This is a genomic window from Erythrobacter sp. JB1-15, from assembly GCF_057365035.1.
In genome coordinates this window covers 1,088,725-1,146,395 of record NZ_CP200295.1, presented here as the reverse complement: position 1 = coordinate 1,146,395, position 57,671 = coordinate 1,088,725, and the positions used below count along the sequence as shown (strand labels likewise).

Here is a 57,671-nt window from a genome sequence, read left to right as displayed (position 1 = left end):
GCCGGGCTCGGTGCTGAAATATTTTTCAAACTTGCCCTCTTCACCCTTATGCTCGTCCGCATCTTCGGGCGGGTCTTTTTGGCTGGTGATATTGGGCCATTCGGCTGAAAACTTCGTGTTCAGCTCGAGCCATTTCTCCAGGCCATCTTCGGTGTCGGGCAAAATCGCTTCTGCCGGGCATTCCGGTTCGCACACGCCGCAATCAATACACTCGCTTGGATTGATCACGAGCATGTTTTCGCCTTCGTAGAAACAATCGACGGGGCACACTTCGACACAATCGGTGTATTTGCATTTGATGCAGTCATCTGTGACGACGTAAGTCATTGGGCAGCTTTCATTGCTTTCATTCGTTCGCGCTATGCGCTTTACGGTCACTTTGCGCGCGGTCAAGCTCGCGATAATGACACTTGGCACCAGCGGGCGACAATCGGCGTTGGGGCAGGCTGAGAATTTCGACGATCCTTACCTCGCCGCCTGTTACCAAAGTCAGCACATCGCCGATACAAATGTTCTCGCTTGCGCGCTGCACATGTTTTCTATTGCGGCGTAAAGCGCGTGTCTCAATCATAGTGCGCGCAGCTGAGCGTGTGCGGACGAACCGCAAATAGACAAGCGCGCGGTCAATTCGCAGCTTGGCCTGAGATTGCTCGGCTGCGCCCCCGTTCATTTGGCCGCTCTCATTTGGCCGCTCTCATTCAGCCAGTCTCATGCAATATGGCTCATTTGCGCAGCAGGTCTGCCAGTCCATCGAACGCGCCGCTTGCTTTGGCGGGACCAGTATCGGGTTTCTTGGGACGATCCCTCCCTTTTGGCTTTTGGCGAGCCCCTGCTTTTCGCGCTGGATCGCTGCGACGGCGCTTGCCGCCTTGTGTCTGGCCGCGCCTGTTGTCAGGATCGCCAGCCCGGCGCGGACGCCACGTCCAAAAATCGGGCGCGATGGGGCCATGTGCGCCTTCTGCCAACACGCGCGCACGGTGCAAACGGAAACCCGCACTGCCCAGCAATCGCTGCGCATTTTCTTGCTCGAGCCCAATCGAGACCGCCAGCGCCAGATCAAGCCGGAACCGGGGCGCGCGTTCCTTTGCCGCCGCTTTTTTGGCGTCCATCGCTTTGCCGCGCGCATCAAAGGCGGCGCGCAAAATCTTCTCGGCCAAATCGACGCGGATGGCTTGTCCGCCTGCGGCCCGATAACCAGCGGGCATGGCTTTGGTTTCTGCCAGAACCGGCAACATCGCTTCCTGCAGGGGCCTTTTGTCGAGGGCAAGCGCGTGCAACAAACCGCGCGGCGCTGGTTTGAGCAGCGGCCCTGCAAAAATATCGAGCGCGCCGAAGGTTACGCCGAGCTTGCGCAGAAAGGGGCGCATTTCCTTGGGCAAATGTTGTAGACCCGCTTGTTCGCGGCTCACCACACCGCGTGCATCGATCAACGTGATAAGCAGCGCGCGCGCTTCGCTTCCGGCATTGGGGTCGCGGGCCGCTTCGGCGAGTTTTTGCAAGGGCGCGAGCGGTTCAAGGCGCGCTTTCAGCCAATCTGCCAAACCCTGTTCAAGCGTCGCGCGCGGACCATCTTGCAGCAATGATATTTCCCGCGAAAGCGCGAGGCGCGGCGCGGCAAAATCATCGCCAAAACTGATATCGGCAAGGATGCGATCCTGCCATTGAACCGCGCCATCCTTAATCGAAAGCTCTACAATCCCGTCACCCATGAGCCATACGGCGCGCTTTGCCAAAATGCCGGGCAGTGCCTTTTCCCCCGCAGCGAGCAACATCTTGCGATCCGCGACTGTCGCATCTGGATCGACGACAAACCGAAAACCATCGAGCCGCCCGATATTCTCATCCTCAACTGTCAAACGGCCATCAGGCTCCAAAGTCACTGGCAAGGCGGAGGCATCCTGCCCCAGAGATTTCATCAAAATGGTCGTCCTTCGGTTTACAAATCTTTCGGTCAAACGCGCATGGAGCGCATCGGACAATTTCGCCTCAACACCGCGCGCACGCGCTGCCATTTCGTCACGGGCCAGCACCCAATCGGGCCGCTGACAGATATAGGCCCAGGACCGGATGGCGGCTATTCGTGCTTGCAGCGTATCGATGTCGCCCGAAGTCCGGTCAAGTTCCGCAATCCTCGCAGCGACAAAATCCGCACCCAAATACCCGGCTGACAGATCCTGCCATAACCGCGCGACAAAGCGTGAATGCGGCTCAACCCCAAGGCCGCGGAAATCGGGCAGCGAGCATGCTTCCCAAAACCGCCGCACCAGCCCGGAACCCTTAATCGATTTGGCAAAGGGTTCTGCCGCCAAACGTTTCAGCACCGCCAGATCAATCGCCTCGGGCGCGGCGCGCAAAGCCTCTTCGCCCGGGCGATGTTCCAGATCGCCGATCAAAACGGCCAGAGTGTCAAATCGGGGTTCAGCCTCGCGCCAGAACAGCTTGGTTATGGGCTGGAATTTGTGCTCTTCAATGGCGAAGACTTCTTCATCGGTGAATTCAATCGCTGCGCCAGATCGGTCGCCGCCGCCTGTCAGCACGCCAAAACTGCCATCGCGCTGGTGCCGCCCGGCGCGGCCCGCGATCTGCGCCATTTCTGCCGGCATCAAGCGGCGTTTGCGTTTCCCATCAAATTTCGAAAGCGCAGCGAATGCGACGTGATGCAGATCAAGGTTGAGCCCCATACCAATCGCATCGGTCGCAACGATATAGTCAACCTCACCATTTTGGAACAATTCAACCTGCTTGTTGCGCGTTTCAGGTGATAACGCCCCCATCACCACCGCCGCCCCGCCGCGAAACCGCCTAAGCGCCTCTGCCATGGCGTAAACCTGCTCAACCGAAAATGCGACCACTGCACTGCGCGGGGCAAGGCGTGACAATTTTGCTGGCCCGACATGGCTAAGCGTGGAAAATCGCGGGCGTTCCTCGCACTCAGCCTCGGGGATCAAGGATTTGACCATGGGCTCCAAAGTCGCCGAACCCAGGATCATCGTTTCTTCGCGGCCGCGCGCATGCAGCAATCGGTCTGTAAAAATATGCCCCCGCTCTGGGTCAGCGCCGATTTGCGCTTCGTCTATGCCGACAAAGGCGTGCCCGCCGCCGGTGCGCTCCATCGCTTCCATTGTGCAACAGAAATAGCGCGCATCGGGCGGTTCAATCCGCTGCTCTCCGGTGATGAGAGCAACGGCCTTTTCCCCTTTGATCGCGCGCACCCGGTCATAAACCTCGCGCGCCAACAGCCGCAAAGGAAAGCCCATCATCCCGCTGGAATGCGCGCACATGCGTTCAATCGCGAGATGCGTCTTACCCGTATTGGTGGGGCCAAGCACTGCGCGAATATTGCCGTTTGTAGAACGTGTCGGGGGCAATTGGGTCACGCTTACAATCCTGTCAGGCCTTGCCCGCATCGGCAATGGGGTGGGCGAGGCTCTTCACCAAGAAGATGGGCAAATCAGGTGAGACACAATCCGCCTGCATTGCGCCTTACAGGTATAACGCCCTATCGCGCTTCGCGGTCCAAAACCAAAAAATTAAGCTCCAATTTACCTTGTTCGGGCAGGAAAACCGCCAATATCCCGGCTTTGAACCCAAACCAAACGCTTGTTGAAAGTTCGCATTGAATCAGGCCCGCCCCATCCCAGACGTCAATCAGCGCACCAATCGCGCTGCGAGCGATGCTGCCGGTGCGCGCAGTTACCGCGTAATGCGCCATCCCCCGGCCAAGGGATTTGCCGCGCGCTATGACCGGGTGCGCGATTGGATAAGCCGCCGCCTCGCCGCAATCGACCTTGCGCCTGACCTTGCGCACAATGTTGGGTCGCTGCGCTGGTTTCGCGGAGTTGCTACCTTGGTGGCCCTTTGCATTCTTGCACTGGTTCTGTGGCCCGGAATGGCCGCATTCGAAGCGCGCGCAGCGATGCCCACCAGCCAAGACGTCAGCGATGAACGCCGGGCCCAAATGATCATGCCGCTGGCTCTGGGCGCGGATAGCGGACGGCGCATGGGTCCAACCGCGCTTGTCAAACCGCTGAAGAGCGCGCCGGAGCGCCCGCAAATCGAGCTCATCACGACCTTGACTAAGGGGGATAGCTTTGCTCGCATGCTGCGGCGCGCGGGTCTTTCATCTGGCGATATCGGATCGGTCAGCGCGCTCATCGGCGGTGCCATGCCAATTTCTGCGATCAAACCCGGCACGCAGATGGACATTGTTCTGGGCCGCCGCGCGAGGCCGGGTGCGCCGCGTCCGCTCGATGCGCTCAGCTTTCGGGCCAAGTTTGACCTTGAGCTAGCTGTTGAACGCAGCGGCGCAGATCCGGAAACCGGCCAAGGCGGCGCGCTGTCCTTGGTGCGCAATGTGATCCGAGTTGATGACACTCCTCTGCGCGTGCGCGGCGAGATTGGCTCCAGCCTTTATCGTTCCATGCGCGCAGCCGGTGTTCCCGCCAGCGCGGTGCAGGAATATCTGCGCACGCTCGATAACCAGATCGACCTCGACCGCGAAACCCGCTCCACCGATACGTTCGACATCATTGTGTCATATCGCCGCGCTGCGACAGGCGAACGCCAGGCTGGAAAGCTCCTTTATGCAGGCGTTGATCGCGATGGAAAACCGCGCACGCAATTGATGCGCTGGGGCGATAAGGATCAGTTTTTCGAAGCCTCCGGCGTTGGCGAACAGCGGCGCGGATTGCTTCAACCGGTCAACGGCCCTGTTTCATCGCGCTTCGGGATGCGCCGCCACCCTATTCTCGGTTATCGCCGGATGCATTCCGGGCAGGATTACCGCGCACGCACAGGCACACCGATTGTTGCCGTCACCGATGGCCGGGTAACAGGCGCAGGCCGGATGGGCGGATGCGGCATCGCTGTGCGGCTGAACCATGGCGGCGGGTTGGAGACACGGTATTGCCATATGAGCCGCATATCTGTCTCGCGCGGTCAGCAGGTGCGGCGGGGTCAGGTCATCGGATATGTCGGTTCAACCGGCCTTTCCACTGGCCCGCACCTTCACTATGAAATGTACCGCAATGGCCGCGCGGTGAACCCCGCCAGCGTACGCTATGTCACGCGGGCCGCCCTTTCCGGGGCAGAGCTGATCAAATTCAAAGAGCAATTGATGGCGCTGAAACAGGTGGTGCCGGGCGCGGCTTTGGAAGATCTGGTGCCCGACACGCCGGAAAGCGAAGAGCCAGAGCGCGAGATCGAAAAGATCGAGAGCACGCAAAGCCTCGATTGATCCAATTGCGCTTGATGGCCCAATCCGGCTAGGGCATGGCGCGATATGACCGGACATTACCCCAACACTCGCCTGCGCCGCACCCGCGCAACCGGCTGGAGCCGTTCGCTCTACCGCGAAAATCTGCTAACACCTGCGGATCTCATTTGGCCGCTATTTGTGACCGAGGGCGAAGGCGTGGAAGAACCCATCGCCTCGCTCCCCGGCGTATCGCGCTGGTCGGTCGATGGGATAGTCACGCGGGCAAAAGAGGCGATAGCGCTGGGCATTCCGGTGATCGCCTTGTTCCCCAACACGCAAGCGGACAGACGGTCAGATGACGGCGCCGAAGCGCTCAATCCCGACAATTTGATGTGCCGCGCCATCCGCGCGATCAAGGATGCGTGCGGGGACGATATCGGCGTGCTCACCGATGTCGCGCTTGATCCATATACCGCGCACGGACAGGACGGTTTGCTGGATGAGACCGGCTATGTCCTCAACGATGAAACCGTCGCAGTGCTCGTCGATCAGGCGGTCAATCAGGCAGAGGCAGGTGCGGACATTATCGCCCCATCAGACATGATGGACGGGCGCATACACGCGATCCGCCGCGGGCTTGAAATGGGCGGGCACACCAATGTGCAGATCATGAGCTATGCCGCCAAATATGCGAGCGCGTTTTACGGCCCGTTTCGCGATGCGGTGGGATCAGGCGGACTGCTAAAGGGTGACAAGAAAAGCTACCAAATGGACCCGGCCAATGGTGATGAGGCTTTGCGCGAAGTTGCTCTTGATATCGCCGAGGGAGCCGATAGCATCATGGTGAAACCGGGCCTTGCTTATCTCGATATCATTTACCGCGTGCGTCAGGAATTTGGCGTGCCAACTTTCGCGTATCAGGTGAGCGGCGAATACGCGATGATCGAAGCGGCGCAATCGGTTGGCGCTGGGGACCGTGACGCACTGCTGATGGAAAAATTGCTCGCGTTCAAACGCGCCGGGTGCAGCGGTATCCTGACCTATCATGCGCCTATTGCCGCGCGGCTTTTGAATGGCTGATTTTCGCCACGAGACAGATCGCCTGATCCTGCGCGATTGGCGCGAAGAGGATTGGGCGCCGTTCTGGCAGGCAACCAACACGCCCGCCGTCATGCAATGGCTTGGCGGGATAGCGGGCGAAGCCGTGATGGCCGCTGCGCGCGAGCGGGTTGAGCGGTACAGACGCGACTTTGGCCACACCTTTTGGGTGGTGGAGCGCAGGGATGACGGCGAAATCCTCGGCTTTTGCGGGCTCAAACGCTGCACCGACAAAGACGGTCCCTTCGGCGATTTCGAAGCTGGCTGGCGGCTGCGCGAGGATGCCTGGGGCAAAGGATACGCCAAAGAAGCCGCGATGGCCTCGCTAGCAATAGGGTTTGAACGGTTTGGCGCGCCGCATATTATCGCGCTAACCGTTCAGGAGAACACGCCAAGCTGGGGCCTGATGAAGCGCCTTGGCATGCAGCGGCGCGCTGATCTTGATTTTGAAAGCACCGCTTTTGGCACCGAAAGCGTGATCGTCTATTCCATCACCCGCGAACAATGGGAACAAACTCAATGACCGCTCATCCCGGCGTACACATCATCCCGATCCACGGCAAAACGCCCAAAATCCACGAAACCGCTTTTGTCGCGCCCGGCTCTACAATCATTGGCGATGTTGAGATCGGGGCGGGTTCTTCGATCTGGTACAATTGCGTCCTGCGCGCCGATGTCTCGCACATCCGTATTGGAGAGCGGACCAATGTGCAGGATGGATCGGTTCTGCATTGCGATGCACCAAAGCCCGGCGACGAAGATGGGTGCCCGCTGATTATCGGCGATGACGTGCTGATCGGTCATATGGCGATGGTCCACGGCTGCACGATTGAGAACCGCGGATTTGTGGGGCTTGGCGCGATTGCGATGAACAAATCGGTGATCGGGTCCGATGCCATGCTGGCCGCAGGCGCGATGCTGACCGAACGCAAGGTTATGGGGACGCGCGAATTGTGGGCCGGACGGCCCGCCAAAATGCTCAAAACCTTAAATGATGCCGCAATTGCGGGCATGAAAATGGGCACCGCACATTATGCGGAAAACGCCAAACATCACGCAGAGGCGGTCGCCCGGTCGCTCAGCTAGGCCCTTTTGTCATGTAACGCATCATATGCGGCATGAAATCGATCTTGCCGATATCCAGCCCTTGCTTTCGCAGGATCGCATAGGCGGTTGTCAGGTGGAAATAGAAATTGGGCAGCGACCAATCGCGGACATATTCTGCGCTGGTCATCGTAAACTCCATCCCATTGGGCAGATTTAGCACCAGTTTCTCGTCTGCGGCGGCCATCTCATCGGCTGTCACCGAATCGAGCAGCGCTGCCGTTTCAGCCAGCGCGGCCTTCGCGCCCTCGATCGTGGTTTCATCGTCATCGCGCGAGGAAAATGTGCGGCCTGTCAAACGCGGCAGTGCTTCACCAGGCAGATTGGCCACAAACCGAACCTGCGTCGCAAGCGGGTGCATGTCTTCAGCCAAGCTCGCTTCGAGCAAGGCATCGCCTTCAGGGTGCGCCGCCGCTTTCGTCAATAGGCCGCTTAGTGTGTCGATGCGCGAACGATAAACGCCGATAGATTGGTCATAAAGGTTCATTTTGGTATCTCCTCAAAGAGCGATCTACCATATGCGTTGCACTTTGCAACTTAATCCCTCACGAGACCTCGCAACGTCTCAATCCGGTCGGCCTCATGCACTGGCTTGTCCCAGCGGATGCGGTGGATGCGCGGAAACCGCATGGCCAGGCCCGATTTGTGCCGTTTTGAGGTGTGAACGCTGTCAAAGGCAACTTCGAAAACCAGCGTTCGCTCGACCTCACGCACCGGACCAAACCGGTTCAGCGTTGTCTTTCTGACCAATCGGTCCAGCTTCTTAAGCTCGGCATCGGTAAAGCCTGAATAGGCCTTTCCCACTGGCAGCAATTCGGCCCCCGCATCGGGATCGCCGTCCCAGCAGCCAAAGGTGTAGTCAGAATAAAAGCTCGAGCGCTTCCCGCTGCCGCGCTGTGCGTACATAAGCACGCAGTCGATCAGCAGCGGATCGCGCTTCCATTTGTACCACAGACCCACTTTGCGCCCGGCAATATAGGGCGCATCGCGCCGTTTGAGCATCAGGCCTTCGATGGCTTCGTCGCGGGCGCTCTCGCGAATCTCGGCGAGATGCTCGAAATCGCGCGCCTCAACCAGTGACGACAGATCGAAATGGCTGGCGGGCAGCTGCGGCATCAAAGCTTCGAGTGCAGCGCGCCTTTCAGCCCAGCCTTGCTCGCGCAAATCGTCCGCCCCGATCAGCAGCGCATCATAAAGCCGCACAAAGGCAGGAGCCTCAGCCAGCATTTTCTTCGAAACGGTCTTGCGCCCCAGCCTTTGCTGCAAGGCATTAAAGCTCGCCGCGCCGCCGCTTGTCCCCCCTTGCGCATTTCCGCGGACCAGCAATTCGCCATCCAGCACGCAATCCAGCGGGAGAGCATCAATCAATTCGGGAAAAGTGGCCGAGATATCGTCGCCAGAGCGCGAATACAGCCGCGTTTGAGCGGTGCCTTCGCTGCCAGTCACTCGGCACAATTGCACGCGAATGCCGTCCCATTTCCATTCTGCTGCATAGTCCGCGATATCGACTGTGCCATCTTCCAATGGGTGCGCGAGCATGAAAGGGCGAAACCTTGGGCGCCCCGCAATGTCGGGCGGCGGACCCCCATCGGCTGCCCATCGAAACAGCTCTGGATAGGGAGCTTCCAAAGCGTGCCAATATTCCTCGACATCATCGAGCGACACGCCAAATGCCTGCGCAAATGCCGTTTTTGCCAGCCGCGCGGAAACGCCGATCCGCATCCCGCCGGTGGCCAGTTTTATCAGTGCAAAACGGCCATTGGCATCAAGCTGATCGAGCATTTTTGCCAGTTCATTGGGAGCGCTCCCACGAGTGAGTGCTGAAAGGGTATCAACGGCATCCGTCACCGACACCGTATCACTACGTAGGTCACTGTTATCCGGCCATAAAAGGCTCGCCGTTTCGGCAGTGTCGCCAACGAAATCGCGGCTGAGAGTCCACAAAACAGGGTCCACGCGGTCCTTCATCAAAGTGCGAATAGTGGACGATTTGACCGCAGGGAAATCCAGCTCTCCTGTGAGCGCTCCCAATGCCCAACCGCGATCAGGATCGGGCGTGTTTCGCAGATAGTCAGCGATCAATGCAAGCTTGCGATTGCGGCTGGTCGTATAGACCAATGTGTCGAGCAATTGGGCAAAGGCTTTCATCCCGGTCGCCCCATTCCCACCGAGCAGATGACGCACATTTGAAGCGCGGGTGTGTTACTCATCCTCGTCCTCGCGCGCCACAAGAGCCAAGGCTCGCGCTTTGCGTTGACCCAGCTCGCACCAGCGCAGCAACGCCTCTTCGCGGCCATGGGTGATCCATGTCTCCGCCGGGTTCACCTCCTCGATGGTTTGGGTCAATTCGCGCCAGTCGGCATGGTCTGAGATTATCAAGGGAAGCTCCACTCCCCTTTGCCGTGCCCGCCCCCGCACACGCATCCACCCGCTTGCCATGGCGGTAATCGGATTGGGCAAGCGGCGCGCCCATGTGGTGGTGAGCGCCGAGGGCGGTGCAATAACAATAGAGCCGCGCAGATCATCTTTTGTATGATCGCTAACCAAAGGCAGCGCCCCAAGGTCCACGCCATGTTCCTCATACAGGCGGCACATATTCACCATCGCGCCATGCAGATAAATCGGATCGTGATGCCCGGCGGCGCGCAGTTCCGCGATCACGCGCTGCGCTTTGCCCAGCGCATAGGCACCCACCAGGATGCAAGCGTCGCGGCTGGCCTCCAGCGCGCCCAGCAATTTCGCCATTTCCTCAGCAATGGGAGGGTGCTCAAACACGGGCAAGCCAAAGGTCGCCTCCGTGATAAAGACATCGCACGGCGTCACTTCGAACGGCGCACAGGTCGGATCATGACGGCGCTTATAGTCGCCGGTGATGACCACTCGCTCTCCGGCATGTTCAAGCAGGATTTGCGCAGAGCCCAGCACATGTCCCGCAGGGATAAACGTCGCATCAACCCCGCCCGCCAGCCGGACTGTCTCCCCATATTGCGCAGGCACCGCTTTATGCGGGACCGCGCCAGCATCGTCGGCCGCTCCGGTGCGATAACGCAGCTCCATAATGGCCAGCGTTTCGGGCGTCGCGGTGGTTTGCCCGTGCCCGCCGCGCGCATGATCGGCATGGCCATGAGTGACCAGCGCATGCTCAACCGCGCGGCCTGGGTCAATCCACACATCCGCAGGGATGATATGCACGCCCCATGGCTCGGGCTGTATCCAGGAAAAGGGCGCGCTCATACGAGGTCAAACCCCAATGCCCGCGCGCCCGTTCCCATTATTCTTGCGCCTTGCCTGCCCCATCTGCGCCGCGATATTTGTCGAACCACGCTATGACGCTGGCTGTCCGGGCGGCCTGCTGGCTGGGTGTTTGGCTCAAATTGTTGTGGCTGGAATCGGGTGTCACCACCAAAGCGGTATCCACGCCCACCAATTTAAGCGCACCGTAGAATTGCTCCGCCTCGCTGCGCGGCGTTCGGTAATCATCCGCACCCACCAATACGAGCGTTGGGGTGGTTACGTTGTTGACGATAGATAGCGGGCCGCGTTCCCAGTAATGATCGGGCCGCTCCCATGGCTGTCCGCCCATCCAGTACCGACCGAAATAGGGAACCGCATCCGCCATCAAGGCTTGGCTGACCCAGTTGATGACGGGTTTATGCGCTGCTGCCGCTTTGAACCGATTTGTCTTGCCGACCACCCAGGCTGTAAGGATGCCGCCGCCTGAACCGCCCGTGACATAAAGGTTGTCAGGGTCAGCATATCCCGCTGCCACTGCCGCATCGACAACCGCCATGAGCTCATCATGGTTGCTGATCGGATAATTGTCCTCAATCCGGTCCGCAAAGGCTTCCCCATAACCGGTTGAGCCGCCGGGATTGGAGAACACAACACCGTAGCCCGCCGCATTGTAAAGGTGATAATCCGCCGAAAATTCCGGACCATAAGCAGCATAGGGGCCCCCATGCATTTCAAGGATCATCGGGATCCTGTCGCCTTGCTTGTATCCGGCTGGCAATTGGATCCAGGCCGGGATTGTCGTCCCATCAGCAGCGGTCACCGCCAATTCGCGCATTTCGCCCAAGTTTTTCGCGCCCAGGCTAACTTCGTTCAAAGCTGTCAAAGTGCGAATGCGCCCGCGCGATGCGACGCCGATGTCTGGCGGGCGCGTGCTGCTGGCCGTGGTGAAGGCAATCGCGCCGCCTTGGCTGACGGACCATTGCCCGCCCGTATAAGGGAGCGCGTAATAGGTGCTGCCGATCCGGGGGCTGAGCGCGGATACGCTGCCGCTCAGGCTCACTTTGGCAACGCGGTGCTCGCCATCGCTCTCATAGCTCGCGTAAAGGCCGCTTTTGGTCCATTCGATCCCGTCAATCCCGCGATCCAGGCCCGCTGCCAGTTGGCGCGGCCCGCTGCCATCGGCGTTCATCACATACAGATTGGTCTGATCAAAAGCATTGCCGACATCGTCCATGCCAAGATACGCGATTTGCTTGCCATCCGGCGACACTTGCGGCCCGTAATCCGGACCCACGCGGTCCGTCAAAGCCGTGATGGCCCCGCTTGCGATATCAAGCGCGTAAATGTCATCGCGCAGCGGCTCTAGCTCCCAATCTTCCCGGCGATTGGCGCTGTAATACAGCTTTGATCCATCGGGCGACCATTCCACCGCGCCGCCATTGTCATAATCGCCAAAGGTCAATTGCCGCGGCGCGCCGCCTTTTGCGCTCACGATGAACAATTGCACTGTGCCCGGCTTTACATAGGTGCCGCCATCGCGCCTGTACGTCACCTTGTCTATGACTTGCAGCGGCTTACCCCACTCAGCTCCTTCGGGCTTCGCAGGGGCTGCGCCCAAGGTGAGGCCTTCCCCCGGTACGCGCGCCGTAAAGGCCATCTGCGTCCCATCGGGTGACCAGGCAATGCCGCTTGGTCCTTCGGGAAGCGCGGTGATGCTCGCGCTCGCGCCGCTTTTCATCCAGCGCACATGCAATTCCGGCCCGCCCCCGCTGGCGGTTGAGATAAAAGCGAGTTTCGATCCATCCGCTGACCAGCGCGGGCTGAAATGCGCACCGCCCTCTGCAATGAGCGGGGTTTCAGCTCCGCTTGATACATCAATCAGCCAGATTGAGCTGTTCACCCCATCGGTCATAATGTCATTGGCGCGCCGAACATAGGCTATTTGGGAGCCATCCGGGCTGATTTGCGGATCGCTGCCCACGGTGAGATTGAAGATATCCGCGCCAGTAAAGACGCGCGCTTGCTCTGCTGGATCAGCGGCGGTGTCAGTATCGGTGTGATCGTCAGCCAAAAGCGGCTGGGTGCAGACCGCCAGCGAAAGCGCGGCGGCGGCGGATGCCAGAAAAAGATGCTTCATGAAAAATCGGGCCCCTGTTGGAATGACAGGAGCCCGATCAATCATATTGGTGAGCCAAAGGCCAGTTTTATCTAGGCCTAGCCTTCTGCTGCGCTGCCCGATGCTTCGGGTTTGCTGCCTGAGCCTCCCTTAGGCTCCGGTTTTTTGGCCGCAGGCTTTTTCTTGGCTGGCGATTTGCGTTTGGCCGACGATTTCGGGGGGCAGGCGACAGCTCAAAACTGTGCTTGCCATCTTTGACGCTCACATGAACCTCGCCGCCATCGGCAAGTTTGCCGAACAGCAATTCTTCGGCGAGCGGCTGCTTGATCTTGTCTTGCAGCAATCGGCCCATTGGGCGCGCACCATACAGTTTATCATAGCCTTTATCGGCCAGCCAATCGCGGGCATCGCTGTCGAACTGAATATGGACGTTTTGTTCGGCCAGCTGCAGCTCAAGCTCAAGGATGAACTTGTCAACGACGCGCGCCACAGTGCTTTTGCCCAGATAGGCAAAGGGCACGATGGCATCCAAACGGTTGCGAAATTCCGGCGTGAACATCTTCTTCACCGCTTCGGACCCTGCATCCTCTTTCGACACATCGCCAAAGCCAATGCCCTGACGCGCCATGTCTGATGCACCCGCATTGGTTGTCATGATGAGCACGACATTGCGGAAATCGACCGTCTTGCCGTGATGATCGGTCAGGCGGCCATTATCCATGACTTGCAGCAGGATGTTGAACAGGTCCGGATGGGCCTTCTCGATCTCGTCGAGCAGCAACACGCAATGCGGGTTTTGATCAATCGCATCGGTGAGCAATCCGCCCTGATCGTAACCGACATATCCGGGAGGTGCGCCGATCAGACGCGAAACGCTGTGGCGCTCCATATATTCCGACATATCGAACCGCTTAAGCTCAATCCCCATGATCGAGGCAAGCTGGCGTGCGACCTCGGTTTTACCGACACCGGTGGGGCCGGAGAACAGGAACGAGCCGATCGGCTTGTCCGGATCACGCAGGCCCGCGCGCGACAGCTTCATCGCAGTGGAAAGACGCGTAATCGCCTCATCTTGCCCGAACACGACGTGTTTCAGATCGCGGTCGAGGTTTTGCAGCGCTTTCTTGTCGTCTTTGCTGACGGATTTGGGCGGGATGCGCGCCATGGTCGCGATGACCTGTTCAATCTCGCGGGCGGTGATTTTCTTTTTGCGGCGGCTAGGCGGCACAAGCATCTGCATCGCGCCAACCTCATCGATCACGTCAATCGCTTTGTCGGGCAGTTTGCGATCATTGATATAGCGCGAGGACAGTTCAACGGCCGTTTTCAGCGCATCGGGCGTGTATTTCACGCCGTGATGCTCCTCAAACGCTGTGCGCAGACCTTTGAGGATTTTGATCGTGTCCTCAATCGTCGGCTCATTCACATCGATTTTCTGGAACCGGCGCAGCAATGCGCGATCCTTTTCGAAGTGATTGCGGAATTCCTTGTAAGTGGTCGAACCGATGCAGCGGATCGTTCCGCCGGAAAGCGCCGGTTTCAGCAGGTTCGAGGCATCCATCGCCCCGCCGCTGGTCGCGCCTGCACCGATTACCGTGTGAATCTCATCAATGAACAGGATCGCATCGGGCATCGCTTCCAATTCGGTGACGACCTGTTTCAAGCGCTCCTCAAAATCACCGCGATAGCGCGTGCCGGCCAGCAGCGCGCCCATATCGAGCGAATAGATGACCGCAGGACTGAGCACTTCTGGCACATCGCCTTCGATGATCTTGCGCGCCAAACCTTCGGCAATCGCGGTTTTGCCAACGCCGGGATCGCCAACATAAAGCGGGTTGTTCTTTGACCGGCGGCACAGGATCTGGACCGTGCGATCCACTTCGGGGCCGCGGCCAATCAGCGGATCGACTTTGCCTGCTTCGGCTTTCGCATTCAGATTGACGGTAAACTGATCGAGTGCGGTCTCTTTCTTGTTGCCGCCATCCTTGCTCGCTTCCGCGTCACCTTCGGGCGAACCCTCCTCGCCGCTTTCGGGGGCTTTGTTGCCTTCGATCTGGCGTCCGCCTTTGCCAATGCCGTGGCTGATATAGCTTACCGCATCGAGCCGGCTCATATCCTGTTGCTGAAGGAAATAGACCGCATAGCTGTCACGTTCAGAAAACAGCGCAACCAGAACATTGGCCCCTGTGACCGTATCCTTGCCCGATGATTGCACATGCAGGATCGCGCGTTGGATGACGCGCTGAAAGCCTGCGGTGGGCTGAGGGTCGGCGTTTTCTTCGGTTTTGAGCGATTGATATTCCGAATCGAGATATTGCTTCACCACCTCGCTCAGCTCAGCCAAATCCACCCCGCATGCGGCCATGACCTGCGCGCCATCCTCATCATCGATCAGCGCAAGCAGCAAATGCTCCAATGTCGCATATTCGTGCCGCCGCTCTGACGCATGGCCAAGCGCGTTGTGAAGAGTGCGTTCAAGATTTTGGGCAAAACTGGGCATGAAAGGGGTCTCTGTCAGCGGTGTAGTGGGGCTCCGGGAGAAGGAGCATGGGGGCAAGCTGTTAAAGCGTCGTGAATTCTATATGGGCCTGCTGCGCACAATTGCGAGAGGGGATTGGAGCAAACCGGATCAATCACGATTTGGGTTCGCTATCGTTTTTTGCTCCGAAAAGAGCGTCAGCCGCGCTGCGATGCGCCTGCGCTTTGTCGCGGTGCGCTTTTACGCGAATGATTTCGGTTTCCAGCAGCGCGATCCGCGCGGCCAGCTCATCTTGCGAATAGGGGCCAAGATCTTCTCCGGCCAGATTGCTGGCTGCATCGCCCCTGGGGCGTGGCAGATCATCTTTATCCATCATTTACAGCATCGCAAGCAAGCGCGCTTGCTGTCAATCGGGTAGAGCGGTATTCGCCCAGAACAATGTGAACCGCATACAAAAAGCCACATTGAGAATAAAATTGAGATTTAAATTCTCAGGGGCAGCGCCGAACCGCAGGGGGTAAAAATGGTCGCGACGCACATTACGAGCACGCAGGAAGCTTTACCAAAAATCATGCGAGCCATCGAATTTGATGCGCCCGGGGGTCCGGAAGTGCTGGCGATAGGCGAAATTGCGCTGCCTGATATCGGCCCGCATGATGTGCTTATCAAAACCGCGTTTGCAGGAGTAAACCGGCCCGATTGCATTCAGCGCGCGGGCCATTATCCAGCGCCTCCGGGGGCATCGCCTGTGCTTGGCCTTGAGGTTTCGGGACAGATTGTGGCGATTGGCGCGAATGTCCCTCAAGAAATGCTCGGCAGCCGGGTCGCGGCATTAACGCCGGGCGGCGGATATGCCGAATATTGCGCCGCGCCGTGGCAACATTGTCTGCCAATCCCCGATGCAATGGATTTGGCTAAGGCGGCGGCTCTGCCTGAAACCCTGTTCACCGTGTGGCACAATGTGTTCGAGCGCGGCATGGCCCGCGACGGCGAAAGATTGCTGGTGCATGGCGGCACGTCGGGCATCGGGACAATGGCGATCATGCTGGCCAAGGCATTCGGGCTGGAGGCGATTGTTACATGCGGCGATGAAGCCAAATGCGAAGCGGCTCGCCAAGTGGGCGCGGATCTTGCGATCAATTACCGCGAAGCTGATTTCGTCGAGGCGATCAAAGCGCATACGGGCGGCAAAGGCGTCGATATCGTGCTTGATATGGTGTCGGGCGATTATGTCGCGCGCAATCTCAAATGCCTTGCCGAAGATGGGCGGCATGTGACGATCGCAGTGCTGGGCGGGGTGCAAGCGGAACTGTTCATGCCCATGGTGATGATGCGGCGTTTGACACTGACGGGGTCAACCCTGCGGCCCCGGTCCGATGCGTTCAAGGCAGCTTTGGCCGATGAGATCGCGCATACGGCCTGGCCGCTGTTCACAAATGGTGAACTGGCGCCCATCATGGATCAGACCTTTGACCTGGCGGACGCGGCCAAAGCTCATGCCCGTATGGAAGCGGGCGAGCATATCGGGAAGATTGTGCTCAAGATCGAAGAATAGGGCCGCGCCCTTAGGCTGGCGTAAGCCTTTACCAGCCCTGATCTTGTTCCCAGTCTGACTGCGGCTCCCAGCTCTGGCCCGAAGGCGGCTGCGATGTGCGCTGGTTCTCAAAACGCTCGACCGCGTCTGAATCTGTGGCCAGCGCAACCATATCGAGGGTGTTGCGAAATTCGCCAAATTCGCTTTGCGCATCGCGGCCCATCGACAGTTTTTGCGCAATCGCTGCGATATTTTCCTCAAGCACGTTTTCGACTTTGGTTTCGGAAAGAACCAAATCCTCGCCATCGATCTCATAACGCACAGGCGGCACATCAATGGCGGCGGTCACGATGGATTGCTTGGGCGTATCGCCGGGAGTGACTGTCAAAGCGATCCGCATGGATTTTTCATCGCCCGGCTCGCCCGACAGATAAATAATCTCATTGTCTGCGGGCCGCTCGGTGCGCACGCGCACTTCGGCATAGCCTGCATTGCGAAACCCGCCATTGAAATTGCGCGCTGACGAAAAGGCGGAATAAACCTGATCTGCAGGCCGGTGGACGACAACTTCAAAATCCCGCTCACCCGAAATCGCATACCCGCCGCCGAACAATGCCGCGCCGATGATACCCAGTTTACCCCAGTTTTCCATGCTGCCCCCTGTGTCTTGGAGATGGCAAATATCGGGCAATCCTTGATAAATTCGAAACCGCGCACTGTGCGCGGCCCGCGCGAGGCAGACTTGCAACTGGTCTTAAATCTGTTGTATTTCGCCGCTAGATAAGTCGCACGCGCCTGTTGCAAGGCAACATTTGTGTTTAAGTTTTGGGTTTTCGCAAAAGCGTCACGCAGTTGTGAATCCCCTGTAACAATCGGCATCTATGGCTTGTGCTCAGACAGCCACAGGGTCGAGGGACTTTTGATGACCGATCTGAAAACATCTGCCGTTTTGCCGAACACTGTTCGCAGCGCCGAATTGTCCGATGCCGCCGGATTCGAGGCAGAATTCGGAAATGTGGCCAATATCCGCTTGAACAAGCCAAGCATTCGCGAGCCAGACACGCCCGAAGCGGGCGGCCCGGAACGTCGCAAATTCCGCACAATCTGGATCAGCGATGTCCATCTGGGCACCAAGGGCTGCAATGCCGAAATGCTGATCGATTTCCTCGATACGACCGATTCTGAAACCATGTATCTGGTCGGCGATATTCTGGATGGGTGGCGGCTGAAGAAAAAGTTCTATTGGCCTGCAGCCCACAACGACATCGTGTGGCGGATCCTGAAACGCGCCAAGCGCGGCACGCGCATCATCTTCATACCCGGCAATCACGACGAGATGTTCCGCCAGTTTTCCGGCCTCAATTTTGGCGGCATCGAAATCAAGCGCGCCGCTTTTCATGACACCGCCGATGGCCGCCGTCTGATGATTGTGCATGGCGACGAATTTGACGCAGTCATGCAATCGCATCGCTGGCTCGCTTTTGTCGGAGACTGGACCTATCGCGCCGCTATGCAATTGAATGTGCTGGTGAATGCAGTGCGCAAAATGCTCGGCAAACCGTATTGGTCACTTGCAAAGGCTGCCAAGCACAAGGTCAAGAAATCGGTCGAATTTATTGGCAAATATGAAAAGGTCGTCGCCAAGGCAGCGGGCGAACGCGGGGTTGACGGGGTTGTGTGCGGCCACATTCACAATGCCGAATTTCGCGAGTTCAACTTTGCTGGCAAATCGGTGGAATACTGGAATGATGGCGACTGGGTCGAGGGGTGCAACGCGCTGGTCGAACATCAAGATGGCCGGATGGAAATCCTCAATTGGGCTGACGAAATTCGTGCGCGCCATGCGCAAGGCGCGCTGCAGGCCGGTCATCGGGCCGCATCACGGTCAAACAAAGAGGCCGCGTGACGTCAGTTCAGTCAATCGGTTCGCCATCAACCGCCACCGTGCCGCCGTTCCCGCGCGCTATCGCTATTGTCACCGATGCATGGCACCCGCAAACCAATGGTGTTGTCCGTACATTGTCGACAACATGCGAAGTGCTGCGCCAATGGGGCTGCGACGTCACTGTCATATCGCCGCAGGACTATCACTCCTTCCCGGCTCCGACCTATCCTGAAATCCGGCTCGCCATGACCTGGCCCGGCGAAGTGGGACGCCAGCTTGCCAAGGCACAGCCAGACGCAATCCATATCGCAACCGAGGGCCCTTTGGGATTTGCCGCGCGGCGCTATTGTCTCCAGCGCAAAGTGCCCTTTACCACCGCCTATCACACGCAATTCCCAGACTATTTCGCGCGCCGCACCCGGCTTTCTGCGGACCTGTTCTGGCCGTACATCCGGTGGTTCCACCGCCCATCTCAAAGCATTTTTGTTGCGACCGAGACGATCCGCACGCAATTGCGCGAGAAAGGCCTCTCTCACCTTTCCCATTGGAGCCGCGGCGTTGATCTCGCCTGTTTTTCGCCCAGTGCGCCAGTGCCAGCCGAATATAGCGATCTTGCAGGGCCAATCCTGCTTTATGTTGGGCGGGTCGCGGTTGAAAAGAACATCGAGGCGTTTCTCGAATGCGACCATTCCGGCACAAAGGTTGTGGTCGGTGATGGCCCGGCGCGCGCGGCGCTTGAGGCGAAATATCCCGATGCGCTGTTCCTTGGCAAACGCACAGGGCGCGAACTGGCGGGATGTTACGCCGGTGCGGATGTGTTTGTCTTTCCCAGCAAAACGGACACGTTCGGCCTCGTCATGATCGAAGCGCTTGCTTGCGGAACGCCTGTGGCGGCTTTCCCCGTTGCAGGGCCAGTTGATATCGTGACGCCTGACGTTGGCGCAATGCACGATGATTTGGCGAGCGCGATCCGGCAGGCGTCACAATGCGATCCGGAAACCTGCGCGCGATATGGCGCGCAATTCAGCTGGGAGGCAGCAACCGGGCAGTTCGTAAATGCCCTTGCAACTCTGAGCGAGGCGGATTGCGAAGCGCTTCAAACCACCACTTTGCTGGAATTTTGAGCGGCTCTTTCTGATCAAAGCGCAGATTGCCTTGCTGTTTGCAGACACTTGCCCTATCTGCTGACGCGCAATGGCCGCTCCGATAAGGGGCGGCCCTTCTTATTTTTGACGGAGATTTCCTCATGGCTGCCAAAGACCAGCCCAAACCGCTCATGCCGCATGCGACCGCCACCTGGTTGGTCGATCACACAGGCCTGTCATTCGAACAAATTTCCGAGTTTTGCGGTCTGCATATCCTCGAAGTTCAGGCAATGGCCGATGATCTGGCGGGAAGCAAATACACCGGGCGCGATCCGGTTCACGCGGGCGAATTGACGCTGGAAGAGATCAAGCTGGGCGAAGAAGACGCGGAATACGCGCTCAAAATGCACAAAGCCCCGGTCGAGGTTACTCGCACCAAGGGGCCGCGTTACACGCCTGTGTCCAAACGCCAGGATAAACCTGACGGCATTGCATGGGTTCTGCGCAACCACCCAGAGGTTTCCGACGCGCAAATCTCCAAGCTGATCGGCACTACGCGCAACACAATCGGCGCGATCAAAGAACGCACGCATTGGAACATTCAAAACATTCAGCCCAAAGATCCTGTAACCTTGGGGCTTTGTTCGCAGCGCGAGCTTGATGCGGTTGTGGCGAAAGCCGCCAAACGGGCAGGGATTGAGCCTGAGGCTGTCCCCGTTGAAGAGGGCGACAATCGCTCTGATAAAGACAAGCTGATCGAGGAATTGCGCGCAGAACGCGCCGCCAACGAAAAGGCTGCTGCTGCCGCCGCGCAAGAAGCCGAAGCCGAAGCATGGCTCGCCGCGCGGCGTGAGGCTGAAGACGTGGAGGAAGCTGCTGCGGCCGCAATAGATCCCGAAGCGGCCTTTACCGCTCCGGCTGAAGCCGCAGAGCCCGAAGTGGCGCCTGCGCCGGAGCCAGCACCTGACAATGCAGCCGGCGACGATGCCGATGAGGCAAAGCCGGACGCTGAATAGTCTGAGCTATTAAGGCGCGAAAACACCCGCGCCTGTTTGCATTGGCAAGATTCTGTAAAATCAAAGACCTGTGCTTGGCGCGCGGCATGGTTTTACTTGTGCGTTATGGCTTAAGGCGGCAAAGCCATTGACATGAGTGTCAACAAGGCCAGCAGCTATCATCATCCCACCCCATGGGATACGGCGTTCGCTCCTATGACAGTGCCGGAGATGTTCGGCACCACCGTTCGTGCGGCACCGCAAGCGCCTTTTCTGCATTTTCTGGGCCGCACTTACAGCTATCGCGATATCTTCGAAGAAGCGAACAGGTTCGCTGCGGGCCTGATTGCGATAGGCATCCAAAAAGGCGACCGCGTGGGCTTGTTCCTGCCCAATGTGCCGATTTATGCCTCTGCCTATTACGGCGCGATGATCGCTGGCGCAGTGGCGGTCAATTTCTCTCCGCTTTATTCGGTTGAGGAGCTGGCCTGGCAGGTTGAGGACAGCGGCACCCGGCTGCTGGTGACGGTCGATGTGCCCGAATTGTACGGCACCGCTGATAAAGTGCTCAAAGCCTCGAAACTGGAAACGCTGGTGGTGGGCTCGCTCGCCAATATGCTGCCCTTTGCCAAGAGTTTGGGTTTGAGATTGTTCAAACGCAGCCAGATTGCAAAGGTTCGGTATGGCTCGCAAACGCACAAATGGGATGAGGTTCTGGCCGGATGGGACTGGGATGGTTGGCTGAGCGGCGCTGCCGGTGATTTCCCGCAGCTCAGCCCCGAACGCGATCTGGCGCTGCTGCAATATACCGGCGGGACAACCGGGCGGCCCAAAGGCGCGATGATCGGCCACGATCAACTAACCGCAAACGCAAGGCAGGTCGCAGCGATTAACCCCTTTGGCAATCCTCGCGAAGAGGTGTTCATGGGCGCGCTGCCCTTTTTCCATGTCTTTGCTAATACCAGCTTGCTCAACCACGCGGTGGCCAGCGGCGCTTCGATTGCGATGGTACCCCGTTTTGATGCGGGGCAGGTGCTTGAGACGATTGAGAAATACGCCGCCACCGGCTTTCCGGGCGTGCCGACGATGTTTCAGGCGCTGCTCGATCATCCGCAGCTGAAATCCACGGACCTTTCCTCCTTGCGCGTCTGTATATCCGGCGGCGCGCCGATGCCCGCGCCGGTCCACGCCAGGTTTGAGGAAGAAACGGGCGTTCGGCTGGTCGAAGGCTATGGTCTCACCGAAAGTTCAGGCGTGGTCTCGGTCAATCCCTATGCGGGTACGCGCAAGCGAGGCACTATCGGTCAATTGGTGGCTGGCACCGAGATTGTGCTGCTGGACAAGGAAGACCCGGCAAAACTTGCACCCGAAGGAGAGCCGGGAGAGCTCGCCATCCATGGACCGCAAATGATGCGCGGATATTGGAACCGTCCCGAAACCGCAGCCGATGTCTTTGTGGTGCGCGAGGGCAAGCGGTATTTGCGCACCGGCGATGTTGCGACGATGGACGAGGATGGATTTCTCTCCATCGTGGACCGGATCAAGGACATGATCGCGGTCGCCGGGTTCAAGGTCTTTCCCAGCGTGGTGGAGGATGTGATCCTTGAGCATGATGCAGTCAAAGAGGCGCTCGTAATCGGAGTGCCTGATGATTATCGCGGTGAAGTGCCGCGTGCATATGTGACGTTGGAGGAAGGCGGTGCGGATGCCGAACCGCTGACCGCTGAGGCATTGTGTGACTGGCTTAATGCCAAGATTGGCAAGCATGAACGCGTGGATCAGGTCGTTATCCGGGAGGCTTTGCCCAAAACGATCATCGGAAAACTGGATCGCAAAGCTTTGCGCGCCGAGGTTTTATGACGCGCCTAACACTTGGACGCCAATCGCCAATGTGAGCGATCACACAAATACGCAAAACCCCGTAAGAGCGCAAAACTGTGAGCGCTCCCAGAAGCACTTTCAAGCGATAGTCATGACGACTAACACACTATAATTTCGGTTAATCCTGATCCCGCCTGCTGCGCGCGCGCTGCAATCGAATTCTGCTTAGCTGGCGATTTGCAGGGCCTCTTCACCAGGCTTCGCTTTTTTGGCGACCGCTGGTGTTTCGTTCTTGGCCTGACGCTGCGAATTGGGGGCAAACCGGCCATCCACCTGCGCGCCTTGCTCGATCGTCAGCGCATCGTAATGCACGTCGCCTTCGATCAACGCTGTTTTCAAAATGACGAGATCGCGCGCCGTGATTGAACCTGTAACGCGCCCCGAAAGGCGCGCGGTTTCCGCGATCACGCCGCCGCTCACATGGCTGCCCTCACCCTGAACAAGCGAGGCGCATTTGATGTCCCCTTCGACCGTGCCGTCGATGTGCAGATCAGCAGAGGCGCTGATATTGCCTTTGATGACAACATCGGAACCCAGCACTGAAAATGTCGAATTTGAAGAGGGCATAGCTTTTCCTTGGGCTCTTCCGTGAGATCTACCTTGCGAGCTATCGCTTGGATTGGGCGGTGCGGGGCGATGATGCTCCGCTTGTTTCTCTGACTTCCTTGAGAACATCGGGGGCACTCTCCAAAAATGGGCGCGGATTAACCGCTTCGCCGTTTATGCGGACTTCAAAATGAAGATGGGGGCCGGTTGAGCGTCCTGAACTTCCAAGCCCGCCAATCGTATCGCCAGCGGCCACGTCATCCCCAACAGCAACACCAATACGGTACAAATGCGCGTAGCGTGTAACCAAGCCGTTATCGTGGCGTATCTCTATGGTGCGGCCATATCCGCCTTTCCACCCGGCAAAAACCACCTCGCCTTGCGCCGCGGCGTAGATCGGTGAATTGACCGGCCCGCGAAAATCAATGCCTTTATGCATCGCGCCGCCCCCATTGAAGGGATCGCGGCGATAGCCAAAGCCTGAGGTGATATTGTCCTGTGCGGCGGGGACGACATGAGGAATGCCCTGCAGCGCCCGTTCCAGCGTGTTCATCCGCGACAGGCTCAGGCCTAGGCGTTCGAAACGCGGATCAATCGACCCGTCAGCCGCCGTCGCCAGCATTTCAAACGGACCACCTGTCGCCGCATTTGCGCTGCTCTTGGCATTGCGCGCCATCAGGCCGGGATCAAGGTTGAGTTTGCGCATCGCGGCCTCGGCCTTTTGGGCCCGTGCATCGGCAAACCGGGTTAGCCGCTCAACAAATGCAATCTGGCGTGCCTCGATCTCCGCAAGCCCGCGTGCCTGAGGCAAAAGCGCGCCAATCTTTTCAACCGTCTCCGCTGTCTCCGAACTCGAATCGGTTACATTTGTGCCGGGATCGACGATATCTTCGGGCAGCATTTGCAGGGTCTCATCCAGAAACTCCTGCTTGGCCTGCAATTCTGCGACCACATTCTCCAGATCACTGCCATAGGCATCAATCCGCTCCTCGGTCGAGGCAATGTGGGCTGACTTTTCCTGAAATGACGCCAAATTGGCTTCAGCGCGGTATTGGCCAAACGCCATCGCGCCCATGGCTGCCGTACAAACCAGCGCCGCACCCGCCGCCACCGCGACAACCGAAACCTGAAGCTTCGTCGACACCTTCAAGAACCGCATATTCCCCTGCGAGCGCATGAAAAACTCACGCTCAGGAAAGCGATCCTGCAGCCGTTCTAGAAACGGCTTCTTGGAAGGAGATTGCGACAAAAGAGCCCCGGACACTGTTCTAATTTAATTGCACAGCTAGCTAACGAGGAGCATGCGCGCGGTCGAATCCAAGCCAGAGCGGAACAGTCGAACTGATTTAGAATCGCGATGAAACGTTCATTTTGGCGTCATAATGTCGATAACCTAAGGCGGCGCGAATCGGACCCTCAATGAAAATACCAACCACACTGCAAGGATGGCCTGACATGCGCATTTGATCCTGCTATTCTGCGGCGCAATGGCTTTATCTACCCTGCAAACCAACCAAAACGCCGATGATCCAAGCGCCTTGATTGCATCGCTTGGCCAAAAAGGCCGCGCCGCGCAAAAGCAATTGGCGGGTCTACCCTCGGCTGACCGGGCGCAGGCCCTGACCCTTGCCGCCGCCGCCTTGCGCGAGGATTGTGCTGCGATCTTGGCAGCCAACCGGGAGGATTTGGACGCAGGCGCGGCTCGCGGCCTCTCGCCCGCAATGCTCGACCGGCTGAAGCTTGATGAGGAACGGGTGTTGGCAATTGCCGCAGGCCTTGATGCGATTGCCGCGCTGCCAGATCCTGTCGGCCAGATTATTGACGAGACCCGGCCGCCCAATGGTTTGAAGTTAAGCCGGGTGCGCGTGCCCATTGGGCTGATCGGGATCATCTATGAAAGCCGCCCTAATGTTACCGCCGACACCGCCGCCTTATGTGTGCGCAGCGGCAATGCGGTTCTGCTGCGCGGGGGAAGCGAGGCGGTGCATTCCAACCACGCCATCCATGCCGCCTTAATGCGCGGCATGACGCAAGCCGGTGTGCCCGCCGATGCGGTGCAATTGATGCCGACACAGGACCGCGCCGCCGTGGGCGCAATGCTGGCTGCGCACGGGGTGATTGATATGATTATCCCGCGCGGGGGACGCAGTCTGGTGGAGCGGGTGCAAAACGATGCGCGCGTCCCGGTGCTCGCGCATTTGGACGGCATTTGTCATACTTATATCCACGCTCGCGCAAATCCGGATATGGCGCGCGCCATCGCGCTCAATGCCAAAATGCGCCGCACCGGGATTTGCGGCGCGATGGAAACACTGCTGATTGATGCGGCTTACCCAGAGCCTGCCGCGCTGCTCAAGGCCTTGGTTGAAGCGGGCTGCGAAGTGCGCGGCGATGCGCGCATTGCCGAACTTGATCCCACGATCATTCCTGCCAGCGCGAATGATTGGGACACCGAGTATCTCGCCCCTATAGTCTCCGCTGCAATGGTTGACGGTCTGGAAGCGGCGATCGCTCATATTGATCGCCATTCTTCCAACCACACCGAAGCGATCATCACCGCAGATGAGGATGCGGCGGCTGAGTTTTTGAACCGGGTCGACAGCGCAGTTGTAATGCACAATGCCTCCACTCAATTCGCGGATGGAGGTGAATTTGGCCTCGGCGCTGAAATCGGTATCGCAACGGGGCGGTTGCACGCGCGCGGGCCTGTCGCCTTGGAGGGGCTGACCACATACAAATGGATTGCGCGCGGATCGGGTCAGGTTCGGCCCTGATTTTGCGCGCCCGCCAATCGATGACGCCAATTTTCACCGGCCTTCTGGGTGGCAGTTTCAACCCGGCCCATGGCGGCCACCGCCATATCACCCGCTGCGCGATTGGCGAACTTGCGCTGGATGAGGCGTGGTGGCTGGTTTCGCCCGGCAATCCGTTAAAGCCGCGCACTGGTATGGCCCGCCTGCCCGCCCGGCTGCAATCCGCGCAAACAATGGCGCGCCGCGCGCCCATTGTGCCGACCGCTATCGAACAGCAATTGGGCACGCGGTACACGGTGGAGACTTTGCAACACCTCATCCGCCGCTATCCCAAGCGGCGCTTTGTGTGGCTGATGGGGTCAGACAATCTTGCCCAGTTTCATTTGTGGAAAGATTGGCGCGCCATCGCGCAGACCATGCCGATCGCGGTCATCGCGCGGCCCGGTTACAATGCAAAAGCAATGCGTAGCCCGGCGATGGCGTGGCTGCGGCGCTACCGCGTCACAGCTGGCAGCCTGCGCACCGCGCGCAATTGGACCGCCCCGGCTTTGGTTTTCATGCGGTTTGATCCCGACACAAGGTCAGCGACAGCCATCCGCCGCGCGAACAGTCATTGGGCCGATGCCTTTGGCGATACGGCAGTGCGCGACCGGCTGACATGGCGCACCATCACCGAATCGCGCGACAAACAGCAATGATGCGGCTAATGCGCGTTTCGCCCAGGTTCAAACAGGCTCCCTCAAAGCACATTCGAGCTCTGCAAAACCCGGCAATCAGGAGAGATTTTCAGCTTTATGACACCGCTTTCAAGCGCCTCCGAAACGCAGTCATCGCACTTTGCCAAGAAACCCGCTATGAGTGCCCATTCTATGAACGATACGACCTTACACGATCTTGTGCTTGCGCAGCTGGATGATGACCAGGCGCAGGACGTCATTTCCATACCGCTTGAGGGCAAAAGCTCGATCGCCGATCACATGGTGATCGCCAGCGGCCGTTCCACGCGCCAGGTTGCCGCGATGGCTCAGAAACTGGCCGAAAAGGTAAAGCAGGCAGGCCACGGCCCCGCGCGTATCGAAGGATTGCCCGCCGCCGACTGGGTGCTAGTCGATGCCGGCGATGTCGTGGTGCATTTGTTCCGCCCCGAAGTGCGCACTTTTTATAACCTTGAACGCATGTGGTCGTTTGAAGGCGGGGAAGTCAAAGCCAGCTGAACAGCGCCAATCACGGGGATATTCGCAATCCTTCTCCATGTCATCGCTCGCGGTAAAATTGCCCGCTCGCCCGAGGCTGAGCTGGTCGCGCGCTATGATAAACGCATAACCTGGCCCACCCGGCTGACAGAATTGCCAGAGACCGGCGGGCGCGTGCCTGAACCGTCCAATCCGCACCGCACGATCCTGCTGGATGAACGGGGCAAGGCGCTGCCGTCTGAAGCTTTGGCGGATCAGCTTGGCCGCTGGCGCGATGATGGCATTCGCGAGGCTCGCTTTGTCTTGGGGGCTGCCGATGGCCATGCTGCGAGGGACCGAGCGCAAGCCGATCTGCTTTATGCCTTTGGCCCGGCGACCTGGCCGCATCTGATGGCCCGCGCGATGCTGATGGAGCAATTGTACCGCGCCACCAGCATCCTTGCAGGCCACCCCTATCATCGCGCGGGGTGATGGGGCATTAAGGTGTTGGATGACACGATTTAACCTGCCTTTGCCGACTTTCTTGACGCTTCTCCTCGCGGCGGCAGGCCTGTTTTTGCTCGCCATTCCCGAAGGATGGTCGCAGCGCAGTGTCACTTTGCTTGACCCTGAAAGCGCGGCGTCTGAATTGGACCGCGCAACGCGCGAAAGCGCAAAGGCACAGGAGCGCGCCCAGCGATTGCAGGCGGAGGCAGCAGAAGCAACGCAGGCCGCCGATAAAACCGCGCGTGAGGCAGCAGCGCTTGCCGCCCAAATCCAGCAGGCCGAAGCGGACATCACCGCGGCCGAGGCGCAGTATTCCTTGGCGCAAGCGCGGCGCGGCGCGATCACATCGCAATTGGCCGCTCGGCGAGAGCCGCTGGTGCGATTGACCAGCGCGCTGCAAACCACATCGCGCAGACCCTTGGCGCTGTCTGCCCTGCAACCGGGATCGCTTAAGGATCTGGTCTATGTGCGCGCGGTGCTTGCGTCCGCCGTGCCCGAAATCCGTGCGCGTACAAGCGATTTGCGCAGCGATCTTGACCGTGTGCGCGCAGCCGAAAGAGATGCGGCGATTGCGATCAACGCGGTGCGGTCCAGCGAAAGCGATCTGTCGTCACGCAGAGCCGAGCTTGCCGCGATGGAGGAGGAGCAACGCCTCGCCTCGCGCACGGCGCGCTCCAATGCAGTGCGAGAGAATGAGCGCGCTTTGGCCTTGGCCGAGGAGGCGCGTGATCTTGATGGGCTGATTGATCGGCTGGATGATGATGCGAAACTTCGCCGGGATCTCGCCGCTTTGCCGGGGCCGACAATGCGGCCAGCCAATATTGACACTTTTACGCCAGGCACAGCTCGCGGCAGTGAAACCCAAGAGCCAGCTGCCCCTAAAACCGGGCAAAAAAAGTTTGCCGCTCCAAAGCCTTTCCAGCTTCCTGTGCAAGGGCGAACAATTGCGGGATTTGGCGAAGCGCGCGACAGCGGATTGCGCAATAATGGCATCGTTTTGGTCCCTGCACCCGGCGCACAGATTGTCGCGCCAGCCGGCGGGCGGATCGTGTTTGCCGGGCCGTATCGCGGATATGATCGAATCGTGATTATCGAACACGATGATGGCTGGACCAGCCTTGTCACAGGTCTTGGGCGGATTGACGTTGATGTCGGTGCCAATGTCATCTCCGGCAGCCCTGTGGGCGTGGCGGCGCGCAGCGAACCGGTGGTTTCGATTGAATTGCGCCGCGATGGTGAGCTGGTTAACCCTCTGGAATTTCTGACCTAATCCCAGCCACCGCTTTGAAAAAGCGCACGAAGGTCATCCGCAATAAAGCCTTCGCTTAAACGCATCAGCGCAATAATCTGGTGTTCATCCCTTTATGCCTATACCAATGCGATACGAAAGGAGCCGTCCACGCTCATGAAAATCGCTGCCTTCGCTCGCACAGCCGCTCTTGTCACTGCGGTCGCGCTGATCCCTGTCACCACCAGCTCCATGGCGCAGGTCGATGGCCGCGCCGGCCCTGAATTTGCCAAGCTGTTTGCAACCTATCAGCGGATCAAGGCCAATTATGTAGAGCCAGTGGAAGACGAAGTGCTGGTGCGCGGCGCAATTGACGGGATGCTCGCATCGCTTGATCCGCATTCCGGCTATTTGGATGGCAGCGACCTGCAGCGGCTCGAAACGCTGATCGATGGCAATTATTCTGGGCTTGGACTGTCGGTTGTGATGGAAGATGGAGCGGTGAAAATCATTTCGCCTTTCCGGGGTTCCCCGGCGGATGAGGCCGGATTGAAAGCTGGCGATTTCATCACGCATTTGGATGGCGATCTGATTTACGGCGGCGAACTGGATGATGCGGTTGCGCGCATGCGCGGCAAGGAAGGAACATCCATCCAGCTCACAATCTTCAGGCCCGGCCGCGATGGCCCGTTCGAAGTGGACGTAACACGCGGCGTGATTGAGCTTGAGCCTGTCACGCATGAGCTGTCAGCGGGCAATATCGGGGTCATCACCGTCAACGAATTTTCGGCCGATGTTGGCGCGGATGTCTATCAGGCGTTTGAAGCGATCAAGACAGAAGCCGCAGGCCGCGTCAGCGGGTTGGTGCTCGATCTGCGTTCCAATCCGGGTGGTAGCCTTGATGAAGCGGTCGCCTTGTCTGACCTGTTCCTTGATAAGGGCCGTATCGTTTCGCAGCGCGGACGCGCACGCGGGGAAACGCTGCTTTATGATGCGGAAACCGTGTTCCGCGGGGACATGGCCGAGGATATTCCGGTTATCGTCCTGATCGATGCAGGCTCTGCCTCCGCATCCGAGATTGTCGCGGGCGCATTGCAGGACCATCGCCGCGCTCTCATCATGGGTGAGCGCAGCTTTGGCAAAGGCTCGGTCCAGTCGCTTTTGCCGCTGGGATCTGACGCTGCGCTGAAATTGACGACCGCGCGGTATTTCACTCCGGCGGGCAAATCGGTGCAGGAAGGCGGGATCAAGCCCGATATCAATGTGCCGCAATTGTCCGATCCCGATCTGGCCCAGCGCCAGAAATATCAGACGCGCGAAAGCGATCTGCGCGGGCATCTCATCAATGAACTCGGGATCAAGGATGAGGAATTGGAAGGCGACACAATCGATGATCCGCGCTTCCAGCAAACCGCTGAACAATTGGAAGAAAAAGGCATCAAGGATTTTCAGCTGCATTATGCGCTGGAAACTTTGCGCCGGACCACCAAAAGCTCGGTAGCTCTGCGTAAATAAGCGCGCTAAAGCGCTCACATGGCTGGTTCAAACTTAGCACGCATTCTGGCATTCGCGCTTCCTGCCGGGCTGCTGGGCGGCGCGTATATTTCTGAATATGGTTTTGGCCTGTACCCGTGTGAGATGTGCTGGTGGCAACGCTGGCCGCACTTTGCCGCGCTGGGATTGGCCATTCTCGCGTTCATCGCGCCGCCGCAGCGTATGTGGACGGTGCTGGCAGCCTTTGCGATCATCGCATCGGGCCTCATCGGCGGGTTTCATGCAGGGGTCGAATATGGCTGGTGGGAAGGGATTACGGGTTGTTCGACCCTGCCCAGCGCCATCGACGTGATGGACCCAGCCGCTGCGCCGCTGATCCGCTGCGATGTCGCCCCGTGGAGCTTGTTTGGAATTTCGCTCGCAGGGTACAATTTCCTCTTTTCTGTTCTGGGCGGGATCACCATCTTGGGTTTGAGCGTTAAGAAGCCGAACGGAAAAAAGGGATAGCACAATGGACCGCGATGAACTGCACCGTATGATCCGGGTCGATCAGGCCGGCGAATTTGGTGCGACCAAGATTTACGAAGGGCAGTTGGCTGTCATGGGCGATCGCGGCCCGCATTCCGCTGAGATACGCCACATGGCCGAACAAGAAGAAGGCCACCGCGCCAAATTCGATGCCTTTATGGCAGAGCGCCGCGTTCGCCCCACCGCTTTGCAACCGTTCTGGTCGGCGGCGGGATACGCCTTGGGGGCCGGCACGGCTCTGCTCGGACCCGAAGCGGCGATGGCGTGCACGGCCGCTGTCGAAGAGGAAATCGACAAGCATTATTCAGAGCAGCTGGACCGCCTGGCTGAAACCAGCGCCGAGCCCGAGCTTGCCGAAATGATTGCCGAATTTCGCGAGGATGAGCGCGAACACCGCGATGCCGCCTTGGCCAATGGCGCAGAACAGGCCCCTGCTTATCCGCTGTTGTCGGGTGCGATCTCGCCTGGGTTGCCGTATTGCCATCAAGGTGAGCGAGCGGGTTTAACGCCCCTTCAGTCACCATTCACGCTGGCCTCGCTAGCGGGAAATTGCACAATTGCGCGGAAGGTTCTCCGCGCCCCTACGAAGGACACACAATGCCAAGCTCCATCCGCTCAGCAGCGCTCGCATCGATTGCCGCTCTTGCTTTGGCCGCTCCCGCTGCCGCGCAGGATAAAGGTGGAGACCGGATCAACATGGTCATCGCCTATAGCGAGGATGAATGCCCTGAGGCCGCTGATGCGAACGAGATTGTCGTGTGCGAAATTCTGGTCGAAGCTGAGCGGTACCGGATCCCGTCAAACCTGCGCACCAGCGATTCTCCGCAAAATGTCTCGCCCGTGCGCAGCGTTGAAAAAATCCGTTATGTCGGCGCCTTTGGTACCATGTCTTGCAGCCCGGCAGGCGCAGGCGGGTTCACCGGGTGCACCCAGCAATTTATTGATGCGGCTTACAAAGACCGGGCCGAAGGCGAAAATGTCCGCTTTGCCCAATTGATCGAGGAAGAGCGCCAGGCGCGGCTTTCCACTATCGATCAGGATGCCGCCGATGAACAATCGCGGGTTGAGGAGATAGAGCGCGCCTATCTCGAACGGCTTGAACGTGAACGCGATGCACCGCTGCCGGGCGAAGTATCAGGCGGGGGCGAAGCGGTAGAGGGTGAGGCGTCTGCTCCCCCGTCCGCCAGCGATGCGCCCTACCGGGCGACTTTGCCTGCGCCCGGCCAATCCGCCGCGCAGCCGCAGCCTTCTTCGCAGCCCGTCGTTGGGCCGACATTGGAAGAGCCGCCGGCGGAAGAGCAGCCGCTCTAAACCGGCTCACTTACACCTGATAATAGTCGCGATACCAGGTGACGAAGCGCTTTACGCCTTCATCAACATTGGTTTGCGGCGTGTAACCGGTCAGCTCTTTCAGCAGCGTTGCATCGGCCCAGGTTGCGGGCACATCGCCTTTTTGCATGGGCATGTAATTCTTCACCGCCTCGCGCCCGCATTCGCGTTCGATCGCGGTGACGAAATCCATCAGGCGCACCTTGTCCGAATTGCCGATATTGACGACACGCCACGGGGCAGCGGGCGATAGCGAATCCCATTCGGGAATGTCCTCTTTGCTGTCAGGACGCACGGGCGGCACATCGACCAGTAGACGAAGCCCGCGAACCAGATCGGTTACATAGGTGAAGTCGCGGTACATATCGCCATTGTTGTAGATATCAATCGGCGTGCCCTCGAGCGTGCCTTTGGTGAATTTGAACAAGGCCATATCCGGGCGGCCCCATGGACCGTAAACCGTGAAAAACCGGAACATGGTGGTCGGCAGGTTCCACAGATGCGCATAGGAATGCGCCATGCTTTCATTGGCTTTTTTGGTGGCCGCGTAAAATGTCAGCTGGGTGTCGCATTTTTCGCGCTCATCAAACGGCATGTCTTCGTTCGCGCCATAAACCGAGCTGGTCGACGCCATCAGCAGGTGATCGACCCCCAATTCGCGCGCGCACTCCATCACATTGAACGTGCCAACGAGGTTGGAATCGAGATATGCGCGCGGGTTTTCAAGGCTGTAGCGCACGCCCGCCTGTGCGGCGAGATGGACGATCACATCGGGCTTTTCATCCATGGCCAGTTTGTGCAGCGCGTCAAAGTCTTCCAGCATGCCGACATGGCCAGTGAAATGCTGGTTTTGCTTGAGCATCTGATAGCGCCGTTCTTTCAAGGCGACATCGTAATAATCGGTCATCCCGTCAAACCCGACAACTCTGTACCCTTCGGCCAGCAGCAGATCAGCGAGGTGGTAACCAATAAATCCGGCCGCGCCGGTGATAAGGACAGTGCGCAAGGGAAGGCTCTTTTACTTGAAAGGTGAGGAAACTTACTTTGCACCCCATCCCGTAAGGATGACGCGCGCGGTTTTAAGCACGATCAGAAAATCGAGCCACATTGAGATATTTTTGACGTAGTAAAAATCGAACCGCAATTTCGCGTTAACATCGGCCACATCTGTGACATGCCCCTGATTGACCTGTGCCCAGCCGGTGATGCCGGGGCGAACGATGTGGCGATAGGAATAAAACGGCAATTCGCTTTCATACCAGCGCGACAGCGATTTTGCCTCTGGGCGAGGTCCGATAAAGCTCATTTCGCCTTTCAGCACATTAAAAATCTGCGGCAATTCATCAATGCGCGTTTGCCGCATAAACCGGCCCAGCCGGGTGATCCGGTTGTCATCCGCCTGCGTCATCGCATCATTGCGCTGGGCTGTTTCCTCATCGGTAACGGCGCGTTCGCGCATGGTGCGAAATTTAATCATGCGAAAGGTTTCCCCGCGAAAACCCATGCGCTCCTGAATAAAGATCGCATTTCCGGGCGAATCCATTCTGATAAGAAGAGCAATCACCGCAAACGGGATCAGCAAAAGCGGAATCAGGATCAGCGATCCGATAATATCAATCGCTCGCTTGGTCGTCATATAGGGGACATTGGGGATAAGCGAGCCAAGGTCATTCTCGCTCAAATGATCAATCTTCACCTGACCGCTCTGCGTTTCGGCGATCTGGCGGTAATGATAGACGGGGATGCCGCGCAAAGATGCCCGCGCGAACAATCGCTCCCATTCATCGGGGTGGTCGTGGTGCAAATCGGCAATGATCGCGCCGTCAATCCGGTCCGCTTCCACCAGGCTTTGCATTTCCTCGACATTGGGCGCGGGCATGAAATGGTCTGCCAGCACAATTTCGTCGGACCGCCCGCCTGGCACCACAAACTGCGCGCGTTGAACTCCGCGTGTGATGACCAGCAGCAGATAGCTGACTGTGCTGGCGCTGATCACACCGTAGAGGAACAGCGAAGCGGAATATTCGGTCCGCAAAACAGCAATTGCAGACAGAACAGAGGCATAGGTCAGGAAATTGACCGGCACGAAATAGGATAGTTGGCGCGCCTTGGCATAAATCCTGAGCCGCGTGAGGACATAAGCGGATACCCCAGCGCCAAGGGCCAGCACATACAATGTGTTGACCATCAGCGGATCATCGGCTGCCCGCTCGCGCATTACGATCCAGACGAAAGCGGGCACACAGATGGCTGCCGCCAATTGCAGCACCATTTGTACATTGTTCACTTGCAAAACGCGCCGCCATAAAGGGGGCGCGACAAAGGTGTCATGTGCCTTCATCTGCGATTGCCTGGATGGAAGCTTTCCATATCGGTTACCAATCCCCGCCATTGATCGCAGCGCTATAGCCCCATGGCCTCAAGTGCAAGTCGGTAAACAAAACCGGTAAAACCGGGTATAGATCGCGGTCAAATCCCATCACAACCGTGTGCGCATTGACCCACCCATTAAGACTGGGCAACACAAGGCCGCTGCTGATTTAGCACCCTTGCCGGATGCAAAGAATTCAAACCATGTCCAAGCTGCCCATACCGCCTGCTCTTATGACTATAGTCGGGTTGCAAGGCATTGGCGCGGCGCTTTTATTTGGATCGGTGCTGGTCATTACCGGCGCTTTGGGAGCAGAGGCGTTCGGGCGGTATGCCTGGGTGGTGGCAGGTGGCGGCATTTTGGCACTGTTTATCCAGCACGGCCTGCCGACCACGCTGGTAAAGCAATTTGCGCCGCTTGATCTGACATCGAACGCTGCCCTGCCCGTGGCGCGCACAGTAACATTTTACATGGGTCTGGGGCTTGCCGCCACGGCGATTGTCGCTGCGGTGGCGGCCTATTGGGGCGATGCGCTTGCCTCTTTTGCCCGGCCAGAAGCTGTGTGGACCCTCGCGATTGGATGCGCGCTTGCCTCGGCCGCGATTGCTGATGCAGTGCTGCGCGCAGCCGATCAGGGCCTGCGCGCCAATATCGCCAGTCAATTGCTGCGGCCCGGTATTCTGGCGGGCGCGGCGCTGATATTGGCGGCCAATGCGGTGAGCGATCCTGAAAGCTATCTCGCTTTATACGCGGCATCGGGCCTTGTGGGCGGCATTGCGTTTCTGGGCGTGCTGCCATGGCGGTATGCACGCGCAAGCGGCCCTGTCGCCAAAGTCAAATCGGACCCTGCGCATTTCCAGGTCTCTATCACCAAAAGCCTGTCCAATTTCCTCCCCGTCTTTATCGCCGGACTGTTTTTGCCGCCTGCCGAGGTCGCTTATCTTGCTATCGCGGTTCAATTAACAGTGGCGATCCAGTTTGGCCTGGTGGCAGCGCGCGCTTATTTTTCGGCGAAGATCAATGCGCGGATCAAAGGCGATGATTTGGCAGGGGCAAAGCGTCTGCTGCGCGGTGCGGCGCGATTTTCGCTTGCCATTGCGGTGCTCGCCGCTGTCGGCATTGCAGGGATCGTTCTGGTATTGATGCAGTGGGATACCGGGCCTTTGGCAAGCTTTACCGATACCCGCCTGTTGATTGCGGTGTTTGTGTGCGCGGGATTATCGCGCCTTGCAGCGGCGGGGTTTGGTCCGGTGCAATTGACCGCAATTCTGCTCGATGATGAACCTCGCGTCTTGCGCATCACTTTGGTGTCTACCGTGTTTCTTGCAGCCGCTTTGTTGATTGCTGGCACATGGGGCAATGTCTTGTGGTGTGCGGCGGTTATGCCGATTTACAGTCTCGGCATGATGACAAGTTTGCGCCGCAGGGTTACAGCGCGGTTCAAGCAGCGCGAGCAATCCTAGCTTTTTGCTGGCAACTGATACGGAACCTGATCCTGTCCCATGACCCAATCGATTGACCCTGCCAAAGTCAAACAGCGCTGCAACGGGATGCTGCCCGAAGAGGTGTATCAGCGCATCTACGAAACCGCTTTCGCCGCACCGCCGGGCAATATTGTCGAGGTTGGCTGCGCGCACGGCGCGGCGACGGTCTGCATGGCCGCAGGCCTGCGCGATAGCGGACGCGAGGGCATCGTCTACACATTTGAGAAAATCCTTGGCGGCACTCGCGAAGCGTTTGGCTCGATTGAGAAAAACACCGCGATCATAAAAGGCAATTTTGCTGAATTTGGCGTCGATGACCGGATTGAACTGATCATTGGCGATGTGAATGATCACGCCGATAAAGTGCCGGACACTGCGCCTTTGGGGCTGTTATGCCTTGATGCGGATGGCGCGATTGACCGGGATTTTGCACTGTTTTTTGACCGGGTGACGCGGGGGGCTTCGGTGATCCTCGATGATGTGCAGGATCGCACTCGGGTGAAGAAGAACGGGATGCAGCGGCTCAATCAGAAATTGAAAGTCGACCAGAAACACCGGCTTACATACCGGTTTCTCAACCTGTTTCAGCAGCATGGATTGCTGGATGAAGGCGCTTTGTTCGGCGCAGATACCTGGTTCGGGACAAAGGGTGATGCGCGGTTTGCCGATGTTTCACCCGATGATGTGCTGGGCGTTTACCGGTCGATGACCTTCACCGATGCCAGCCTGTCTGCAGTGCCCATGCGCGGCGCGATTGCCAATCTTATGCGCGCGGTACTGCCTAAATCCGCGTTTGAACGGGCCAAGCAAATGGAAAGCGGCGGATCCTGAAACCCTAAACCGTGATCAACCTGAGAAGCGCGCGGTCAAGGAGGGTGACGCGCGGTTTGGCGCGGTCTTGCGAATAATTCTGGGTGAAGCTGCCCGTGCCGAACATTTCGTGCCGCTGATATTGATCCCCTGTCCGATTGGCGGTGAACGGCAGATCCAGCACCGCGTCAAGCTCGCCCAGCTGATCTTGCCGAACCATGCGATATTCGCCCGATGCCCGCCAAGCGCGATGCAGCCGCCGATTGAGCCGAACATAGGGGAGCGCCAATCGCATCGCCCCTTCGCGTTTCAAGTCGAGCTTTTCCTGATAGCGCATCATGGATTGCGCCCAACTGCCAAAGGGGCGGATGGTGTGGATCACGATGACCCGGCATCCCAGCCGCTGATAATGCGCGGCGCCTGCATCCGTTTTTGAACAATCGATCAGGATGTCGGATGTCTCGCTCACTTTGCCCGTCAATGCGGTGAACGGATCCTCGCCAGCATTGCTGCGCGCCAGCACATCGGCCCAGAACGGGTCGGCCTCTATCTCGGCGCGGCGGGCCGCCTTGCGGGCCGGGTCCGCCCAATATCCCCCGCGCGCGGCATAGGTGCTGTCTTCGATCATGTCGGTCGCGCGAAAGGTTTGCCACACTTCACCGGCATTCACCGCGCGGGTTTGGCGCGCGATCCAGTCGCCCACAAATGTGCTGCCCGAACGCGGCTGTCCGACGATGTAATAGACGACCAGCCCGCTCATTTCGCAGCTCCTTTGCGCGGGGCCACAAGGGTATAATCGGGCGTAAGGTCTGTGACACCCAAATCCTGCAAGGCTGCCCCGATCTGCCCTTCGGGGTCTGCGCGCACGGCATCGTAATCAAGCGTGACATGCGCCGCCTTGCACTGGGCAATGCCGTGATCGAGGGCAGCTTCGAGCCGCGCAACTGCAATGCTTGCGACCTCTTCGGGCGGTTCGCCTGAGACTTTTTGCCAGCCTTCAAATTCCGGCCCCCAGAAAGGCGGCGGGCGGCGCAGCATTCGCGCGATGCGCCCGCGCAGTCCCGCGATCACATAATGCGGCAATTCAGATCGGTGGACAAAGCCCAGCTTGCCCAATTGCCCTTTCACATCGTGCATCGCGGCATTGTCAGAGAGCAAAGCCGCATTTGCATCATCCCATTCCAGCCATTTGCGCAAAAAAGACGCGCGCACCGATGACGCATCGCGCCGCAGGAAAATGATCTTGGCCTCTGGAATAACCGCTTCGACAAATCCTGTGCGCAGGCAGTTTGCGGGTGTCTTTTCGACAATTGGCCCGGCGCTGCCTGCCGCAAGAGCGGTGCGGATATAATCTCTTACTTCGGGCACGGCGTGTTCGGCGGTGAATTCTTCATGGCCCAGGGCCCGCCGGTTGCGAAAACGCCACGCAGGGTTTGGCTCTTCGAAATAACGCGTTTGATCGCCCGCTGCGAGCACGCGCCCCAGCAAAGTCGTGCCTGATCGCGGCAATCCGATAATGCTGACAAAGCTCACGCCAGCACCTCCAGCACAGCGGCATCGTGGCGGCTTTGCGAAAAATGCGCCGCAAACCGTTCAAGCGAGGCGGATTGCTGGTTTTGCAAGGTCTCCGGCGTAAGCGTTTCGAGGTAATCGGCAATATCGCGGGCGGTGATGTTCTTGCGCAGCAGGCCGCTTTCCCCGTCGATTACAAGGTCCGGTGTTGCCGCGTGGTGATTGGTGATGACCGCGCAGCCATTGGCCATGGCTTCGATGATCGAACGCGGCATCGCTTCTGCCGGATAGCGCGTGGGCAGGCAGAACACATCGCTATCCAGCAGCAAAGCGCGCACTTCTGCCCTGTCCCAGACGGCATCGCCAATGTCGATATGCCCGCTTGCCAGTTGAGCGCGGGTGAATGCGGCTTCGAATGCAGATCTGTCGCCCGCGCCGAGCCATTTGCCGCGAAAGACAAACCGAAACCGGTCAAGCACACCGCGATCATCAAGGATGCGCGCGGCCTCGCCCAGCAAACCGTACCCTTTGCTCGCGATGAAATTGGAAAGGTAGAGCACACTCACAGGCCCATCGCTGCGGGTTTTGCGGGCAAGATCGTCCGCATCGGGCACCATGGCGGCATCGATGGTGTTGGGGATGACGCGCAATTTGTCCGCTGTCCCGCGCGACAGCGCCTCAAGCGCATCGCGGCCCGGAGTAAGCCGCTGCGACAGACAGATGACCCGGTGTGCGCGCGCCAGCATCCAGCCGCGCAAAGCTTTGAGCAGGCGGTTGCCGGGATAGAAATAATTGCCATTGCGCGTGTGCAGGCAAATCCTTGCATCAGGCCGCAGGGCAAGAACGGCGCGCATCGTCCAGAAATCGCGAATGCTGGCGGCCAGTCCGCTATTGGCGACCATATAGAGTGTCAAAGGGCGCTCCTTTGCATCCCGGATCGCGGTTTTAAGGTCCGACAAAGACGCGCGGTGATCACCGATCAGGCGCATGATGCTGGCAGGGCTTAGCTGCGCATCGGCATCGCGAATTGCAGTGTGACGCACGGGGACCGTCACGCAATCATATTGCTGGCGCGCTGCCTCTATCACGGTTTGCGACCCGATGACCGCGCCTGTCGCGCCCTTTTCGCGCGTGGGGACGGGCACGAAGAATAGGATAAGCGGTTCGCCGGCCATCACCGCGCGCCCAATTCATCATACAGCGCATCATATTGCGCCGCCATGGAGGGGACCGAAAATTGCTCCAGCCCGGCGCGCATATCTGCCACCCTTGCGGCCATTGCTTCACCCGGCAGATCGGCCGCCATAGCAATCGCCTCTGCCACACCGCTGGCGTTCAGCGTTTCGATGTAAGCGGGCTTTGCCGCCCAACCCTCAATCATTGCATCCAGCTCCGCGCTGCGCGTGACGATGGGCAAAAAGCCATGGGCAATCGCTTCAAACAGGGTGTTCGACATGCCTTCCGAACCGCTTGGCAGGATGAGCATATGCGAGCCCGGTGAAAACTGCGTGTGCCAGTCGGAGCGGTAGCCGTGAAATGTCACCCGCTGCGCAAGGCCAAGCGCCTGAGCCTTGGCTCGCAGCGGAGCATCCAGAGGCCCCTCGCCAATGATGTCGAGCGCTTTGATGCGCTGCATAACCGGGGAAGCAGCCATCGCGTCCAGCAACAGATCGACATTCTTTTGTTCAACCAGCCGCCCGGCAAATAGCAAGCGTTCGGGCGACAAAGCACTTGCTGATGGCGCGGCGGGATCAAACGCCATGCCATTGGGGATGACCTGCAATTTGGCGGGCATGCCTGTTAAGCGGCGCAGCGATAAAGCGGGAAGGATGTAAGGATAATTGGGCACAATCCGGTCTGCCATAAGGTGCACGCCATAGCTCAACCGGTCCTTGATCGCAGCCATTCCCGCGCTGCGCGGTTTGCGCCGGTCGCCGCTGATAATCGGCACACCCGCCCGCCGCGCTGCAATGGCCGCTGGCAGAGTGAGCCGCGCAGGCAGCCACATTTGCGCAATGGTGATGTCATGCTTTGCAATCAGCTGAGTAATCCGCCGCGTGACTGTGCCAAAGCCGAGATCCGCAATGGTTTCCACAGGCGCTGCGCATGTCGCTTCATTGCCTGCAAGAACCGCGACGACATGATCGTGCCTGGACGCTTCCACAAGCAAGCGGACCTGGCGTTCAGCCCCGCCTTTTTCCAGATGCGCGATGACATGCAAAACTTTCTGCGGCTTGGATGTCATATCAGGCGTGGCGCAATTCCGGTTGCAGGAAAAAGGGGCCGTTTGCAGCTTTCAATTCACCGCGTGTATAGGCCCACAGGATTAGCGGGATCGCTTTGGTTTACTAGCGCCGCGCAGGCAAAAGGGAAGGATTGATGATGCTCTTTGCCACCGTTGGTGTAGGCCTTGCCCCTCAGGATAGCGCATTGTGACCGACAAACCGAAGCCGCAAATGACAGGCGGAAACGCCCTCGACCGGCGTTCTGCGCTTGGCCGGATGAGCGGCGCTCCGGTCAAAGCAATGATCGCGGTGCAGGCCGCCAATGGTGTTGCCGCAGGCGCTCAGCCAACAGAGCCGCGTGCGGGAATTGTCCGATTTGAAGATTTCGGCGCCATCGGCGACGGGGTCAGCGATGATGGCGCGGCCATCGCTGCCGCTTTGCAAAGCGGTGCGCGCATTGTGCCTGAATTCATCACCTATGCGACCGCGCGCACACTGACAGTCAATCACGATGCCGTGTGCGATCTGGGCGGGGCTCTTATCCGGCAGGCAGACGGCGCGCAGCTGGATGAGGTTGCGCGCATCGCCATCAGCAATTCGCAATCCAAACTGCAATCGGCCACCACCATTGTGGTCGATGGCAATCGCGCCGCAAACACCGCAGATGTGACGGGAATTGCAGCGGGCAAGCTGAAAAAAGCGCTCGGCACGCTGACGGCTGCCGCGCAGGATTGCACCACCGGGATCAGCATCACCGGGCAAAGCGAATATTGCGCCATCAGCGCCCATGCCGAAGGGTGCGATACGGGCGTTGCCATTCTGGGCTATGACAAAACCACGCCTGATGAGCTGCGTCTGGATGTGTTCGCACATGATTGCGGCACGTTCCTGCATTCAACCGGCAGCCGAAAAGTCAGCGGGATCATCACCTTTGCCTGCGAGCAATCCGATGATTGGGGTGTCATTCTCGAAGGAGAAGGCTGGTGGCAGGTGACCGGGATCATTCGCGGCGTCGGCAAGCAGCAAGGCGGCGGGATGCGCGTGGATGGCGCTCAGCTTCGCGGGGATCTGGAGATTGTCGGGGCAAGCGGCGAGAATTGCGAATGGGGTCTGGATATCGCCAGCGGCCAGATCAACGGATTTTGCGCCACCATTAACGGGCAATACGCCAACGGGGTTCGCATTGCTGGCGGGGTCGAAGGCTCTGCCAAGCTGTTCCTCCAAACCGTTCCGCGCGGGCAATTCGGCGTTGTTTTGGGTGCAGGCGGTGAAACGCTTGACGGGTTTGTGATCGAGGAAGGCTCGCGGCTGCGCGCGGGCGCGGATACGGTCGCACTGGCGCTGGAGGACTGCCGCAATTGCACCATCAATCCCGGCATTTTGTCCGGCATCTGCACCATTTCAGCCAAAGCGTCTGGCAATACGGTTCATGTTCCGCGCAAAGCTGCCAGCCGGGTGGCTTTCGACAATCAGCGCAGCCAAACCGACAACCGCATCGCCTTTCGCGGGGTGTTTTCGCTTGAGGAGCTGGCCGCGATCAATAATGGCAATGCGTTTCGCGGGATGGAAGCCGAAATGTGCAGCGATTTTGACATGCGCCGGGCAATGTTCGATGGGCAACGCTGGACCCCTGCCTAAACGGCTTTTTTGAGGACGCCATGCGAGCTTGGATACAGATTGTGCTGGTCGCCGTCTTTGTGACAGCCTCGTACCGGCTGGTCCTCTACGACATCGGCGACACTAGTCGCGGATTGCTGCTTGCTCTGCTGATTTTTGTAACGGCCGGGCAACAGTCGGGGCGCTTTTTTGTAAAAGCCATGCCGCTGTTTGTGATGGTAGCGGTCGCGATTGCGCTGGATTTCATCTTTGGCAGGATTGGCAATTATCTGTGGGTGATGATGGCGCAGCTTGTGTCGGGATTGCTGGTGGCTTCCACGGTGTTCCAGATGAATATCGAAGCCTTGCGAAGAGTGATTTTCGTCTCGATTGGCCTGCTATTTGTCAATTTCGCGATAATCACCTTTGTGCCGGGATATTTCATCGCGGCGGCATCTGATCTGGGCGTGGTCGACCCGTTCGTGACCTATGGCCGCGAGCTTCAGCGGATGTATTATTCCTATTACAACGCCAATGCGGCGGCCTATGCGGTCTATTATATGCTGCTGGCTTTTATCGCGGTGAATTATGTGTCGCCCATGCCCAAACGGCAAAGCTGGATAGTGATGGGCCTGCTGCTTGGGCTGATCCTGCTGACAGGTGGGCGCGGCGTTATCCTGGTTATTGCAGCGCTAGTCTTTGCCTGGCTGCTGGCGCTGCGATCTTCGCGTTCGGCGATGGTGGTTGCGGGGCTTGGCTTTGGCTCGCTGATGGTTCTGCCCGCGTTCAACGCCTTGAATGAACTGGTTTTGCTGCGCGAGGAATCCAATGTCGTCCGGCTGGATGCGCTCAACCAATACATCCAGTTTATCGCGAACAACCCCTATTTCGGCGTCGGTATCGAAGCCTTGCGCGAACGCGTTGATGTGTTTGGCCTTAAACCCAGCCACAATTTCTTTATTGAGGTTCTGGCGATGTTCGGATTTGTGCTGGGAGGTCCGTTGATTGCGTTTCTGGTCTATCGGCTGGTGATCCGCCCGGTAAGCTTTCAATTGAAATTGCTCGGATTTTTCTCGCTCATGCCCGGCGTGTTCAACAACACTTTGCTAACCAATTGGGGTTTTATCCCGCTGGCTGTGCCCGTTTTGATGGTGTGCGCAGGCGTGATGCGGGCGCGCCTTTCTGACGAAGCTGCTGCGGATGGAGCGACCCCAGAAGATAAAGCCGCGCGCACGCCAAACCCTGCATTGCCTCCGCCGCTTAAACCGGCATTCGCTTCCAGTCCGGGTTACACTCCGGTCCGCTGATCGCAGCGCGCAAGCGGCCATTGCTGTATCCCTTCTTCAAGACCCCAACCAAGCTGGTGCCAACCGAATCATGAAAATCTCCATCGTAACCGCTGTTTTCAATCGCGCGGGCACCATTGGTGAAGCGATGGAAAGCGTGCAGCGCCAGACCTATCCGCATATCGAGCATGTCATTCAGGATGGCGGGTCCAATGACGGCACATTGGAAGCGGTGCAGGCGCTCGCCAAGGATACGACCCAGGTGCTGTCAGAGCGCGATGATGGAATTTATGACGCGATCAATCGCGGCATCAGGCGCACGACGGGCGATATTGTCGGGCTGATGCATTCTGATGATGTGTTCGCCGATGCGGATGTGATTGCCGATGTCGCGGCGGCAATGGCTGATCCATCGGTTGATGGGGTTTACGGCGATCTGCAATATGTTGCCGCCGATGATCTGACCAAAGTCATCCGCCATTGGAAATCGGGCGAATACCATCCGCGATTGCTCAAACGGGGGTGGATGCCGCCGCATCCCACGCTCTATTTGCGGCGCGAGGTGTTTGACAGATATGGCCTTTACGACACGTCCTATTCGATTGCGGCGGATTACGATGCGATGCTGCGATATCTGGTCAAGGGAGAGATTTCCCTAGCCTATATTCCCCGAGTGCTTGTCAAAATGCGAGTGGGCGGCGAAAGCAACCGTTCCATTGAACGCATTTTGCGCAAAAGCCGCGAAGATTTGCGCGCCCTTCGCGCCAATCGCGTGGGCGGGGCCGTGACATTGGCGGCCAAGAATTTGAGTAAGCTGGGCCAATGGCTGAGCAAAGGTGACGAGAAATAATGACCAAGCGGGCACTGATTACTGGCATTACCGGGCAGGACGGGTCGTATCTCGCTGAATTTCTGCTGGCCAAGGGGTATGAAGTTCACGGGATAAAGCGCCGTGCATCATCTTTTAACACCCAGCGCATCGATCACATTTACGAAGACCCGCACGCCCCCGATCCCAAACTGACGCTGCATTATGGCGATCTGTCGGACACATCGAACTTGACGCGCATTATCAAACAGGTGGAGCCGCACGAGGTTTATAATCTTGCCGCGCAAAGCCATGTCGCGGTCAGTTTCGAAGCGCCCGAATACACCGCCGATGTTGATGGGCTGGGCACTTTGCGGCTGCTTGAGGCGATCCGGCTGCTCAATATGGATCAGCACACCCGGTTTTATCAGGCGTCCACATCCGAGCTGTATGGGTTGGTGCAGGAAACCCCGCAAACCGAGAAAACACCGTTTTATCCGCGCTCTCCCTATGCTGCGGCAAAGCTGTATTCTTATTGGATTACAGTTAATTACCGCGAAGCTTATGGGATGTATGCCTGCAATGGCATTCTGTTTAATCACGAAAGCCCGCGCCGGGGCGAAACCTTTGTGACGCGCAAGATCACGCGCGGCCTGGCCAATATCGCGCAAGGGTTGGAGCCGTGCCTGTATATGGGCAATATCGATGCCTTGCGCGATTGGGGCCATGCGGCTGATTATGTGCGGATGCAGTGGATGATGCTGCAACAGGATGCTGCCGATGATTTCGTGATCGCAACGGGCAAGCAATATTCGGTGCGCGAATTTATCACCTGGTCGGCGCAGGAACTGGGCATTACGCTTGAATTTTCGGGCAGCGAAGTGGACGAGATTGCCACTATCGCGGCGATCACCGGGGATAAGGCGCCCGCGCTGAAAGTGGGCGATGTGATCATGCGGATTGATCCGCGCTATTTCCGCCCTGCCGAGGTAGAAACCCTGCTGGGCGATCCGACCAAAGCGCGCGAAAAGCTGGGCTGGGAGCCGGAGATTACCGCGCGCGAAATGTGCGCTGAAATGATTGCGACCGACCTTGCCGATGCGCAGCGTCATGCTTTCCTCAAAGCAAACGGGTTTGCCATGCCTGTCAGTGTCGAAAACTGAACGCGGGGCATCGCAGCATGATGAAGATATTTCTCGCAGGACATCGCGGCATGGTGGGCAGCGCCATTGCGCGCAAATTGTCCGCGCGCGCTGATGACGGTGAGGCGGTAGAGCTTGTCACGCGTTCGCACGCGCAGCTCGATCTGACCGATCAGGCCGCCGTGCGCGGTTTTTTCGCCGAAGAGCGCCCCGATGCGGTGATCCTGGCGGCGGCCAAAGTGGGCGGCATTCACGCCAACAACACCTATCCCGCCGATTTCATCTATGACAATCTGATGATGGAAGCCAATGTCATCCATCAGGCGTTCAAGGCAGGCGTCACCCGGCTGTTGTTTCTGGGATCATCGTGCATCTATCCCAAGCACGCCCCCCAGCCCATGACCGAAGACGCGCTGTTAACGGGCACTCTGGAGCCGACCAACGAACCCTATGCCATTGCCAAGATTGCCGGGATCAAATTGTGCGAAAGCTATAATCGCCAGCACGGCACCGATTATCGCAGCTGTATGCCTACCAATCTGTATGGACCGGGCGATAATTTTCACCCTGAGAACAGCCACGTCCTGCCAGCGCTGATCCGCCGTTTCCACGAAGCGGCTGAGGCAGGCGCGGATGAAGTCGTCATCTGGGGCACTGGCACACCCCGGCGCGAATTTCTCCATGTCGATGATATGGCTGAGGCCAGCCTGTTCGTGATGGAGTGCGACCGCGCCGTTTATGACGCGAACACGCGCCCCATGCTCAGCCACATCAATGTGGGCTGCGGTGAGGATATCTCCATCTTGGAACTCGCGCAGTTGGTTGCGCGCATAACCGGGTTTGAAGGCCGCATCGCCACCGATCCGGCCAAGCCTGATGGCACAGCGCGCAAACTTATGGATGTCTCGCGCCTTTCGGCGATGGGGTGGCGCGCTCAAATCGGGCTGGAAGCCGGGATTGAGGAAACCTATCGCTGGTTCCTTGCTTCACAAGCGGAACTGCGCGCATGAAACTGAATTATGCATCCGGTTCATTGGCGGTTGTGCTTTGCGCGGGCAAAGCGCGCCGCAATTCCTGCGACCTCGACGGTAAAAGGCCCCCTTGGCGATGAGCAGCCGACTGAAATCGAACTCAAATCTGCCCTGGTTTGTGCTGGGGCTGTTTGCGCTGGTGGTGGCGGCATTGGGCGGATCATCGCGCCCCGATGCGATCCAGATTGCCGCTTTGCGCCCGCTTACCGCGCTGATGCTGATCCCGGCGCTTTATTTCATATCGCGCGAACAAATCGCCAAAGCGCGCAGTCTTGTGGTGCTGCTCGCGCTATTGGCAGGGTGGATGGCGCTGCAATTGGTGCCGCTGCCCGCTGGCCTTTGGCAATCCCTGCCCGGCCGCGATGTGATCGCGCAGCTGGATGCAGCCACCGGAATGGATGGCACATGGAGGCCGATTTCGCTGGTGCCGAGCAGGGGCTGGAACGCGCTGTTCGCGCTGATTGTGCCGGTTACCGCTTTGCTGATTGCGCTCGCCATGCGGGCATCGCCGCGCATGCTCATGGTGATTATCGCCGCTGTCGGGCTGGTCGATGCGGTGCTTGGTATCATGCAGGTTGTCGATGGCAGCAAAAGTCCGCTTTATTTTTACGCCATCACCAATGCGGGATCGCCTGTCGGACTGTTCGCCAATGAAAACCATTCGGCGGTCTTTTCTGCGCTTGTTCTGGTGATCCTTGCCCGGCTGCAATCGCTGCCTCAGGCTATCAACGAACCGCGCTGGCTGCGTCTGTGCTATCCGCCGACATTCCTGATTGTGCTGCTGGCCGTGCTGCTCAGCGGATCGCGCGCTGGCCTTGCGCTGACAGCGTTCGCGCTGCTGGTGACTGTGGTGATGGTCTGGCTGGGCTTTACCGCAAGCAATACGGATCGCCGCCAAAGCAAGGTTGAGCAATGGATCACCGCGCGCCCGCGTTTGCTTTTGGGCGTATTTGCCGGGCTGATCGCAGTCCTGCTGATTGCGTTCTTTTCCGCCCAGCGCGCGCCGGGTGTCGATGACATTTTCACGCAGAACACATTTGAGGATCTGCGCTGGAAATTGTGGCCCACAATCACACAAATGGTGCAGACCCATTTCCTGTTTGGCGCAGGGTTCGGCACCTTTGAGGAGCTGTATCATATCTATGAACCCAGCGATCTGCTGCTGCCTGTCTATGTCAATCAGGCGCATAATGACTGGGCGCAAATCGTGATTGAAGGCGGGCTGCCCATGGTCGCTTTGCTGGCGCTGTTCATCGCATGGGGCGTGCGCGCCGTCTTGAAAGCCCCGCAGACAAGCGAGCTGTATATTGCCAAACTGCTTTTCTGGGGATCAACAGCGGCCATCATATGCGGGGCATCGGTGGTCGATTATCCTCTGCGCGCACCGTTGTTTCAAGCCATGGCTGTGTGGTTGGTGGTTGTTTTGGCAATGGAAATCGCGCCGATTGGCAATTCCGGCAGCTCTGGCAAAAATGCCACCCGCTCAGCGGGATCACGGGGCAAATAATGGCCCGCTCTTGGAGTTTCACCGATATGAGCTATGGAGCGGGAATTGGTCAAAAGGGTAAAAAAGTGCCGTTTAGAATTTGCGTGACATTGGCTTTGGCCGCAGCGGCTTTGTCCGGATGCGCGACCGATCGCACCTTTGGCGCCGATCCAAGCTATGAGATAACCGAACTGGAAACGCTGCCCGCCCCGCGCGGCGAGATTTTCTACACCATCGGCTCTCAGGAAAAGCTGGAAATTGGCGTTGTCGGCGCCGAGGAATTGACCGGCGTTTACCTCACCGATGAAGATGGCAATCTGGATTTTCCGCTTGTCGGCAAAGTCGCGATTGGCGGCCAGTCGCCCACCAATGCGTCCAAGATGATCGCCGATGGCCTGCGCGGCCGGTTCATTGTCGATCCGCAAGTGCGCGTGATCCCCGAGGAGTTCACCCCGCCTTCCATCTCGATCGGCGGACAGGTGAACCGGCCCGGCGCTTATCCTGCAACGGGGCGCGAAACCTTGCTGCGCGTTGTCAATATGGCCGAAGGCCTGGCGGAATATGCCAAATTTGAAGATGTGCTGATTATGCGCACGGTTGATGGTCAGCGCTATATTGGCCTTTATAACATCGCGGCGATCCAGCGCGGCAATTACCCTGATCCTGCGCTTTACCCGGATGATATCGTGATGGTCGGGGATTCGCCTGCGCGCCGCCGGCTCGACAATATTCTCCAGTTTGCGCCGCTGCTGACATCGGCAGCGATTGTCATTGATCGCGTGGGCATTTGATAGAATTATGAACGCAGATATTGCCCTTTCGCCGCCCAAGGCTGGCACCGCAAACGGTCAGGATGCTGGCGAAGGGGGGATAACTTCTTCCTCGATCTGGAACGCTTCGTTCACGAAGCGCGCACTTTGCGCTGGTTTATCGCCGCGCTGATTGTGCTTTGCCTGCTTGCAGGGCTGGTCATCACTTTGCTGACAGAGCCGCAATACCGCGCCAATGCACGGCTCGAAGTGGCGCAGGTCGCGACCAATGTGACCGATATCGAAACGCTCGATGCCGATGGCCGGGTGTCTGAGCTGCAATATCTTAACACCCAGTACGAATTGCTGGAATCGCGCTTCATGGCATCGCGCGTTGCCGAAGCGGGCAATTTGATGCGCGACGAAGAGTTTATCGAAACCTTCGCGCTGACCGAGGAAGAAGACCTTTCCGAACGCGATATCGAAGAATTGCTGCTCGATCAGGTCAGCATTGAAGCGATTGCCAATTCCAGCCTCGTGGACATCTATTTCTCCAGCGGTTCATCAGCCCTGTCGGCGCGCATTGCCAATTTGTGGGCCGAAGAATTTATCGCGGCCAATTACGAGAAACGCTTCGGCACCAACATCGAGGCGCGCGAATTCTTGAAAAGCCAGATCGATGAACTGCGCGAAAGTCTGTCGCGGTCTGAACAGGAATTGGTTGAATATGCCAATGCGAACGAGATTCTGGTGCTGGAAACAAGCACAGATGGCGAAGGGTCAGCGACCGCAGCGCAAACCTTGATCGCGGCTGATCTGTCTGCGCTCAACGCGGCTTTGGCGCAGGCCACAACCGAACGGATCACGGCAGAGGCCGCCGTGCGCGCTGGCGAGCGGGGCGGCCCCAATCGCGATCCGCGCCTCGCGTCTGAATTGGCATTGGCGCAGTCCGAATTGTCGATTCTGCAAGAGAATTTCGGCCCCGAATATCCCGCCGTGCGGCAAAAACAGGCGCAGGTCGCAACCTTGCGTCAGGCCTTGAATGTTACAGGCAGCGCCACGTTGCGTTCCGCCAGATTGCGCGAAAGCGAATTGCGCGAACGGCTGAACGAGGCGAAATCAAAATTCCTCGGCCAGCAAAGCCAGGGCATTCAATACGGCATCCTGAAACGCGAGGTCGAAACCAATCGCGAAATTTATGATGGTTTGCTCCAACGCTTCAAAGAGCTTGAGGCATCGGGCGCAGGTCAGAACAATATCAAGCTGATCGACGCCTCCATCGCGCCGATTGCGCCTTATGAACCGTCCCTCATTCGCAATATGGCGGTGGCCTTTATCGCCAGCCTGATGCTGACGGCAGCGCTGGTCTATGCCCGCGTCATGATGAGCCAGACGGTGCGCGAGCCGGGCGAGGTGACCGACAAGACGGGTCTCACCCTGCTGGGCGTGATCCCCAAAGCGAAAGATGTCGACATGGTCGATGCGCTGGCGCAGCGATCATCGGAAACGAGCGAGGCGTACCGCTCGCTGCGCACCAATCTGGCGTTCCTTACCGCCGATGGCGCGCCGCGGGTGATCATGCTGACATCGACCGCTCCGTCAGAGGGCAAGTCGATATCCTCGGTCGCACTGGCTGCAAACTTTGCGCAATTGGGCAAGGATACAATCCTGCTCGATTGCGATCTGCGCAATTCCAAACTGCCCAAAACGCTCGATCTCGATATCACCGGCGTTGGCGGAATGGCGGCGCTGCTCACCAATCAGGGCGGCGCGGTGCGCGATCAGGCGATGCGGGTGGAGCGATTGAATTTCGACTACATCCCGGTTGGCCACAAACCGCCCAATCCGGTTGATTTGCTTGCATCGGACAGGCTGCAGCGAGTCGTGGATGAAGCCAAGGGCACTTATGATCAGATCATCATCGATTGCGCGCCCATGCTGTCGCTCGCCGATGCGATTGAAACCGCGCGCGTGGCCGAAGGCGTGATCTATGTGATGGAAGCCAACCGGATCAAAGCCAAGGTTATCGAAACCTCGGTTCGCCGTCTGGCTGCCACCGGCGCGCCGATCTATGGCGGCGTTCTGACCAAGCTGGATGAGCGTGCGGCCGAATACGGATATGGCTACGGCTATGGTTATGGCTACGGCTATAATTACGGGAATGACGATCCCAAGGCCGAAACGGACCGGATGTAAGCCTGATGTCAATGGCTAAACGCCTTGCAGCGCTGGAATGGCCCCGATTGTTGATCGTGATCGCGATTGGCGTGGTGCTCGCGGGCGTTTTGAGCGTCCAGGCGCTCAGTTCCGCCCTGACACGGTCCGCACCATCGACGGCGGTTTCGCTGTTTGGCTGGAATGGTCTGGCGGCTGAACAAAATGCGTTCCAGGTTTTCCAAACCGCTGCAGCCCAAGGCACCGATCTGCTGGAGGCTGCAACAAATGCGCAGCCGCTCGCGCGGGCTGCCGCATCGCACGATCCGCTGACGCCCAAATCCTATTCGGTCATTGCCATGGCGACCACCGATCCGGCCGCCAAATCGGCCATTCTGACCGCCGCCAACAAGCTTAACCGGCGCGATTTGTCGCTTCAGGCGCTGGTGCTTGAACAGCGCCTTGCACAGGAAGATTACAGCGCCAGCATCGCGACGCTCGATCAGATCCTGCGCGTGCATCCTGAGCGTGAGCAGGAGTTTTTCCCTGTCCTGCGCCAAGCCTTGACCGCGCCCGGTGCTGCGCCTTTGTTCGTTGATATCCTCAACGGGCCTGCCGCCTGGCACGAAAACTTTCTCAAATTCGCCATGCGAGAGCCTGCATCGCGGCTTGCCATGGCGTCGATCCGCAAGGAATTGAATTACGACGACACCGAGGTTGACCGCCGCCTGATCACGGGTCTGGCGGTGCAGGGCGAAGTGGTGAAATCAAAAGAGATCTATGATTTTGTGAAAGCGCGCCAAGTGCCTGATGAGACGGCCGAAGAAAGCGGCGAGGAGCGCGAAGTTGCGAGCAATTGGGACAATCAGTTCCCCCCGTTTGATTGGCGCTTGTCCGATGAAAGCCGGTTCCGGAGCCAGCCTGACCGCAAGGGCGAAAACCTCGAGATTTTCGCGCGATCAGGCGAAGGCGGCGCGATTGCCGAATTGATCGAGCTGACCCCCGATGGCCCCTTTGCCATCACCACCACATACGAAGCGCAAAGCCCCACCCGGTCGGATAACACGCGCATTCAGCTGTTCTGCGCCGTGGGTGCGCCGCCTTTCGTTGATGAAGCTTTGGCGCAAGGGGCCAACACTATTGCGGTGGACGCAGTGCCGGACAATTGCCCGCAAATGCTGCTGCGCGTGAATGTGCGGGCGTGGCGCGGCGAACCGACCGTGCGCGCGACTTTGGGGCCTATTACAATCGCCCGACAATAGAGTTGAGAACCGCGCTGGTTTAACCGGGCACCCTAATCGAGAGCAATATCCGGCGCGTCTTCCTGTTTCATGCCCACCACGTGATAGCCGGCATCCACATGATGCACTTCGCCGGTTACGCCGGATGACAGGTCAGACAGAAAATACAGCCCCGATCCGCCCACATCATCAATCGTCACCGTGCGGCGCAGCGGCGTGTTCAGCTCATTCCATTTGAGGATATAGCGAAAATCGCCAATCCCGCTGGCAGCCAGGGTTTTGACAGGGCCAGCGCTGATCGCGTTCACTCGGATGTTTTTCGGTCCCAGATCATTGGCGAGATAGCGCACGCTGGTTTCCAAAGCGGCCTTTGCAACGCCCATGACGTTGTAATGGGGGATGACCTTTTCCGCGCCGTAATAGGTCAGCGTCAGGATTGATCCGCCACTCTCGGGCATCATTTCCGCCGCCCGCTTGGTCACCGCGACCAGCGAATAGGCCGAGATGTTCATCGTCTTCAGGAAATTTTCGAGCGAGGTGTCGACATATTGCCCGCGCAATTCCGCTTTGTCGGAAAAGCCGATGGCATGGACCACGAAATCAAGCGTGTCCCAACGTTCTTTCAATGTTGCAAAAGCGGCGTCCAGCGCATCCATATCCGACACGTCGCATTCGAACGTGAAATCGCTGCCCAATTGCTCTGCAAGCGGCTTCACCCGCTTGGCCAGCGCTTCGCCCTGATAGGAAAAGGCCAGCTGCGCCCCGTGCTCTGCCAATTGCTTGGCAATGCCCCAGGCGAGCGATTTATCATTGGCAAGCCCCATGATGAGCCCGCGTTTGCCTTCCATGAGTTTGGGCATATCGGCATTCTCCTCAAAAGTGTCTGTCGCTGTGCTGAACCGCCAAATCAAGCCTCAGCCTGTTTAAGTTCCGCTCCGGGCTCGGCCAGCGCCGCATTCAATTGAGCGCCGATAACGAGGCCAAGCCCGACAAGCCAGAAAAACAACAGCGCAACCATAATTCCTGCCAGACTGCCATAGGTAAGACTGTAGGTGAAAAACTCTTTGAGGACTTTGGGCAGCGCTGTCGTGACAGCCAGCCACCACAGGGCCGTGAACAGCGCGCCGGGCCATTTGGGAAAAGCCTTGCCGCGATATTGCGCAGGCGTGAGCGTGAAAAAGAGCAGGTACAGCGATCCGAACAAGCCCAAAGCGGGCAAAATCCGCGTGATCTGCAAGGTTTCGATTGTTTCGCCCAATTGCGGGATAAACGCGCCGATAAATTCCTGCGCAGTACCGATCAGCACCTGGGCCAAAAACGAAACCAGCATCAACAACACTGCGCCCACGATCAGGCCTGCTGACAGCAAGCGATATTGCCAGAATGCGCGTTCCGCCACAGTGCCATAAGCGCGCCGCAGCACATCGCGGATGGTTTCGATCAGGCTGGAGACAGACCACAAGGCCGCTGCCGCGCCAAACCACACCAGCCACCCGCTGCGTGCGTCGATCACGTCTTTGGCCACCGGTTCAATCACTCCGCGAACGGTGGGCGGCATAGCCGTCAGCACGGTGCTGATCACCATCGCGCGATCTTCAACCTCTCCGACCAGCTGGAACAAAGTGGCGGCAAAGATAAAGAACGGAAAGATTGAAAGCATTGCCAGATAGGCAAGATTGCCCGCATAGATAAAGCCATCCTGAAATGTTCCGCTGACAGTGCGGCGGACGACTTCAAACGGGCGTGACCCTGAGCGAAACCACCCCAGCACTGTGCCTGCGGGGCCGGGTTTGCGCGATCTTTCGTGCGCGCCCAGCAATCCGGCAGGTTCGATATCGCCATCTTGCTTATGCGTCTTCAGCGCATCGCGCCGCCGCGCCTCAGGGGAAAGTGAGCGGACCGCGCGGTGGGGCGATGCGGGCTGATCTGCTCCAGTCATGCTGCGGTTAAGCCCCTTTCCTTGCAGCGCCTCGGTGCGCGCTCAGGCTTATGCGTCAAACTTGGCGCGCGGGCTAGCCGGATCGGTCCAATCACCCAGTTTTTTATCAAGCGCTTCAAGGTCTTCAGGCAGCTGTATTTCCAGAGTGACCAGCTGATCGCCTCGCGCGCCTGCGGCTTTCTTGGACCAGCCTTTGCCGCCCAGACGCATGATTGTGCCGCCATGGGTGCCCGGTTTGATCGTCAGCATAACCGCGCCATCAACCGTGGGGCATTTGACTTTCGCCCCGCGCAGCGCCTCATCCAGTGTGATCGGCAGATCCATGCGGATATGATCGCCATCGCGGCAGTAAAATGGATGCGAGGCGATGTTGATCTCGACAATGCCATCGCCATTGCCGCCCGGCCCGCTATGCCCTTTGTCTTTCAGGCGCATTTGCGTGCCATCATCCAGCCCGCGTGGCAGTTTCAGATTGATCGCTTTGCCATCGGCCAGCGTGATCCGCTGATCGCGCAAGGTTGCAGCATCTTCGAACGGGACGCTCAATTTGTATTGAATATCCGCGCCGCGTTTGGGCGGGGAAGCAGGCGGGCGCTGGCCAAATCCGCGCCGGCTGCCGGGTGGCGGTCCGCCGCGATTGCGCGCGCCGCCGCCAAACAGCCCTTCGAACAGATCGCCCAGATCCATATCATCGGGGTGCTGTCCGCCAAATTCACTGTCACGAAATCCGCCGCCGCCGCGCGGGCCTCCGCCGCCAAAGCCGCCGCCAAAACCGCCTGCGCCGCCGCGTGCATATCCGCCGCGCGCGCCGCCCATACCGCCGCCAGCCCCTGCGCCCATCCCGGCAAAGGGGTTCATGGGATTGCCATCGCCATCAATTTCCCCGCGATCAAATTGCGCGCGTTTGTCCTTGTCGCTTAACAGATCATAGGCATTGGTGACGCTGCTAAAGCGTTCGGCGGCCTTGGGATTATCCTTGTTACGATCAGGATGCAGCTGTTTAGCCAGCTTGCGATAGGCGCTTTTGATGTCTTTTTCAGACGCGGTGCGGGCAACGCCAAGGGTTTTGTAAGGATCGGCCATCGTGTGTTAGCTAGGTGAGACGGTTGCCCCGTGCAAGGGCGCTGTCAGACTGGCCCGGTATGAAACGCAAAAGCATGGCATTGTGTATGGCGTGCAATCAGTGCCCCCTTTCCTACGCGCGGCGAAATCCCTATCTCGAACAGCATGTTCGCCGCTGCCGCTTTATGCCCGATTGTGCTGTCACAGGGCGCTTTGGGGATGTTGCGGTTTTTAGTCTCAGGACCGTGTAACATGCGGTCCATCATTCAGTTTGAGGTCTGCCAAGATGAACCAACCCGCAACTCTGGGTGATGCCCAATTGGCCGATAGCCAGATCGCGGCGGGCGCTGATCCTTACCGCCTGTTCGACGAGTGGATGAATGAAGCACGCGCGAGCGAGCCCAATGATCCCAATGCGATGGCGCTGGCAACCGCTGATGGGGATGCAGTGCCTTCGGTTCGCATGGTGCTGCTCAAAGGGCATGGCCGTGATGAAGGGCGCGAATACGGAGTGAGCGGCGGCGGCTTCACCTTCTTCACCAACACCGGCAGCCGCAAAGGATGCGACATCGCCGCCAATGCGCAAGCGGCGCTGCTGTTTCACTGGAAAAGCCTCAACCGCCAGATCCGCATATCCGGCCCTCTGATCCCGGTGGATGAAGCGCGCGCAGACGCCTACTTCCACTCGCGCGCTTACACCAGCCAGGTGGGGTCCGCCGCCTCGGACCAGTCGCGCCCGCTGGATGCGCGCCAGACCTATATCAACCGGGTGAAAGCGCTGTGGGATGAGCATGAGGAGGCGGGCAAAGTGCCGCGTCCGCAGCATTGGACAGGCTTTACGCTGGACCCGCGTGCAATCGAGTTCTGGATGGACCGTGACAACCGCCTGCATGATCGCCGCGTCTTCACGCGCGCATCAGCGGATGCGGCGTGGTCAGATACGCTGCTCTATCCGTGAGCGCTCTACCCCTAAGGAACCCAGCATGACCCTGCGCATCCCCTATTGGCATATCGACGCATTCAGCGCCTCGCCCTTTGGCGGCAATCAGGCCGCTGTCATGGTGCTCGATGAATGGCTTCCCGACGATCAGCTTGTAGCGATTGGCGCAGAGAACCTGTTCGCTGAAACCGCCTTCGTCGTGCGCGACACAAGCGGCGAGGCGGATTGGGAGCTGCGCTGGTGCACGCCAACCTACGAGATTGCGCTGTGCGGTCATGCGACGCTGGCAAGCGGGCATGCGCTGCTGAGCCATCACGATTGGGGCCTGAGCGAAGATGGGAAAGCGCGCGATCGTGTGACGTTCCGCACGCGCAAATCGGGCGTGCTTGAAGTGCGCCGGACAGATGGCGGATATGAGGTTGCTCTGCCCGCGATCCCGACCGCTTCGCAAGACCACCCCGAGGCCGCAGCGCTGATCGGCGGCAGTCCCGTCGCGACCTACCGCTCTGGCGGGGAGCAGATCGGATACAACCTGTTCCTGTTCGAAACCGAAGCTGAAGTGCGCGCCTTGGCGCCGAACCTGCGCGCTCTGGCTGAATTGGGGACGGACCAGTTCGACTGCACCGCACCGGGCGAAGCGTCCGACATCGTCAGCCGCGTGTTCGTACCCGGTGCAGGTGTGGATGAGGACAGCGTTACAGGCTCAGCGCATGCCGCGCTAACCCCGTTCTGGGCTGCGCGATTGGGCCGAGACAGCTTTACCGCGCATCAGGCAAGCGAGCGCGGCGGCGATCTCACCTGCCGATTGGACGGGGACCGAGTGTGGCTGGGCGGGCCATGCACCACTGTTGTCGAGGGCACTTTCCTACTGGGATAGCGCGAGCTAACCCATGCGCTCCGCTTCGATGGCGAGCATTTCGCGCAAGTGATCGCGCCATGGCACCCCGGCAATGCCCGTGGCGGCGCGGGTTGCGCTGCAATCAAGGGCTGAGAAAGCGGGACGCTTTGCAGCGGTGGGATACTCGGCTGTGGCGATTGCGCCGATTGCGGGGATCCGCTCAATCAGGCCAAGCGCATGGGCCTCTTCGGCAATGGCCTGCGCGAAATCGTGCCAACTGACTATGCCTTCATCGCTATGGTGGAACGTGCCAGACGCGCCTTTCGCGACCAGCGCCCAAATGGTGCGAGCAAGGCCCGTGGCCCATGTGGGGGAGCCGGCCTGGTCGGCAACCACGCCGATCTCATCGCGGGTGCGCATGAGGCGCAGCATAGTGTTGACGAAGTTTGAGTGGCCCGCCTCATACACCCAGGACGTGCGGATCAGCAGATCGCGCGCGCCAAGGTGATCCTCGCCCTCTGCCTTGGTCCGGCCATAAGCGGATAGCGGATTGCGCGGGGCATCAGGCGGATAGGGCTGGGCGGCTGCGCCATCGAAGACGAAATCGGTTGAGACATGCACCAGCTTGCCGCCCGAGCCTGACCCCGAGCCTGACCCCGAGCCTGACATAGCCTCAGCCATAACGCCCACCGCATCAGCGTTGATGGCGCGGGCGGTGTCCTCATCCGCCTCGGCAGCATCAACAGCGGTGTAGGCGGCGGCGTTAATGATGATATCGGGCGCTTCAACCGCAAGCCGCGCGCGCAGCATGGCGTGATCTGCAAGGTCGACG

General features: G+C 58.7%; 52 protein-coding genes and 1 pseudogene (2 of these 53 only partly in view). 32 read left to right on the top strand and 21 right to left on the bottom strand.

Annotated elements, in window-relative coordinates; translation table 11 throughout:
• The 3 genes in view from fdxA to AC0V6L_RS05455 are tightly spaced (at most 52 nt apart) and all read right to left on the bottom strand, a layout consistent with a single transcriptional unit that may run on beyond the window.
• On the bottom strand, positions 1–327 hold the 5' portion of the coding sequence (fdxA, locus tag AC0V6L_RS05465) for a ferredoxin FdxA (RefSeq protein ID WP_486148943.1). It extends 12 nt beyond the left edge of the window; 327 of the gene's 339 nt are visible here — the first part of the coding sequence; the start codon lies at positions 325–327; its stop codon lies off the left edge, out of view.
• A gap of 19 nt (positions 328–346) precedes the next feature.
• The gene (locus tag AC0V6L_RS05460; RefSeq protein ID WP_486148941.1) at positions 347–670 is read right to left on the bottom strand and encodes a S4 domain-containing protein; all 324 of its coding nucleotides are present in this window, start codon (positions 668–670) and stop codon (positions 347–349) included.
• 52 nt (positions 671–722) lie between these two features.
• Complete coding sequence (locus AC0V6L_RS05455; protein WP_486155053.1) at positions 723–3,407, bottom strand: helicase-related protein; 2,685 nt, start codon at positions 3,405–3,407, stop codon at positions 723–725.
• 209 nt (positions 3,408–3,616) lie between these two features.
• On the opposite strand from AC0V6L_RS05455, the gene AC0V6L_RS05450 reads away from it, so the two are divergent.
• Genes AC0V6L_RS05450 through AC0V6L_RS05435 form a run of 4 tightly spaced genes read left to right on the top strand, consistent with a single transcriptional unit; the run spans position 3,617 to position 7,381 of the window.
• Positions 3,617–5,236 carry a peptidoglycan DD-metalloendopeptidase family protein gene (locus tag AC0V6L_RS05450; RefSeq protein WP_486153342.1) on the top strand — a complete coding sequence of 540 codons (1,620 nt, stop codon included), beginning with the start codon at positions 3,617–3,619 and terminating at the stop codon, positions 5,234–5,236.
• A 45-nt stretch (positions 5,237–5,281) separates the two neighbouring features.
• Positions 5,282–6,277 carry a porphobilinogen synthase gene (gene hemB, locus AC0V6L_RS05445; protein WP_486148937.1) on the top strand — a complete coding sequence of 332 codons (996 nt, stop codon included), beginning with the start codon at positions 5,282–5,284 and terminating at the stop codon, positions 6,275–6,277.
• Positions 6,270–6,818 carry a GNAT family N-acetyltransferase gene (locus AC0V6L_RS05440; protein WP_486148935.1) on the top strand — a complete coding sequence of 183 codons (549 nt, stop codon included), beginning with the start codon at positions 6,270–6,272 and terminating at the stop codon, positions 6,816–6,818. Before hemB ends, AC0V6L_RS05440 begins: the two co-directional genes overlap by 8 nt.
• The gene (locus AC0V6L_RS05435; protein ID WP_486153341.1) at positions 6,815–7,381 is read left to right on the top strand and encodes a gamma carbonic anhydrase family protein; all 567 of its coding nucleotides are present in this window, start codon (positions 6,815–6,817) and stop codon (positions 7,379–7,381) included. Before AC0V6L_RS05440 ends, AC0V6L_RS05435 begins: the two co-directional genes overlap by 4 nt.
• Here AC0V6L_RS05435 and AC0V6L_RS05430 read toward each other — a convergent pair.
• The 5 genes from AC0V6L_RS05430 to clpA all read right to left on the bottom strand — a co-directional run bounded on the left by AC0V6L_RS05430 (position 7,374) and on the right by clpA (position 15,249).
• Complete coding sequence (locus tag AC0V6L_RS05430; RefSeq protein ID WP_486153340.1) at positions 7,374–7,886, bottom strand: DUF1993 domain-containing protein; 513 nt, start codon at positions 7,884–7,886, stop codon at positions 7,374–7,376. The two genes, AC0V6L_RS05435 and AC0V6L_RS05430, sit on opposite strands and share 8 nt — an antisense overlap.
• A gap of 50 nt (positions 7,887–7,936) precedes the next feature.
• Positions 7,937–9,547: a cisplatin damage response ATP-dependent DNA ligase gene (locus AC0V6L_RS05425; protein WP_486153339.1), complete on the bottom strand. Its 1,611-nt coding sequence runs from the start codon at positions 9,545–9,547 to the stop codon at positions 7,937–7,939.
• Positions 9,548–9,601: 54 nt separating this feature from the next.
• A complete protein-coding gene (locus AC0V6L_RS05420) occupies positions 9,602–10,633 on the bottom strand; it encodes a ligase-associated DNA damage response exonuclease (protein ID WP_486153338.1) in 1,032 nt (343 codons plus the stop codon).
• A 37-nt stretch (positions 10,634–10,670) separates the two neighbouring features.
• Positions 10,671–12,770 carry a prolyl oligopeptidase family serine peptidase gene (locus tag AC0V6L_RS05415; RefSeq protein ID WP_486153337.1) on the bottom strand — a complete coding sequence of 700 codons (2,100 nt, stop codon included), beginning with the start codon at positions 12,768–12,770 and terminating at the stop codon, positions 10,671–10,673.
• A gap of 67 nt (positions 12,771–12,837) precedes the next feature.
• Positions 12,838–15,249 (bottom strand): ATP-dependent Clp protease ATP-binding subunit ClpA, encoded by a 2,412-nt coding sequence (gene clpA / locus AC0V6L_RS05410; protein ID WP_486153336.1) that lies wholly within the window; start codon positions 15,247–15,249, stop codon positions 12,838–12,840.
• On the opposite strand from clpA, the gene AC0V6L_RS05405 reads away from it, so the two are divergent.
• Positions 15,248–15,646: a hypothetical protein gene (locus tag AC0V6L_RS05405; protein WP_486153335.1), complete on the top strand. Its 399-nt coding sequence runs from the start codon at positions 15,248–15,250 to the stop codon at positions 15,644–15,646. The two genes, clpA and AC0V6L_RS05405, sit on opposite strands and share 2 nt — an antisense overlap.
• 105 nt (positions 15,647–15,751) lie before the next feature.
• Positions 15,752–16,783: an NAD(P)H-quinone oxidoreductase gene (locus AC0V6L_RS05400; protein ID WP_486153334.1), complete on the top strand. Its 1,032-nt coding sequence runs from the start codon at positions 15,752–15,754 to the stop codon at positions 16,781–16,783.
• A gap of 28 nt (positions 16,784–16,811) precedes the next feature.
• Here the strand turns inward: AC0V6L_RS05400 and AC0V6L_RS05395 are convergent, their stop codons facing one another.
• Positions 16,812–17,414, bottom strand: coding sequence for a hypothetical protein (locus AC0V6L_RS05395; protein WP_486153333.1), 603 nt, complete (start codon positions 17,412–17,414; stop codon positions 16,812–16,814).
• 270 nt (positions 17,415–17,684) lie between these two features.
• On the opposite strand from AC0V6L_RS05395, the gene AC0V6L_RS05390 reads away from it, so the two are divergent.
• From AC0V6L_RS05390 to AC0V6L_RS05375, 4 genes are all read left to right on the top strand, one after another.
• Positions 17,685–18,668, top strand: coding sequence for a UDP-2,3-diacylglucosamine diphosphatase (locus AC0V6L_RS05390; RefSeq protein WP_486153332.1), 984 nt, complete (start codon positions 17,685–17,687; stop codon positions 18,666–18,668).
• Between the two features lie 14 nt (positions 18,669–18,682).
• Positions 18,683–19,771, top strand: a complete 1,089-nt coding sequence (locus AC0V6L_RS05385; protein ID WP_486155052.1) for a glycosyltransferase family 4 protein — start codon at positions 18,683–18,685, stop codon at positions 19,769–19,771.
• 122 nt (positions 19,772–19,893) lie between these two features.
• Entirely contained in the window at positions 19,894–20,748 is an 855-nt protein-coding gene (locus AC0V6L_RS05380; protein WP_486153331.1) for a cell cycle transcriptional regulator TrcR, read from the top strand.
• Between the two features lie 132 nt (positions 20,749–20,880).
• Positions 20,881–22,587, top strand: a complete 1,707-nt coding sequence (locus tag AC0V6L_RS05375; RefSeq protein WP_486153330.1) for a long-chain-fatty-acid--CoA ligase — start codon at positions 20,881–20,883, stop codon at positions 22,585–22,587.
• Positions 22,588–22,773: 186 nt separating this feature from the next.
• Here AC0V6L_RS05375 and AC0V6L_RS05370 read toward each other — a convergent pair whose 3' ends face one another.
• Positions 22,774–23,175: a bactofilin family protein gene (locus tag AC0V6L_RS05370; RefSeq protein WP_486148911.1), complete on the bottom strand. Its 402-nt coding sequence runs from the start codon at positions 23,173–23,175 to the stop codon at positions 22,774–22,776.
• Positions 23,176–23,215: 40 nt separating this feature from the next.
• Entirely contained in the window at positions 23,216–24,298 is a 1,083-nt protein-coding gene (locus AC0V6L_RS05365) for a M23 family metallopeptidase (protein ID WP_486153329.1), read from the bottom strand.
• A gap of 343 nt (positions 24,299–24,641) precedes the next feature.
• Between AC0V6L_RS05365 and AC0V6L_RS05360 the strand changes: the two genes are divergently transcribed.
• The 9 genes and pseudogenes from AC0V6L_RS05360 to AC0V6L_RS05320 all read left to right on the top strand — a co-directional run bounded on the left by AC0V6L_RS05360 (position 24,642) and on the right by AC0V6L_RS05320 (position 32,147).
• Entirely contained in the window at positions 24,642–25,928 is a 1,287-nt protein-coding gene (locus tag AC0V6L_RS05360; protein WP_486153328.1) for a glutamate-5-semialdehyde dehydrogenase, read from the top strand.
• A gap of 20 nt (positions 25,929–25,948) precedes the next feature.
• Complete coding sequence (locus AC0V6L_RS05355; RefSeq protein ID WP_486153327.1) at positions 25,949–26,605, top strand: nicotinate-nucleotide adenylyltransferase; 657 nt, start codon at positions 25,949–25,951, stop codon at positions 26,603–26,605.
• 156 nt (positions 26,606–26,761) lie between these two features.
• A complete protein-coding gene (rsfS, locus tag AC0V6L_RS05350; RefSeq protein ID WP_486148899.1) occupies positions 26,762–27,121 on the top strand; it encodes a ribosome silencing factor in 360 nt (119 codons plus the stop codon).
• Between the two features lie 27 nt (positions 27,122–27,148).
• Positions 27,149–27,571 (top strand): 23S rRNA (pseudouridine(1915)-N(3))-methyltransferase RlmH, encoded by a 423-nt coding sequence (locus AC0V6L_RS05345; RefSeq protein WP_486155051.1) that lies wholly within the window; start codon positions 27,149–27,151, stop codon positions 27,569–27,571.
• A gap of 19 nt (positions 27,572–27,590) precedes the next feature.
• Positions 27,591–28,856, top strand: coding sequence for a murein hydrolase activator EnvC family protein (locus tag AC0V6L_RS05340; RefSeq protein ID WP_486153326.1), 1,266 nt, complete (start codon positions 27,591–27,593; stop codon positions 28,854–28,856).
• 135 nt (positions 28,857–28,991) lie between these two features.
• Positions 28,992–30,329: a S41 family peptidase gene (locus AC0V6L_RS05335; protein WP_486148895.1), complete on the top strand. Its 1,338-nt coding sequence runs from the start codon at positions 28,992–28,994 to the stop codon at positions 30,327–30,329.
• Positions 30,330–30,347: 18 nt separating this feature from the next.
• Complete coding sequence (locus tag AC0V6L_RS05330; protein WP_486153325.1) at positions 30,348–30,815, top strand: disulfide bond formation protein B; 468 nt, start codon at positions 30,348–30,350, stop codon at positions 30,813–30,815.
• A 4-nt stretch (positions 30,816–30,819) separates the two neighbouring features.
• Positions 30,820–31,342, top strand: a pseudogene (locus AC0V6L_RS05325) (demethoxyubiquinone hydroxylase family protein).
• 91 nt (positions 31,343–31,433) lie between these two features.
• Complete coding sequence (locus AC0V6L_RS05320; RefSeq protein WP_486153324.1) at positions 31,434–32,147, top strand: hypothetical protein; 714 nt, start codon at positions 31,434–31,436, stop codon at positions 32,145–32,147.
• 10 nt (positions 32,148–32,157) lie between these two features.
• Here the strand turns inward: AC0V6L_RS05320 and AC0V6L_RS05315 are convergent, their stop codons facing one another.
• Both AC0V6L_RS05315 and AC0V6L_RS05310 read right to left on the bottom strand, forming a co-directional pair.
• The gene (locus AC0V6L_RS05315; RefSeq protein ID WP_486153323.1) at positions 32,158–33,171 is read right to left on the bottom strand and encodes an SDR family NAD(P)-dependent oxidoreductase; all 1,014 of its coding nucleotides are present in this window, start codon (positions 33,169–33,171) and stop codon (positions 32,158–32,160) included.
• Between the two features lie 33 nt (positions 33,172–33,204).
• The gene (locus AC0V6L_RS05310) at positions 33,205–34,506 is read right to left on the bottom strand and encodes an exopolysaccharide biosynthesis polyprenyl glycosylphosphotransferase (RefSeq protein ID WP_486153322.1); all 1,302 of its coding nucleotides are present in this window, start codon (positions 34,504–34,506) and stop codon (positions 33,205–33,207) included.
• Between the two features lie 233 nt (positions 34,507–34,739).
• Between AC0V6L_RS05310 and AC0V6L_RS05305 the strand changes: the two genes are divergently transcribed.
• Positions 34,740–35,999 carry a lipopolysaccharide biosynthesis protein gene (locus tag AC0V6L_RS05305; protein ID WP_486153321.1) on the top strand — a complete coding sequence of 420 codons (1,260 nt, stop codon included), beginning with the start codon at positions 34,740–34,742 and terminating at the stop codon, positions 35,997–35,999.
• 39 nt (positions 36,000–36,038) lie between these two features.
• On the top strand, positions 36,039–36,851 hold the full coding sequence (locus tag AC0V6L_RS05300) for an O-methyltransferase (protein WP_486153320.1): 813 nt from the start codon (positions 36,039–36,041) through the stop codon (positions 36,849–36,851).
• Between the two features lie 4 nt (positions 36,852–36,855).
• On the opposite strand, the gene AC0V6L_RS05295 is transcribed toward AC0V6L_RS05300, so the two are convergent.
• From AC0V6L_RS05295 to AC0V6L_RS05280, 4 genes are read right to left on the bottom strand one after another with little or no spacing between them, the layout of a single operon-like run.
• Positions 36,856–37,590: a hypothetical protein gene (locus tag AC0V6L_RS05295; protein ID WP_486153319.1), complete on the bottom strand. Its 735-nt coding sequence runs from the start codon at positions 37,588–37,590 to the stop codon at positions 36,856–36,858.
• Positions 37,587–38,363, bottom strand: a complete 777-nt coding sequence (locus AC0V6L_RS05290) for a sulfotransferase family protein (protein ID WP_486153318.1) — start codon at positions 38,361–38,363, stop codon at positions 37,587–37,589. The genes AC0V6L_RS05295 and AC0V6L_RS05290 overlap by 4 nt, the downstream gene beginning before the upstream one ends.
• Entirely contained in the window at positions 38,360–39,517 is a 1,158-nt protein-coding gene (locus tag AC0V6L_RS05285; protein ID WP_486153317.1) for a glycosyltransferase family 4 protein, read from the bottom strand. Before AC0V6L_RS05285 ends, AC0V6L_RS05290 begins: the two co-directional genes overlap by 4 nt.
• Positions 39,517–40,587, bottom strand: a complete 1,071-nt coding sequence (locus AC0V6L_RS05280) for a glycosyltransferase (RefSeq protein ID WP_486153316.1) — start codon at positions 40,585–40,587, stop codon at positions 39,517–39,519. The genes AC0V6L_RS05285 and AC0V6L_RS05280 overlap by 1 nt, the downstream gene beginning before the upstream one ends.
• Before the next feature lie 187 nt (positions 40,588–40,774).
• On the opposite strand from AC0V6L_RS05280, the gene AC0V6L_RS05275 reads away from it, so the two are divergent.
• The 9 genes from AC0V6L_RS05275 (at position 40,775) to AC0V6L_RS05235 (ending at position 52,081) form a co-directional block, all read left to right on the top strand.
• Positions 40,775–42,205 (top strand): hypothetical protein, encoded by a 1,431-nt coding sequence (locus AC0V6L_RS05275; protein ID WP_486153315.1) that lies wholly within the window; start codon positions 40,775–40,777, stop codon positions 42,203–42,205.
• Positions 42,206–42,225: 20 nt separating this feature from the next.
• Positions 42,226–43,470 (top strand): O-antigen ligase family protein, encoded by a 1,245-nt coding sequence (locus AC0V6L_RS05270; protein ID WP_486153314.1) that lies wholly within the window; start codon positions 42,226–42,228, stop codon positions 43,468–43,470.
• Positions 43,471–43,540: 70 nt separating this feature from the next.
• Positions 43,541–44,299, top strand: coding sequence for a glycosyltransferase family 2 protein (locus tag AC0V6L_RS05265; protein WP_486153313.1), 759 nt, complete (start codon positions 43,541–43,543; stop codon positions 44,297–44,299).
• Positions 44,299–45,420 carry a GDP-mannose 4,6-dehydratase gene (gmd, locus tag AC0V6L_RS05260; RefSeq protein ID WP_486148865.1) on the top strand — a complete coding sequence of 374 codons (1,122 nt, stop codon included), beginning with the start codon at positions 44,299–44,301 and terminating at the stop codon, positions 45,418–45,420. The genes AC0V6L_RS05265 and gmd overlap by 1 nt, the downstream gene beginning before the upstream one ends.
• A gap of 20 nt (positions 45,421–45,440) precedes the next feature.
• The gene (fcl, locus tag AC0V6L_RS05255; RefSeq protein WP_486155050.1) at positions 45,441–46,409 is read left to right on the top strand and encodes a GDP-L-fucose synthase; all 969 of its coding nucleotides are present in this window, start codon (positions 45,441–45,443) and stop codon (positions 46,407–46,409) included.
• A 97-nt stretch (positions 46,410–46,506) separates the two neighbouring features.
• A complete protein-coding gene (locus AC0V6L_RS05250; protein WP_486153312.1) occupies positions 46,507–47,937 on the top strand; it encodes an O-antigen ligase family protein in 1,431 nt (476 codons plus the stop codon).
• Positions 47,937–48,707, top strand: coding sequence for a polysaccharide biosynthesis/export family protein (locus tag AC0V6L_RS05245; protein WP_486148859.1), 771 nt, complete (start codon positions 47,937–47,939; stop codon positions 48,705–48,707). Before AC0V6L_RS05250 ends, AC0V6L_RS05245 begins: the two co-directional genes overlap by 1 nt.
• 96 nt (positions 48,708–48,803) lie before the next feature.
• The gene (locus AC0V6L_RS05240) at positions 48,804–50,861 is read left to right on the top strand and encodes a GumC family protein (protein ID WP_486155049.1); all 2,058 of its coding nucleotides are present in this window, start codon (positions 48,804–48,806) and stop codon (positions 50,859–50,861) included.
• Between the two features lie 11 nt (positions 50,862–50,872).
• The gene (locus AC0V6L_RS05235) at positions 50,873–52,081 is read left to right on the top strand and encodes a hypothetical protein (RefSeq protein WP_486148857.1); all 1,209 of its coding nucleotides are present in this window, start codon (positions 50,873–50,875) and stop codon (positions 52,079–52,081) included.
• A 32-nt stretch (positions 52,082–52,113) separates the two neighbouring features.
• Here the strand turns inward: AC0V6L_RS05235 and fabI are convergent, their stop codons facing one another.
• The 3 genes from fabI to AC0V6L_RS05220 are packed head-to-tail and all read right to left on the bottom strand — an operon-like array spanning position 52,114 to position 55,082.
• A complete protein-coding gene (fabI, locus tag AC0V6L_RS05230; RefSeq protein WP_486153311.1) occupies positions 52,114–52,920 on the bottom strand; it encodes an enoyl-ACP reductase FabI in 807 nt (268 codons plus the stop codon).
• 47 nt (positions 52,921–52,967) lie between these two features.
• Positions 52,968–53,999, bottom strand: a complete 1,032-nt coding sequence (locus tag AC0V6L_RS05225; protein WP_486153310.1) for a YihY/virulence factor BrkB family protein — start codon at positions 53,997–53,999, stop codon at positions 52,968–52,970.
• 48 nt (positions 54,000–54,047) lie between these two features.
• Positions 54,048–55,082, bottom strand: a complete 1,035-nt coding sequence (locus tag AC0V6L_RS05220) for a DnaJ C-terminal domain-containing protein (RefSeq protein ID WP_486153309.1) — start codon at positions 55,080–55,082, stop codon at positions 54,048–54,050.
• A gap of 265 nt (positions 55,083–55,347) precedes the next feature.
• Between AC0V6L_RS05220 and pdxH the strand changes: the two genes are divergently transcribed.
• Positions 55,348–56,019: a pyridoxamine 5'-phosphate oxidase gene (gene pdxH / locus AC0V6L_RS05215; protein ID WP_486153308.1), complete on the top strand. Its 672-nt coding sequence runs from the start codon at positions 55,348–55,350 to the stop codon at positions 56,017–56,019.
• Between the two features lie 25 nt (positions 56,020–56,044).
• The gene (locus AC0V6L_RS05210) at positions 56,045–56,878 is read left to right on the top strand and encodes a PhzF family phenazine biosynthesis protein (RefSeq protein WP_486153307.1); all 834 of its coding nucleotides are present in this window, start codon (positions 56,045–56,047) and stop codon (positions 56,876–56,878) included.
• Between the two features lie 6 nt (positions 56,879–56,884).
• Here the strand turns inward: AC0V6L_RS05210 and rfbD are convergent, their stop codons facing one another.
• Positions 56,885–57,671 carry the 3' portion of a dTDP-4-dehydrorhamnose reductase gene (gene rfbD, locus AC0V6L_RS05205; protein ID WP_486153306.1) on the bottom strand. Its footprint extends 98 nt past the window's final position, so only the last 787 of its 885 coding nucleotides appear in the window; the start codon falls outside the window, past its right edge; the stop codon is at positions 56,885–56,887.

Coding starts and splice junctions, on each gene's coding strand:
- AC0V6L_RS05460 (WP_486148941.1), bottom strand. CDS start 670: ATGAACGGGGGCGCAGCCGAGCAATCTCAGGCCAAGCTGCGAATTGAC.
- AC0V6L_RS05455 (WP_486155053.1), bottom strand. CDS start 3,407: ATGCGGGCAAGGCCTGACAGGATTGTAAGCGTGACCCAATTGCCCCCG.
- hemB (WP_486148937.1), top strand. CDS start 5,282: ATGACCGGACATTACCCCAACACTCGCCTGCGCCGCACCCGCGCAACC.
- AC0V6L_RS05440 (WP_486148935.1), top strand. CDS start 6,270: ATGGCTGATTTTCGCCACGAGACAGATCGCCTGATCCTGCGCGATTGG.
- AC0V6L_RS05435 (WP_486153341.1), top strand. CDS start 6,815: ATGACCGCTCATCCCGGCGTACACATCATCCCGATCCACGGCAAAACG.
- AC0V6L_RS05430 (WP_486153340.1), bottom strand. CDS start 7,886: ATGAACCTTTATGACCAATCTATCGGCGTTTATCGTTCGCGCATCGAC.
- AC0V6L_RS05425 (WP_486153339.1), bottom strand. CDS start 9,547: ATGAAAGCCTTTGCCCAATTGCTCGACACATTGGTCTATACGACCAGC.
- AC0V6L_RS05420 (WP_486153338.1), bottom strand. CDS start 10,633: ATGAGCGCGCCCTTTTCCTGGATACAGCCCGAGCCATGGGGCGTGCAT.
- AC0V6L_RS05415 (WP_486153337.1), bottom strand. CDS start 12,770: ATGAAGCATCTTTTTCTGGCATCCGCCGCCGCCGCGCTTTCGCTGGCG.
- AC0V6L_RS05405 (WP_486153335.1), top strand. CDS start 15,248: ATGAAAGGGGTCTCTGTCAGCGGTGTAGTGGGGCTCCGGGAGAAGGAG.
- clpA (WP_486153336.1), bottom strand. CDS start 15,249: ATGCCCAGTTTTGCCCAAAATCTTGAACGCACTCTTCACAACGCGCTT.
- AC0V6L_RS05400 (WP_486153334.1), top strand. CDS start 15,752: ATGGTCGCGACGCACATTACGAGCACGCAGGAAGCTTTACCAAAAATC.
- AC0V6L_RS05395 (WP_486153333.1), bottom strand. CDS start 17,414: ATGGAAAACTGGGGTAAACTGGGTATCATCGGCGCGGCATTGTTCGGC.
- AC0V6L_RS05390 (WP_486153332.1), top strand. CDS start 17,685: ATGACCGATCTGAAAACATCTGCCGTTTTGCCGAACACTGTTCGCAGC.
- AC0V6L_RS05380 (WP_486153331.1), top strand. CDS start 19,894: ATGGCTGCCAAAGACCAGCCCAAACCGCTCATGCCGCATGCGACCGCC.
- AC0V6L_RS05375 (WP_486153330.1), top strand. CDS start 20,881: ATGAGTGTCAACAAGGCCAGCAGCTATCATCATCCCACCCCATGGGAT.
- AC0V6L_RS05370 (WP_486148911.1), bottom strand. CDS start 23,175: ATGCCCTCTTCAAATTCGACATTTTCAGTGCTGGGTTCCGATGTTGTC.
- AC0V6L_RS05360 (WP_486153328.1), top strand. CDS start 24,642: ATGGCTTTATCTACCCTGCAAACCAACCAAAACGCCGATGATCCAAGC.
- AC0V6L_RS05355 (WP_486153327.1), top strand. CDS start 25,949: ATGACGCCAATTTTCACCGGCCTTCTGGGTGGCAGTTTCAACCCGGCC.
- rsfS (WP_486148899.1), top strand. CDS start 26,762: ATGAGTGCCCATTCTATGAACGATACGACCTTACACGATCTTGTGCTT.
- AC0V6L_RS05340 (WP_486153326.1), top strand. CDS start 27,591: ATGACACGATTTAACCTGCCTTTGCCGACTTTCTTGACGCTTCTCCTC.
- AC0V6L_RS05335 (WP_486148895.1), top strand. CDS start 28,992: ATGAAAATCGCTGCCTTCGCTCGCACAGCCGCTCTTGTCACTGCGGTC.
- AC0V6L_RS05330 (WP_486153325.1), top strand. CDS start 30,348: ATGGCTGGTTCAAACTTAGCACGCATTCTGGCATTCGCGCTTCCTGCC.
- AC0V6L_RS05320 (WP_486153324.1), top strand. CDS start 31,434: ATGCCAAGCTCCATCCGCTCAGCAGCGCTCGCATCGATTGCCGCTCTT.
- AC0V6L_RS05310 (WP_486153322.1), bottom strand. CDS start 34,506: ATGAAGGCACATGACACCTTTGTCGCGCCCCCTTTATGGCGGCGCGTT.
- AC0V6L_RS05305 (WP_486153321.1), top strand. CDS start 34,740: ATGTCCAAGCTGCCCATACCGCCTGCTCTTATGACTATAGTCGGGTTG.
- AC0V6L_RS05300 (WP_486153320.1), top strand. CDS start 36,039: ATGACCCAATCGATTGACCCTGCCAAAGTCAAACAGCGCTGCAACGGG.
- AC0V6L_RS05295 (WP_486153319.1), bottom strand. CDS start 37,590: ATGAGCGGGCTGGTCGTCTATTACATCGTCGGACAGCCGCGTTCGGGC.
- AC0V6L_RS05285 (WP_486153317.1), bottom strand. CDS start 39,517: ATGGCCGGCGAACCGCTTATCCTATTCTTCGTGCCCGTCCCCACGCGC.
- AC0V6L_RS05280 (WP_486153316.1), bottom strand. CDS start 40,587: ATGACATCCAAGCCGCAGAAAGTTTTGCATGTCATCGCGCATCTGGAA.
- AC0V6L_RS05270 (WP_486153314.1), top strand. CDS start 42,226: ATGCGAGCTTGGATACAGATTGTGCTGGTCGCCGTCTTTGTGACAGCC.
- AC0V6L_RS05265 (WP_486153313.1), top strand. CDS start 43,541: ATGAAAATCTCCATCGTAACCGCTGTTTTCAATCGCGCGGGCACCATT.
- gmd (WP_486148865.1), top strand. CDS start 44,299: ATGACCAAGCGGGCACTGATTACTGGCATTACCGGGCAGGACGGGTCG.
- fcl (WP_486155050.1), top strand. CDS start 45,441: ATGAAGATATTTCTCGCAGGACATCGCGGCATGGTGGGCAGCGCCATT.
- AC0V6L_RS05250 (WP_486153312.1), top strand. CDS start 46,507: ATGAGCAGCCGACTGAAATCGAACTCAAATCTGCCCTGGTTTGTGCTG.
- AC0V6L_RS05245 (WP_486148859.1), top strand. CDS start 47,937: ATGGCCCGCTCTTGGAGTTTCACCGATATGAGCTATGGAGCGGGAATT.
- AC0V6L_RS05235 (WP_486148857.1), top strand. CDS start 50,873: ATGGCTAAACGCCTTGCAGCGCTGGAATGGCCCCGATTGTTGATCGTG.
- fabI (WP_486153311.1), bottom strand. CDS start 52,920: ATGCCCAAACTCATGGAAGGCAAACGCGGGCTCATCATGGGGCTTGCC.
- AC0V6L_RS05225 (WP_486153310.1), bottom strand. CDS start 53,999: ATGACTGGAGCAGATCAGCCCGCATCGCCCCACCGCGCGGTCCGCTCA.
- AC0V6L_RS05220 (WP_486153309.1), bottom strand. CDS start 55,082: ATGGCCGATCCTTACAAAACCCTTGGCGTTGCCCGCACCGCGTCTGAA.
- pdxH (WP_486153308.1), top strand. CDS start 55,348: ATGAACCAACCCGCAACTCTGGGTGATGCCCAATTGGCCGATAGCCAG.
- AC0V6L_RS05210 (WP_486153307.1), top strand. CDS start 56,045: ATGACCCTGCGCATCCCCTATTGGCATATCGACGCATTCAGCGCCTCG.